Annotated in this window: 40 protein-coding genes and 2 pseudogenes; 31 read left to right on the top strand and 11 right to left on the bottom strand. The window is 64.6% G+C overall.

The genetic code is table 11. From position 1 onward, the window contains the following. A pseudogene (locus HV675_RS25700) lies at positions 1–327 on the top strand (hypothetical protein); the annotation flags it as partial. Positions 328–408: 81 nt separating this feature from the next. On the opposite strand, the gene HV675_RS25695 reads toward HV675_RS25700, so the two are convergent. Continuing rightward, the gene (locus HV675_RS25695) at positions 409–1,806 is read right to left on the bottom strand and encodes a dihydrolipoyl dehydrogenase (protein ID WP_175114265.1); all 1,398 of its coding nucleotides are present in this window, start codon (positions 1,804–1,806) and stop codon (positions 409–411) included. A 170-nt stretch (positions 1,807–1,976) separates the two neighbouring features. On the opposite strand from HV675_RS25695, the gene HV675_RS25690 reads away from it, so the two are divergent. The 7 genes from HV675_RS25690 to HV675_RS25660 all read left to right on the top strand — a co-directional run bounded on the left by HV675_RS25690 (position 1,977) and on the right by HV675_RS25660 (position 9,738). After that, positions 1,977–3,086, top strand: a complete 1,110-nt coding sequence (locus tag HV675_RS25690) for an AraC family transcriptional regulator (RefSeq protein WP_175114264.1) — start codon at positions 1,977–1,979, stop codon at positions 3,084–3,086. Between the two features lie 396 nt (positions 3,087–3,482). Beyond that, entirely contained in the window at positions 3,483–4,001 is a 519-nt protein-coding gene (locus HV675_RS25685; RefSeq protein WP_175114263.1) for a carboxymuconolactone decarboxylase family protein, read from the top strand. Positions 4,002–4,107: 106 nt separating this feature from the next. After that, positions 4,108–4,368 carry a glutaredoxin 3 gene (gene grxC, locus HV675_RS25680; RefSeq protein ID WP_175114262.1) on the top strand — a complete coding sequence of 87 codons (261 nt, stop codon included), beginning with the start codon at positions 4,108–4,110 and terminating at the stop codon, positions 4,366–4,368. 372 nt (positions 4,369–4,740) lie between these two features. Further along, entirely contained in the window at positions 4,741–5,961 is a 1,221-nt protein-coding gene (locus HV675_RS25675) for an ABC transporter substrate-binding protein (RefSeq protein ID WP_175114261.1), read from the top strand. 112 nt (positions 5,962–6,073) lie between these two features. Next, the gene (locus tag HV675_RS25670) at positions 6,074–6,949 is read left to right on the top strand and encodes a branched-chain amino acid ABC transporter permease (RefSeq protein WP_175114260.1); all 876 of its coding nucleotides are present in this window, start codon (positions 6,074–6,076) and stop codon (positions 6,947–6,949) included. Positions 6,950–6,959: 10 nt separating this feature from the next. Beyond that, positions 6,960–8,930, top strand: a complete 1,971-nt coding sequence (locus HV675_RS25665) for a branched-chain amino acid ABC transporter ATP-binding protein/permease (protein ID WP_246270536.1) — start codon at positions 6,960–6,962, stop codon at positions 8,928–8,930. 73 nt (positions 8,931–9,003) lie between these two features. Further along, entirely contained in the window at positions 9,004–9,738 is a 735-nt protein-coding gene (locus HV675_RS25660) for an ABC transporter ATP-binding protein (protein WP_175114259.1), read from the top strand. Positions 9,739–9,853: 115 nt separating this feature from the next. Here HV675_RS25660 and HV675_RS25655 read toward each other — a convergent pair whose 3' ends face one another. Next, positions 9,854–10,090: a hypothetical protein gene (locus HV675_RS25655; RefSeq protein WP_175114258.1), complete on the bottom strand. Its 237-nt coding sequence runs from the start codon at positions 10,088–10,090 to the stop codon at positions 9,854–9,856. Between the two features lie 254 nt (positions 10,091–10,344). Here HV675_RS25655 and HV675_RS25650 point away from each other — a divergent pair, with 254 nt between their 5' ends. After that, on the top strand, positions 10,345–13,152 hold the full coding sequence (locus HV675_RS25650) for an ATP-dependent Clp protease ATP-binding subunit (protein ID WP_175114257.1): 2,808 nt from the start codon (positions 10,345–10,347) through the stop codon (positions 13,150–13,152). Positions 13,153–13,323: 171 nt separating this feature from the next. On the opposite strand, the gene ampC is transcribed toward HV675_RS25650, so the two are convergent. Beyond that, complete coding sequence (ampC, locus tag HV675_RS25645) at positions 13,324–14,556, bottom strand: class C beta-lactamase (RefSeq protein WP_175114256.1); 1,233 nt, start codon at positions 14,554–14,556, stop codon at positions 13,324–13,326. Positions 14,557–14,674: 118 nt separating this feature from the next. Between ampC and HV675_RS25640 the strand changes: the two genes are divergently transcribed. Then, complete coding sequence (locus HV675_RS25640) at positions 14,675–15,568, top strand: LysR family transcriptional regulator (protein WP_175114255.1); 894 nt, start codon at positions 14,675–14,677, stop codon at positions 15,566–15,568. On the opposite strand, the gene HV675_RS25635 is transcribed toward HV675_RS25640, so the two are convergent. After that, positions 15,526–16,398, bottom strand: coding sequence for a hypothetical protein (locus HV675_RS25635; RefSeq protein ID WP_175114269.1), 873 nt, complete (start codon positions 16,396–16,398; stop codon positions 15,526–15,528). The two genes, HV675_RS25640 and HV675_RS25635, sit on opposite strands and share 43 nt — an antisense overlap. A 283-nt stretch (positions 16,399–16,681) precedes the next feature. Between HV675_RS25635 and HV675_RS25630 the strand changes: the two genes are divergently transcribed. Beyond that, entirely contained in the window at positions 16,682–17,812 is a 1,131-nt protein-coding gene (locus HV675_RS25630; RefSeq protein WP_175114254.1) for a DSD1 family PLP-dependent enzyme, read from the top strand. Between the two features lie 185 nt (positions 17,813–17,997). Here HV675_RS25630 and HV675_RS25625 read toward each other — a convergent pair whose 3' ends face one another. Together HV675_RS25625 and HV675_RS25620 are read right to left on the bottom strand one after the other, a co-directional pair. Next, entirely contained in the window at positions 17,998–18,438 is a 441-nt protein-coding gene (locus HV675_RS25625) for a response regulator (protein ID WP_175114253.1), read from the bottom strand. A gap of 61 nt (positions 18,439–18,499) precedes the next feature. Beyond that, positions 18,500–19,495 (bottom strand): LysR substrate-binding domain-containing protein, encoded by a 996-nt coding sequence (locus tag HV675_RS25620; protein WP_175114252.1) that lies wholly within the window; start codon positions 19,493–19,495, stop codon positions 18,500–18,502. 176 nt (positions 19,496–19,671) lie between these two features. Here HV675_RS25620 and HV675_RS25615 point away from each other — a divergent pair, with 176 nt between their 5' ends. The 4 genes from HV675_RS25615 to HV675_RS25600 all read left to right on the top strand — a co-directional run bounded on the left by HV675_RS25615 (position 19,672) and on the right by HV675_RS25600 (position 27,472). Next, positions 19,672–20,526 (top strand): aldolase/citrate lyase family protein, encoded by an 855-nt coding sequence (locus HV675_RS25615; RefSeq protein WP_246270534.1) that lies wholly within the window; start codon positions 19,672–19,674, stop codon positions 20,524–20,526. Between the two features lie 155 nt (positions 20,527–20,681). Continuing rightward, a complete protein-coding gene (locus HV675_RS25610; protein WP_175114251.1) occupies positions 20,682–22,652 on the top strand; it encodes an L-lactate permease in 1,971 nt (656 codons plus the stop codon). A 204-nt stretch (positions 22,653–22,856) separates the two neighbouring features. Next, positions 22,857–24,029, top strand: coding sequence for a CaiB/BaiF CoA transferase family protein (locus tag HV675_RS25605; RefSeq protein WP_175114250.1), 1,173 nt, complete (start codon positions 22,857–22,859; stop codon positions 24,027–24,029). A 248-nt stretch (positions 24,030–24,277) separates the two neighbouring features. Continuing rightward, positions 24,278–27,472, top strand: coding sequence for a bifunctional diguanylate cyclase/phosphodiesterase (locus HV675_RS25600; protein ID WP_175114249.1), 3,195 nt, complete (start codon positions 24,278–24,280; stop codon positions 27,470–27,472). A 70-nt stretch (positions 27,473–27,542) separates the two neighbouring features. Here the strand turns inward: HV675_RS25600 and HV675_RS25595 are convergent, their stop codons facing one another. Together HV675_RS25595 and HV675_RS25590 are read right to left on the bottom strand one after the other, a co-directional pair. Continuing rightward, complete coding sequence (locus tag HV675_RS25595) at positions 27,543–29,258, bottom strand: acid phosphatase (protein WP_175114248.1); 1,716 nt, start codon at positions 29,256–29,258, stop codon at positions 27,543–27,545. Between the two features lie 144 nt (positions 29,259–29,402). Further along, positions 29,403–30,548, bottom strand: coding sequence for a Fic family protein (locus HV675_RS25590; protein ID WP_175114247.1), 1,146 nt, complete (start codon positions 30,546–30,548; stop codon positions 29,403–29,405). A gap of 594 nt (positions 30,549–31,142) precedes the next feature. On the opposite strand from HV675_RS25590, the gene HV675_RS25585 reads away from it, so the two are divergent. From HV675_RS25585 to yjfF, 4 genes are all read left to right on the top strand, one after another. Then, positions 31,143–32,060, top strand: coding sequence for an ABC transporter substrate-binding protein (locus HV675_RS25585; protein ID WP_377700549.1), 918 nt, complete (start codon positions 31,143–31,145; stop codon positions 32,058–32,060). 82 nt (positions 32,061–32,142) lie between these two features. Beyond that, complete coding sequence (locus HV675_RS25580) at positions 32,143–33,657, top strand: sugar ABC transporter ATP-binding protein (protein WP_175114245.1); 1,515 nt, start codon at positions 32,143–32,145, stop codon at positions 33,655–33,657. Further along, positions 33,654–34,700 carry an ABC transporter permease gene (locus tag HV675_RS25575; RefSeq protein ID WP_175114244.1) on the top strand — a complete coding sequence of 349 codons (1,047 nt, stop codon included), beginning with the start codon at positions 33,654–33,656 and terminating at the stop codon, positions 34,698–34,700. Before HV675_RS25580 ends, HV675_RS25575 begins: the two co-directional genes overlap by 4 nt. After that, on the top strand, positions 34,697–35,821 hold the full coding sequence (gene yjfF, locus HV675_RS25570; protein WP_175114243.1) for a galactofuranose ABC transporter, permease protein YjfF: 1,125 nt from the start codon (positions 34,697–34,699) through the stop codon (positions 35,819–35,821). The genes HV675_RS25575 and yjfF overlap by 4 nt, the downstream gene beginning before the upstream one ends. Positions 35,822–36,107: 286 nt before the next feature. Here the strand turns inward: yjfF and HV675_RS25565 are convergent, their stop codons facing one another. The 3 genes from HV675_RS25565 to HV675_RS25555 all read right to left on the bottom strand — a co-directional run bounded on the left by HV675_RS25565 (position 36,108) and on the right by HV675_RS25555 (position 39,497). Further along, complete coding sequence (locus HV675_RS25565; protein ID WP_175114242.1) at positions 36,108–36,842, bottom strand: YceH family protein; 735 nt, start codon at positions 36,840–36,842, stop codon at positions 36,108–36,110. Between the two features lie 179 nt (positions 36,843–37,021). Beyond that, complete coding sequence (locus HV675_RS25560; protein WP_175114241.1) at positions 37,022–37,915, bottom strand: DMT family transporter; 894 nt, start codon at positions 37,913–37,915, stop codon at positions 37,022–37,024. A 187-nt stretch (positions 37,916–38,102) separates the two neighbouring features. Continuing rightward, on the bottom strand, positions 38,103–39,497 hold the full coding sequence (locus HV675_RS25555) for an FAD-binding oxidoreductase (protein WP_175114240.1): 1,395 nt from the start codon (positions 39,495–39,497) through the stop codon (positions 38,103–38,105). Positions 39,498–39,792: 295 nt separating this feature from the next. On the opposite strand from HV675_RS25555, the gene HV675_RS25550 reads away from it, so the two are divergent. The 12 genes and pseudogenes from HV675_RS25550 to HV675_RS25495 form a co-directional block, all read left to right on the top strand. Next, a complete protein-coding gene (locus HV675_RS25550; RefSeq protein ID WP_175114239.1) occupies positions 39,793–39,969 on the top strand; it encodes a hypothetical protein in 177 nt (58 codons plus the stop codon). A gap of 249 nt (positions 39,970–40,218) precedes the next feature. Next, the gene (locus HV675_RS25545) at positions 40,219–41,436 is read left to right on the top strand and encodes a phytanoyl-CoA dioxygenase family protein (RefSeq protein WP_175114267.1); all 1,218 of its coding nucleotides are present in this window, start codon (positions 40,219–40,221) and stop codon (positions 41,434–41,436) included. Positions 41,437–41,509: 73 nt separating this feature from the next. Beyond that, positions 41,510–42,706, top strand: a complete 1,197-nt coding sequence (locus HV675_RS25540) for a fumarylacetoacetate hydrolase family protein (protein ID WP_175114238.1) — start codon at positions 41,510–41,512, stop codon at positions 42,704–42,706. A gap of 431 nt (positions 42,707–43,137) precedes the next feature. Further along, on the top strand, positions 43,138–44,250 hold the full coding sequence (locus HV675_RS25535; RefSeq protein WP_175114237.1) for an ABC transporter ATP-binding protein: 1,113 nt from the start codon (positions 43,138–43,140) through the stop codon (positions 44,248–44,250). Then, on the top strand, positions 44,237–45,349 hold the full coding sequence (locus HV675_RS25530; protein ID WP_175114236.1) for an ABC transporter ATP-binding protein: 1,113 nt from the start codon (positions 44,237–44,239) through the stop codon (positions 45,347–45,349). Before HV675_RS25535 ends, HV675_RS25530 begins: the two co-directional genes overlap by 14 nt. After that, positions 45,346–46,239, top strand: a complete 894-nt coding sequence (locus HV675_RS25525; RefSeq protein ID WP_175114235.1) for a carbohydrate ABC transporter permease — start codon at positions 45,346–45,348, stop codon at positions 46,237–46,239. Before HV675_RS25530 ends, HV675_RS25525 begins: the two co-directional genes overlap by 4 nt. Continuing rightward, a complete protein-coding gene (locus HV675_RS25520) occupies positions 46,232–47,053 on the top strand; it encodes a carbohydrate ABC transporter permease (protein ID WP_175114234.1) in 822 nt (273 codons plus the stop codon). Before HV675_RS25525 ends, HV675_RS25520 begins: the two co-directional genes overlap by 8 nt. After that, complete coding sequence (locus HV675_RS25515; RefSeq protein ID WP_175114233.1) at positions 47,053–47,334, top strand: DUF2160 domain-containing protein; 282 nt, start codon at positions 47,053–47,055, stop codon at positions 47,332–47,334. Before HV675_RS25520 ends, HV675_RS25515 begins: the two co-directional genes overlap by 1 nt. A 121-nt stretch (positions 47,335–47,455) precedes the next feature. After that, on the top strand, positions 47,456–49,198 hold the full coding sequence (locus tag HV675_RS25510; protein ID WP_175114232.1) for an ABC transporter substrate-binding protein: 1,743 nt from the start codon (positions 47,456–47,458) through the stop codon (positions 49,196–49,198). A gap of 411 nt (positions 49,199–49,609) precedes the next feature. After that, positions 49,610–51,859 carry a TonB-dependent receptor gene (locus HV675_RS25505; protein WP_175114231.1) on the top strand — a complete coding sequence of 750 codons (2,250 nt, stop codon included), beginning with the start codon at positions 49,610–49,612 and terminating at the stop codon, positions 51,857–51,859. Positions 51,860–51,940: 81 nt separating this feature from the next. Continuing rightward, entirely contained in the window at positions 51,941–52,627 is a 687-nt protein-coding gene (locus HV675_RS25500) for a Fe2+-dependent dioxygenase (RefSeq protein ID WP_175114230.1), read from the top strand. A 467-nt stretch (positions 52,628–53,094) separates the two neighbouring features. Continuing rightward, a pseudogene (locus tag HV675_RS25495) lies at positions 53,095–53,754 on the top strand (hypothetical protein); the annotation flags it as partial.

Here is a 53,754-nt window from a genome sequence, read left to right as displayed (position 1 = left end):
CGCGCGGCGCACGCGGGCGGAGCGGGCGGCGCCGGTGGTGCAGGCGGGTCGGGCGGCGGCGGTGGTTCAGTGTCGACGAATCCCGCCGTTCAGGAGATCCAGCAGCTGATCAAGGATCTGCAGGCGCAGCTGACCGCGGTCGAAGGGCAGATTGCCACCTTGTCGCTGCACCGCGGGGCCGGCAGCACGCCGAACCCGGCGATCGCGGTCTTGCAGACCGCCGCGATGACGATCGAAGGGGCGATGGCGACAGCAGCGGCCGAACTCGCGTCGTTGCTGTCGGAGGAAGGTCAGACGTCGGGCGCATTGTTCAGCGGCCAGGCCTGAGACATAGGGCAGAAGGCGTAGGGCAGAAGGAGTACGGCACAGGGACGCTTCACGATCTAGGCGCCCCCGCATCCCGCTCGCTCATTGCGCGTCTTTCAGCCGCGCCACCGCGTTTCTCAGCGCGGTGCGCAAGCCTTCCTCGACGACCGGATGGTAGAACGGCATCTCGAGCATCGCGTCGACGGTGAGGTTCATCTGCAGGGCCCACGCGAGCAGATGGGCGATGTGCTCGGCGTCCGGCCCGATCCACTCGGCGCCGGCGAAGCGGCGCGTCATCCTGTCCACATACACGTGCATCAGCCCGCGATTGCGCAGCATCACGCGGCTGCGCCCCTGGTCTTCGAAGCTCACGTCGCCGGTGACGAAGCTGCCGGGCGCAAGGTCCGCGTGCCGCGTGCCGACCATCGCGATGCCCGGGTCCGAGAACAGCACCGAGATCGGCGCACGGCGCACGAGCGGCGTGACAAACGGATAATGCGCGGCGTTGTTGCCGGCCGCGCGTCCTTCGTCGGCGGCTTCGTGCAACAGCGGCAGCACGCCGTTCGCGTCGCCCGCGATAAACACCGGATGCGTGCCGGCCTGCAGCGTCAGCGGGTCGTACGCCGGCACGCCGTTCGCGTCGAGTGCGAACGTCGTGTTGCCGAGCGCGAGCCTGTCGACGTTCGCACGGCGGCCCGCGGTGACGAGCACATAGTCGAACGTATCGTCGACGAGCGTGCCGTCGCTCGTGCGGTAGCGCAGATGCACGACGTCGCCTTCGCGCGTCGCCGCTTCGACTTCCGCGCGCGCTTCGAAACGCAGCTCATCGCTGAACACCTGCTGCGCGTAGTCGCGGATCGCCGGATCGGAGAGCGGGCCGACGCGGCCGCGCGCGCCGAGCACCGTCACGTCGACGTGCAGGCGCGCAAGCGCCTGACCGAGTTCGAGGCCGATCACGCCGGCGCCGATCACCGCGACCTTGCGCGGCAGATCGTCCCAGTCGAAGACGTCGTCGTTGACGATCGCCCGCTCGCCGAGTGTGCGATACAACGGCGGCACATACGGTGACGAGCCGGTCGCGATCACGACGCTGCGCGCCCGCACGCGGATGTGCTCGCCGACCTGCAGCAGGTTGTCGTCGATAAACTTCGCGTAGCCGATCAGGCGGTCCTCCGCGGGCAGCGCTTCGACGCTGTCGACCACGAAACCGACGAAGCGGTCGCGTTCGCTTTTCACGCGCCGCATCACCTCGCGGCCGTCGACGCGGATCGTGCCGTCGACATGCACGCCGAACGGCGCGGTGCGAGCGGCCGCATGCGCGGCCTCGGCGGCTGCGATCAGGAGCTTCGACGGCATACAGCCGACGCGCGCACAGGTCGTGCCGTAAGGGCCGCCTTCGATCAGAACAGTCGACGCGCCCGCGGCCTTCGCCGCGCGGTACGCCGACAGGCCGGCGCTGCCGGCGCCGATCACCGCGACATCGATATTGATCGTCTTCATCTATCGCTCCAATTCGTTGCATGCATCGCGCACACAAGGCCTGAGACCCATTGGCCGTGCGCCGCGCCGTCGTCCAGTAAAATCGGGCTGCATGGGATGGAGTCAATGTACGTCGGTCGCCGCTGCGTGCGAATTCGCTAACGGATCAACAAATTGCTCAAACGACTCATATGGATCTGCTAAGCCGCTTCCTGTCGCTGACGCCGGTGAACGGACGCATCGACGAGCGCTGCCATTTCGGTTCGCCCTGGGCGGTGGAGGTCGGCACCGCGGGCCTTCACGAGATTCCGTATCACGTGCTGCTGACGGGTGAAGCGGTGCTCGAGGACGGCAACGGGCCGCCGCGCAAGCTGACGGCCGGCGACGTGATCCTGTTTCCGACCGGCACGGCGCACCGGATTCACGACGGAAGCGGCGCGCAGCCCGCGCCGTCGGTCAAGCGCCGCAATATCACGTTGACCGTGGTGGAAAACGACAGCACGGGGCCGGCTGCCGATCTGCTATGCGGGCGCTTTCTGGTCGGCGCGATGCCGGACCGGCTGCTGCGCGAACATCTGCCCGCGCGGCTCGTCGTGAGCACCGGGCCGGTCGCGAATCATGGCGCGCAAAGCGGCTCGCACGACGCGGCATCCGACACCGCGCGCAACGAAGCCGCCGGGGCGATGCACATCGCGGACGTCGCGGCCGAAGGCGGCGCGCTCATGCAGGCGGACGCCGAGGACGGCAAGCGCGCGCACGCGCAGTCGACCGTGGCCGGCTCGCGCCTCGCGCGCATCGTCTCGCTGATGCGGGAAGAAGCGCTCGACGAAAGCCCCGGCAGCGAATGTCTGATCAACTATCTGTCCGCGGCGCTTTTTGCATTGACGCTGCGTTTTGCGAGCGAAGCCGCGGACGCGCCGCGCGGCCTGCTTGCGCTCGCCGGGCAGCCGCGCCTGCAGCCGGCGCTGTCTTCGATGTTCGAGCAGCCCGGCGAACCGTGGACGCTCGATCAGTTCGCGGCCATGTGCCACATGTCCCGCGCGACGTTCGTGCGACAGTTTCAGGAAGCGATCGGCCGCTCCGCGACCGACATGCTGACTGAAGTGCGCCTGACGATCGCAGGTCGCGCGCTGCTGCAAACCTCGACGTCGGTCGCCGAGATCGGCGCGACGGTCGGCTATCAATCCGAGGCCGCGTTTCAGCGGGTGTTCAAGCGGCATATCGGTGTGACGCCCGCGCGCTGGCGCGCGACCGGCGGCAATACCCAGCCGCAGGCTCAGATTCAGATCCACGCGAAGTAATCGACGTGACGGGCGGCGCGTTCGCGCCCGCTTGTCGCGTCGCGCATCCGAACGCTTGCCGCACGGCGCCTGATTCACCGCTGTTGCAGCTGCTGCGTCTCTCTCTTCATTCCCTTCCCGACACTTTGCACGATGCCGTTCGTTCGGATGCCGTATGGCGCATCCGCACGCGGCAGGCCGTTGTGTGCCGCCGCGCGCGGCCATGTGTCCGCGCGACGTTCACGGTGACGCGCGGTCGATCCCGCTGAGACGAATGAGCGGTTTCTTGATTCGCCGCGCGATTAACGAATCGCGAGCCACCGCTTAAAGTTCACTCACGCCGTCGGATGACGGAAGCGATTCCGGAAATTCGAGTTGGTTGCATTTTCAACAATTTACTGTTTAAGGAGAACCACCATGGCACGCGTTCAATCCCTGTCGATCGGACAAGCCCCTGCTTCCGCGCAAGCGTCGCTGCACGCGGTTGAGAAAGCGACGGGTTTCCTGCCGAATATGTTCAAGGTGCTCGCGAACTCGCCGGCATCGCTCGGCGCATACCTGCAGGCGCAACAACAGTTGTCGAAGGGCGAACTGACCGCGCCCGAACGCGAAACCGTCGCGCTTGCGGTATCGGAAGTGAGCGCATGTGAATACTGTCTCGCCGCGCACTCGCACTTCGCCCGCAAGGCGGGTCTGTCGGACGACGCAATTCGCGCCGCGCGCAACGGCACAGGCAACGCGATTGCCGCGTTCGCGAGCACGGTGGCGCGCGAGCGCGGCCGGCTGAGCGATGCGGATATCGCGGCGGCCCACGAAGCAGGGCTCACGGACAGCAAGCTTGTCGAGATCATCGCCGTCGCCGCGCAACTGACCTTCACGAACTTCCTGAACAACGTTGCGCAAAGCGAAGTGGATTTCCCGCCCGTCGAAGCGTGAGCGCCGTCGGCGTGCCGAGCGACACGAAGCGGCGATGCGGTGCGCGCGTGCGTATGCGCGTGTGCGCCGCGTCGCGAATCTGAAACCGGAATTCAAGGAGATGACGATGTCCGCAATCACCGTTTATACGAAACCGACCTGCCCGTATTGTCTTGCCGCGAAAGCGCTCTTGCGCAGCAAGGGCGTCGCCTTCAACGAAATCAGCATCGAGGGCGATGCCGCGAAGACGCGCGAAATGATCGAGCGCAGCGGCCGCCGCACGGTGCCGCAAATTTATATCGGCGACACGCACGTCGGCGGCTTCGACGATCTGCACGCGCTCGATGCGCAAGGCGGTCTGGACACGCTGCTGGCGGCGACAGTCTGAGGTTCGAAAAACGGCGCCTCTGGCCGCCGGGTTCGCGCAGTGCGCCGGCGTCGTCCTGAAACGGCACGCCGGCGCTCTTCATATTTGCGGCGCGCACAGTGCCTCTTTTTCCGCTACGGGTTCGGGCCCTCGCATCGTCGCCGTGCACGAAATGTTGTGCGGGCAACCAAAAAGTGTAGCTAACAGTTAACTTACGGGTAACCCCGCATAGTGACGGATGGCTTACGATTTCTATACTGGCTATCGGATCGAAGCAGCATTGAAGCAGGCGTGACGCGGCTCGCAGCGTGAGCGCCGGCTGCGCTTCGATCGCGGCGGCAGTCGTCCGGCTGTCGTTGCACCAGAACACAGCATAAAGCTACGGAGACGACGATGAGACTTCGCTTCAAAAGCGTTGCGGGCGCGCTTGTACTCGCACTGTTCGCCACCGCCGGTCATGCGGCGGACCCGATCCGGATCGGCGTCGACGGTCCGTTCACCGGCGGCTCGTCGTCGATGGGCGTCAGCATGCGCGACGGCGTGCGGCTCGCGACCATGGAGATCAACAAAAATGGCGGCGTGCTCGGCCGCCAGCTGGTATTGGTCGAGCGCGACGACGAAGCGAAGAACGAGCGCGGCGTGCAGATCGCGCAGGAACTGATCAACAAGGAAAAGGTGGTCGCGGTGGTCGGTTATATCAACACCGGCGTCGCGCTCGCTTCGCAACGCTTCTTTCAGGAAGCGAAGATTCCGGTGTTCAACAACGTGGCAACCGGCAGCATCGTGACGAAGCAGTTCGCCGATCAGCCGGACAACTACGTGTTCCGCAACGCGGCGGCCGACCGCATCCAGGCGCCGATGATCGTCGAGGAAGCGGTCACGAAGCGCGGCTACCAGAAGGTCGCGATTCTCGCGGACTCGACGAACTACGGCCAGCTCGGCCGCGAGGACCTCGAAAAGGCGCTCGCCGCCAAGGGCGTCAAACCGGTCGCGGTCGAGAAATTCAATATCAAGGACGTCGATATGACCGCGCAGCTGCTGAAGGCGAAAGAGGCCGGCGCGCAGGCGGTGCTCACCTATGGCATCGGGCCTGAGCTCGCGCAGATCGCGAACGGCATGGCCAAGCTCGGCTGGAAGGTGCCGCTGATCGGCAGCTGGACGCTGTCGATGGCGAACTATATCGACAACGCGGGCGCGAACGGCGAAGGCGCGCGGATGCCGCAAACCTTCATTCAGGAGCCGAACACCGCGAAACGCAAGGCGTTTATCGATGCGTACCTGAAGGAGTTCAAGCCGAAGAACAACCGCATCGACTCGCCGGTATCGGCCGCGCAGGGCTACGACTCGATCTATCTGCTGGCCGCCGCGATCACGCAGGCCGGCACGACCGACGGCCCGAAGGTGCGCGCCGCGCTCGAAAACCTGAACACGAAGGTCGAAGGCGTGGTGATGGTCTACGACAAGCCGTACACGCACGACGATCACGAAGCGATCAGCCCGAACGTGCCGGTGATCGGCGAAGTGAAGGGCGGGCGCGTCGTCTACGCATACGACGCGGACAAGCAGGGCGGCGGACAGTTGCGCACGAAACAGTCGACCACCGCGGCGAACTGACGCGCACCTCTTCGCGGCGAGCCGCGCCCGCCTGCCGGCGGGGGCGGCTTTGTGTTGTGTTGTCGATGGTTTCCAGCAGTCCGTCGCTCGGGCTCTTCGCAGTGGATCGATCATGACCATCCTGCTTCAGCTTATCTATAGCGGTATCGCGCTCGGCATGATCTACGCGGTGATCGCATTCGGCTATCAACTCACGTTCGCGACCTCCGGCACGCTGAACTTCGGCCAGGGCGACGCGCTGATGCTCGGCGCGCTGGTCGGCCTCACGCTCGTCACGCTCGGCGTCAACTACTGGCTGATGATTCCGCTGGTATGCGTGTTCGGACTCGCACAAGGCGCGTTTGTCGAACGGATCGGCGTGCGGCCCGCGATCAAGATCAAGTCCGAGTTCGGCTGGATCATGTCGACGATCGCGCTCGGCATCATCTTCAAGAACGTCGCGGAAAACGTCTGGGGCCGCGACGACCTGCGCTTTCCGTCGCCGTTGCCCGAGGCGCCGCTGAGCATTTTCGGCGCGAATGTACTGCCGATGGAATTGCTGGTGGTGGGCGGCGCACTGGTCATGATGCTGGCCGTCGAGTTCTTCAATCGCAAGACGATCTTCGGCAAAGCGGTCGTCGCGACCTCGAACGACCGCGACGCGGCCGCGCTGATGGGCATCAACACGGGGCTCGTCATTACGTTTTCGTATGCGCTGTCGTCCCTGACCGCGGCCTTTGCGGGCGTGCTGATCGCGCCGCTCACGCTGACCGGCGCGACGATGGGCGCGGTGCTCGGCCTGAAGGCGTTCGCGGTGGCGATTATCGGCGGGCTGTCGAGCGGGATGGGCATTATCGTCGGCGGCGTGATTCTCGGCATTGCCGAAACCACTACCGGTTTCTACCTGTCGACCGGCTACAAGGACGTGCCGGGTCTCGTGCTGCTGCTGATCGTGCTCGCGATCAGGCCCGCGGGCCTGTTCGGCAAAACCGCGATCAAAAAGGTCTGAGGTGCGCGACGTGAACCGGAAAAACACCTCGAAGAAGGCCCTCGCCATCGGGCTCGGATTGATCGCGCTGGCGGTCTTTCCGTTGCTGTCGGGCAATCCGTATTACATCCACCTGGTCGAGACCATCATGATCTACGCGATCCTGCTGTTCGGTCTCGACATCGTGGTCGGCTATACCGGGCAGGTGTCGCTCGGCCATGCGGGGCTGTTCGGCGTCGGCGCATACACCGCGGGCGTGCTGTTCATGAAGCTCGGCATGCCGTTTTACGTGACCGCGCCGCTCGCGATTGCCGTCACGGCAGCGTTCGGCGCGATTCTCGCACTGCCGGCGCTGCGCGTGTCCGGCCCGTATCTCGCGATGGTCACGCTCGCGTTCGGCACGATCATTCAGATCCTGATCAACGAAATGGATTTTCTGACGAGCGGGCCGCTCGGCATCAAGATTCCGAAGCCGTCGTTCGGCGGCGGCCCGCCGATGAACGAGACCGAGTATTACTGGCTCGTCGCGGCACTGCTCGTCGTGTCACTTATCGTCGTGCACCGCGTACTGAAGTCGCATCTGGGCCGCGCGTTCGAGGCGCTGCGCGACAGTCCGGTCGCGTCGGACTGCATGGGTGTTTCCGTGTATCGCTACAAGGTCTACGCGTTCGTGATCAGCGCGGGCTTCGCGGGGCTCGCCGGCTGCCTGTATTCGTACTCGGAACAGTACATCTCGCCGAACACGTACAACTTCGAGCTGACCATTCTGTTCCTGCTCGCGATCATCATGGGCGGACGCAAGACGCGCAGCGGCGCGCTGCTCGGCTCGACGATCATCGTGCTGCTGCCGAAACTGCTCGACGATATCGACTCGTTCCGCCTCGTCGCCACCGCGCTCGCGGCGCTCGTCGCACTCGGTGCGGCGTTCGCGCTATCGCGCAAGAGCACCACGCCGCGCAAGGTGGCCGTGCCGGTAGCGGGCACGGTCGGGCTGGCGGCGTTCTCATATGGAATCGACACGCTGACCGACTGGCGGCTGACGATTTTCGGGCTGATGATTCTGCTCGTCGTCTATTACCTGCAGGACGGGGTGGTCGGCTTCGTGCGCAAGTTTTTCATGCACGGCCGCGTGCGCACCGTCACCGTCGATACCAGCAAGCCGGCGGAACTCATCGCCGATGCGATCGTCTCGGTGCGGGAACCGGCGACAGGCGGTGAAGCAGGCAGCGCGCAGGAAGACACCATTCTCGATGTGCGCGGCATCGTGATGCAGTTCAGCGGCCTGAAAGCGCTGAATAACGTCGATCTCGCGGTGCGGCGCGGCGCGATTCACGGCCTGATCGGTCCGAACGGTTCCGGCAAAAGCACGATGATGAACGTGCTGACCGGCATCTATACGCCGACCGCGGGCGCGATCGAATACGCGGGGCAATCGATCGCCGGGCGCACGGCGTCGGACATCGCGTTGTCCGGCATCGCGCGCACATTCCAGAACGTGCAGCTGTTCGGCGAAATGACCGCGCTCGAAAACGTGCTGGTCGGGCTGCATCATACGTTCCGGTCCAACTTCGCGGATATCGGGCTGATGTCGTCGCGTTATCGCGCCGAAGAACATGCGGCGCGTGTGCGCGCATTCGGCATGCTGCGTTTCGTCGGTCTCGACAATGTGGCCGGCGAGGAAGCGCGCAATCTGCCGTACGGCAAGCAGCGTCTGCTCGAAATCGCGCGTGCGCTCGCGCTCGACCCGAAGCTGCTGCTGCTCGACGAACCGGCCGCGGGCCTCACCGCGCCCGATATCAAGGAGCTCGTAACGATCATTCGCAAGGTGCGCGATCACGGCATTACCGTCGTGCTGATCGAACATCATATGGACGTGGTGATGAACGTGTGCGACACGGTGTCGGTGCTCGATTTCGGACAGAAGATCGCCGAAGGCAAGCCCGCGGAAATTCAGGTGGACCAGAAGGTGATCGAAGCGTATCTCGGCGGGCTGGCGGCCTGATCATCAGGGTTCGCCAGACGCCGCCGCGGACGCTACACGCGATGCGCAACCAGCGCGCACAACAGGAAACACCATGCTTTCGATCCGGAATCTGCATGCGGGGTACGGCAAGGTCAAAGTGCTGCACGGCATCTCGATGGATGTGCCGAAGGCGTCGGTCGTCACGCTGATCGGCTCGAACGGCGCCGGCAAAACGACCACGATGCGGGCGATCTCCGGCATGATCCGTCCGAGCGACGGCGAGATCACGATGGGTAGCGACGGCGCGCGCAAGCGGATCGATGGGTTCGACTCGCACCGTATTGCGCGGCTGGGTCTTGCCCATTCGCCGGAAGGGCGGCGCGTGTTCGCGACGATGTCCGTCACGGATAATCTGCTGCTCGGCGCATTTCCGCGACTCACCGGCGCGCGCCCACGCGGCGACGTCGCAGCGGACCTCGAGCGCGCGATCGAACTCTTTCCGCGTTTGAAGGAGCGGCGCAACCAGCTGGCCGGCACGCTGTCCGGCGGCGAGCAGCAAATGCTCGCGATGGCGCGCGCAGTGATGTTGAATCCGGATATCGTGCTGCTCGACGAACCGTCGATGGGACTCGCGCCGATCCTCGTCGACGAGGTGTTCCGCATTATCGGACGCCTGAAAGAGCAGGGCGTGACGATGCTGCTTGTCGAGCAGTTTGCGGCGGCGGCGCTCAACGTCGCCGACTACGGATACGTGCTCGAGAACGGCAGGATCGCGACGCACGGCACGGCGGCGCAGTTGCGCAACGACCCGCTCGTGAAGGCCGCCTATCTCGGCAACAGTCATTGAGTCATGCGCAGCCTGTTTGCACACTGACAGACAACTGATAGACGCCACGCTTCGGACGTCGCACCGGACGTCACACTTCCAATCCGCGTGCCGCGCGCGTTCTGCGCGACGCTCGTCACGTGCGGCGCTTCTTCCACGCATAGTCAGCCGGCGGGTCCGCCACGCCCGCCTGTCCGACCGCATGCGGATTTTCGCTGCATAGCGAAACGAAGCTGACGCCATCGCCGGCCGCTTGCCGTTTTCGTAACGCTTCGGCAAACGCGAGCGCCTGCGTGAGCGCGCCGCCCTCGAAGGGTTCGAACCGCGCGACGCCTCGCTGCACGTCGCCCTCGAGCCAATACACGACGAACATAGGGATCCTTGCTCCAGTCAATGCGCGGCGCGCACGATGGTTGCGCTTGCACGAAGCCTCGATGCGCTTCGCGCACCGATCATGTAGCATCGAATGTGCGCCTGCAAGACCGGATGCGGGCTTCGCGGGTGGCCACGCGGTACGCGGCCCGCAAGCAAAGTTCGCGCGCGATGCATACAGCCGGCACACGCCGCCCGATACCGGTCCGCAATACAGGCGTTTTCCTCACGCGAATCCTTCCACAGGGAGCTCATATGGCACGGCAAGTCTGTGACATCTGCGGCGTCAGGCCCGCGAGCGTACGGCTCGCGGTACTCCAGAGCGGGCGCAGGCGGATTCTCGATGTATGCGACTACCACTACGAGCAGCTTACGCGGCACCAGCGCACGCTGTCGCCGCTCGAGGCGCTGTTCCGCAACACGATGTCCGATCCGATCGGCGCACTCGACGACGTGACCATGTCCGCGCAGCCGGTGCCGCAGCGTGTCGAAGGCGCGGAAGCGGTGATCAATATCGAGCGGCATTTCAGCGATCTGGCCAAGGAAATGCTGCAGCGCGCCGCGGAACGCGCGGTGCAGTTCGGCCGCCGCGAAGTCGATACCGAACATCTGCTGTATGAACTCGCCGACAATGCGGTGATTATTTCGATTCTGAAAAGCCTGGGTATTGCGGCGACCGACGTGCGCGCGTATATCGACACGAACGCGCCGAAGCGCACCGATGTCGAACCGCCGCCGGACCATCAGATGGGCGTCACGCCCTGCCTGAAAAGCGCACTCGAGCGCGCATTTATCGCGTCGCGCGAGCTGGGCCACAGTTATGTCGGGCCCGAGCATCTGCTGATCGGCCTCGCGGAAGTGAACAATAGTTTCGCGAGCAATCTGTTCGTCAAATATGGGCTGGACACCCAGGCGCTGCGGCAGCAGACGCTCGCCGCGATCGGGCCGAGCCTGAAGCGCGAAACGGTGGTCGCGCCGTCGAACACGCCGCAACTCGACAAATACAGCCGCGATCTGACCGCGCTCGCGCGCGACGGCCGGCTCGATCCGGTGATCGGGCGGTCGGGCGAAATCGAAACGCTTGTCGAAGTGCTCGCGCGGCGCCGCAAGAACAATCCGGTGCTGATCGGCGAACCGGGCGTCGGCAAGACCGCGGTGGTCGAAGGCCTCGCGCAGCGGATGATGAATGGCGACGTGCCCGAATCGCTGCGCGACAAGCGGCTTGTCGAACTGAATGTGAACTCGCTGGTGGCGGGTGCGAAGTTTCGCGGCGAGTTCGAGGAGCGCGTCAAGCAACTGCTCGATGAGATTACCGCGAACCTCGGTTCGCTCGTGCTGTTCGTCGACGAAGTGCATACGATCGTCGGTGCGGGGCAGGGCGGCGGCGAAGGCGGCCTCGATATCGCGAACGTATTCAAGCCGGCGATGTCGCGCGGCGAACTGAATCTGATCGGCGCGACCACGCTCAACGAGTATCAGAAGTACATCGAAAAGGACGCGGCGCTCGAGCGGCGCTTCCAGCCGGTGCTCGTGCCCGAACCGAGCGTCGTGCAGACCATCAATATCCTGCGCGGGTTGCGCGACCGGCTCGAGGCGCATCATCGCGTGACGATTCAGGACGATGCGGTGGTCGGCGCGGCCGAACTGTCGGATCGCTATATCGCCGGGCGCTTTTTGCCGGACAAGGCCATCGATCTGATCGACCAGGCGGCCGCCCGCGTGCATCTGTCCGCTACATCGCGGCCCGCCGCGATTCTCGAACTCGAAGCGGAGATGGCGCAACTGCATCGCGAACAGGATTACGCGGCCTCGCGCAAGCAGTATGAACGCGCGCATGCGCTCGACGCCGAGATCGCGGAAAAGCAGCACGCGTTGAGCGAGGCGACCGATGCATGGAAGACCGGCATGGGCGCGAACACGTCGCACGTGACGGTCACGAATATCGCGGAGATTGTCGCGAAGCTGACCGGCATTCCGGTCGCGCAACTGACCACCGAGGAACGCGAGCGGCTGCTGAATATGGAAGAGCGGCTGCACGAGCGTGTGATCGGACAGGATCAGGCAGTGCAGGCGGTCAGCGACGCGGTGCGCCGCGCGCGTACCGGCTTGCAGGCGCGGCACCGGCCGACGGCGGTGTTTCTGTTCCTCGGGCCGACGGGTGTCGGCAAGACCGAGCTTGCGAAGGCGCTTGCCGAAGTGGTGTTCGGCGACGAAGAAGCGATGCTGCGCATCGATATGAGCGAGTATATGGAGCGGCATACGGTGTCGCGCCTGATCGGTTCGCCGCCCGGTTATGTCGGGCACGACGAAGGCGGTCAGTTGACCGAGCGCGTGCGGCGCCGTCCGTACAGCGTGATTCTGTTCGACGAGATCGAGAAAGCGCACTCCGATGTCTACAACGTGCTGCTGCAGGTATTCGACGATGGGCGGCTGACCGACGGCAAAGGGCGCGTGGTCGATTTCAGCAATACGCTGATTATCGCGACCAGCAATCTGGCCGCCGACGTGATCGGCGGCCAGATGCGCGCGGGCCCGGGCTTCCTGAGCGGAGATGCGGTGTCGACCGTGCAAAGCGGCGTGATGAATGTGTTGCGCCAGCACTTCCGTCCGGAGTTTCTGAACCGCATCGACGACATCATTCTGTTCAAGGCGTTGACGCGCGACGAGACGCAGCATGTGGTGCGCTTGCAGCTCGAGCAGGTGAAGCGTCTCGCGAAGAGCCAGGACATCGACCTCGAATTCGACGATTCGGTGATCGATTTTCTCGCGACCGAGGGCTATCGGCCCGAGTTCGGCGCGCGCGAGTTGCGGAGGCAGATCCGTCAGCGCATCGAGAATGAACTGGCGAAGGAAATGCTCAAGGGCGATATCGGCGAAGGCTCGCATATTCTGTGCACGTATGAGGCCGGTGCGCAGCGTGTGAAGTTCATGACGACGCAGTCGAAAGCGCAAGCGACCGCAGCGCAAACGGCTGCGAAGCCGCCGCAGCGGAAGCTGTCGCTCGAGCCGCTCGGTGGACGTCGCGACGACGCATCATCGCCGCCGGAGGCGGCGAACTCGTAGCCGCGATCTGATCGTGCCGTGCATGCCGATGCATGCACCGTGCACCGCATGCCAAACGGCCGGTTCGCGCGCTGCGCAGCCGGCCGTTTGTTTGAGTGCGCACACGGTGGCGATCAGCATCGATGGCGCGCAGCGACAAACCACCCTATCGCGTTTGCCGCCAGCGATCGATCATTCTCCGGCCGCGCCGTCGAGCGCCGCGAGAATCGCATATGCAGCGGCGACCCGGTCTGCAATCGGGAAATTCCGGTTAGCCAGAATGACGATGCCCATGCGCCTCTGCGGAACGAACGCGACGTAAGCGCCGAAGCCATTGGTCGAACCGGTCTTGTTGATCCACACGTTGCCCGTCGGCGGCAGTGGCGGCGCAATCGCCGTAACGGGCGTCGCGTCGAGCGCCATCGCCGGCCCATTGCCTTCCAGCAGCGGCTTCAAGGCGACCGGATACGGATATTGCTCCCAGATCAGGTCCTGTGTCATGGGTCCCGCGTTGAAATAGCCGGTGTGCGTGGCGGTAATCGCGCGCTGCCATTGCGGGTCGAGTTTCAGCAATTGCATATTGGCTTCAATGAAGCGCAGCATGTCGCTCGCCGTCGATTTGACGCCATACGCTTCGGACGCGAGCACGCCGCCCGTCATGCGAACCGGTTTGCCGTCCTTCGTATAGCCCTGCGCGTAATCGGCGGCACGCTCGACAGGAATGTCAATGAAGCTGTCGGTCATGCCGAGCGCGGGAAACAGGCGCTGTTCGATCAATGAATTGAAGTCCTGCCCGATGCTGTTCGCCGCGATCATGCCGAGCGTGCCGATGCCGGGGTTCGAGTAAGTCCGGTAGGTGCCCGGCGCATAGGTCGGACGCCATGCGTTGAAGTAACGCAGCAGCTGCGCGTTATCGTGAATCTCGTCGGGCACCTGTAACGGCAGTCCGCCGGGCGTATGCGTGCCGAGATTGAGCAGACTCACGTTGCCGAACGCGCTGCCGTTCAGCGCGGGCAGATAGTGGCCGACGCGCTCGCCGAGCGACAACCGGCCGTTTTCCTGCGCCCACGACGCGAGCGTCGCCGTAAAGGTCTTGCTCACCGATCCGAGTTCGAACAGCGTGTCGTGCGTCACGGGCCGATGTGTGCGAGTCGACGCAACGCCGAAGTCGAACACGGCCGGCTGGCCATTTACGATGATGCCGACCGCCACGCCGGGAATCTGGTCTTTCGCCATCATCGGGTGAATCGCCTGGTCGACCGCATGCCGCACGCGGTCTTGCGCCAGGCTGCCCGCATGGCCGATACCGGGCGTGCAGCAGAACCACAATGCGCCGAGCAGCGTGAAGGTGAAGGTCTGCCTTGCCGTCGCGAGCGGTGCATGAGCCGCAAGCTCAGCTAACTCACCACGCAACAACGAATTCATGATTTTCCGCCGCGTCACCATTGTGCCTCCTTGAAGAGCCGCCACTATCGCGTTTTCCCGACCCGCTGACAAACGATGATAAATTGGCCGTTGCCCCAGAAAATATGATGGCTCGACCATGCGACCGTATCTGCCTCTGAACGCGCTGCGCGCATTCGAATCGTCGGCCCGGCACCTGAGTTTCACGCGCGCCGCGCTGGAATTGAACGTCACGCAAGCGGCCGTCAGCCAGCAGGTCAGGGCGCTGGAAGAGCGGCTCGGCGCGACGCTCTTCAAGCGTCTGCCGCGCGGCCTCGCGATTACCGACGAAGGGCTCGCGCTGCGCCCGGTGCTCAGCGACGCGTTCGATCGCATCGAGGCGGTCTTGCGGCAGTTCGAAGGCGGGCACTTTCACGAAGTGCTGACCGTCGGGGCAGTCGGCACGTTTGCGCTCGGATGGCTGATGCCGCGCCTGAAGTCGTTTCATGACGCGCATCCGTTTATCGAGCTGCGCATGATGACGAACAACAATCTCGTCGATCTGGCCGGTGAAGGGCTCGACTTCGCGATCCGTTTCGGCGACGGCACGTGGCCGGGTTCGCGCGCGCTGAAGCTGTTCGACGCGCCGCTGTCGGTGCTGTGCGCGCCGGAGATTGCGCAGCGTCTGCGCGATCCCGCCGATCTTGCCGGCGAGAAGCTGTTGCGCTCCTATCGCGCCGACGACTGGGCGAACTGGTTCGGCGCCGCGGGGCTCGCGCCGCGTCCGGTGCGCGGCCCCGTGTTCGATTCATCGCGGCTGATGGTGGAAGCCGCGCTGCAAGGCGCGGGTGTTGCGCTCGCGCCGGCGTCCATGTTCGAACGCGATCTGGCGATGGGCCGCCTCGTGCGTCCGTTCGATATCGACGTGCACGCGGGCAGCTACTGGCTCACCTCGCAAAAAGCGAAACCGCCGACGCCGGCGATGCGCGCGTTCAGTCAGTGGATTATCAGTCAGAGCGCGCCGGCCAGCCAAAGCGCGACGTTGACCGAATAGCGATGGATGTCCGGCAGCGCGTGCGGCTCGGTCTGCATGCCGTTTCCCGGCGGTTCGGTCACAAAGCTCGGGCAGCCATGCCGCGTGTCCCAGTTGTAGTCGGCAAAGTGGTGAAAAGTGCTCTGCGCGATGCCGGGGCCGCCTTGCGTCGACGGTTCGAACGCAACGGCCAGATTGAAGCTCGTGCCGGTGACCTTGCTCTTGCCGCGTGCGATGACGCGAGCGGGTTCGTCCGCCGGTGCGCCGACCGCGCCTTCGTGCGGATGCGCGGGCAAAAACCGGATCGTGCCGGTCGGAGAATCCGGGTTCGTCAGCACCGGGTGCGTGGGGCCGACAATCGTGACGTCCTGAAAGTCGCCATTGGCGCCCGAGTGAAAATTCGGCCACGAGATATAGGTGGTGTACGGGTCGTCGACCACGCGCCTGGATTCGTCGGGGTCGAGGTTGCGCGTATGGAAGTGGTGCGCCTTGCCCACGCCGCCGAGCGTGCACAACGAACTGCCGAGGTCCATATGATCGCGCGTCACAAGCAGGCCGCGGCCCGCTTGCCGGAAGCGCGTGATGCCTGCGCAGTCTTCGGGCGTGAGGCCGTTTCCTTCATCGACGGCGAATAGCCACAGCTGATCGAAGCCGCTTTCGTCGAGACGGGAAAGCACCGAATCCGGCTCGCCGTGCGGATCGCGGTCGCGCGCGACGACCTCGAATATCAACTGCCCGTCATCGTTTCGATGTGTGCGCAACAATTCGGTCAACTGGCTGAAGCGGTCAATCGACCAGTCGTTGCCGGCGGTGGGGATGGTCGTTTGAAGCAGTATCTTGATGGTATGCACAATGGTCACCTGGTCGCGTCGATCAATCGCGCGGCGCATGAAGCCGCCCGCGCGGACGGGTACCAAAATTAGCTAAATGCATGGAATTGTCAAATGGTCATGTGTAAATGCACACACCTATGCGTGCGTGCGGACTGCTTGGGCGTGGTGCGGCGAACAGGTGAACCCCGTGCGCGCCGGCTGTCCGGGCCGCCGTCTGGACGGCGGCCGGAACGCTGCGTTCGCCAGTTCCATGCCGTATAGTTGCGCGGTTTATGCGCTACCCAGACGAAAGAGTCCGCTGATGAGCCTCGACACCCTGACCACCCCGGCCGCCCTCGTTGACGTGAACCGGATGAACCGGAACATCGCGCGAATGCAGCAACGGCTCGATGCGCTCGGCGTGCGCTTCAGGCCGCATGTGAAAACGACCAAGTGCGAGCCGATCGTTCGTGCGCAGATTGCCGCCGGCGCGCAAGGCATCACCGTGTCGACATTGAAAGAAGCCGAGCAGTTCTTCGAGAAGGGCATCGGCGATATCGTCTACGCGGTCGGCATGGCGCCGGGCAAACTTCAGCAGGCGCTGGCGTTGCGGCGTCGTGGCTGCGATCTGAAAATCATCGTCGACAATCTCCGGTGCGCCGAAGCGATTGCCGCGTTCGGACGCGAACATCATGAGGCATTCGAGGTGTGGATAGAACTCGATGTCGATGGTCATCGTTCCGGTATCGCGCCTGAAGACGATTTGCTGATCGCCGTCGGGCGCGCGCTGGCCGATGGCGGTATGACGCTCGGCGGCGTGCTCGCTCACGCGGGTTCCAGCTACGAATACGACACGCACGAAGCGCTAGTCCGTATCGCCGAACAGGAGCGTGCCGGCACGGTACGCGGTGCGCAGCGGCTGCGCGCGGCTGGCTTGCGCTGTCCGGTCGTCAGTATCGGGTCGACGCCGACCGCGCTGTGCGCCGAACACCTCGAGGGTGTCACCGAAGTTCGGGCGGGCGTCTATGTGATGTTCGATCTCGTGATGCACAACGTCGGCGTGTGCGAAACATCGGATATCGCGCTAAGCGTGTTGACCACCGTGATCGGTCATCAGGAAGAGAAGGGTTGGGCGATTGTCGACGCCGGCTGGATGGCGATGAGCCGCGACCGCGGCACGCAGCGTCAGAAGCGTGACTTCGGGTATGGGCTCGTGTGCAACGAAGCGGGCGACGTATTGGGCGACTACCTGATGAGCAGCGCGAATCAGGAGCATGGAATCGTTTCGCGAACCGGCGCGCCCGATAAAAACATTGCCGGCCGCTTTCCGGTCGGCACGCGGCTGCGCATTCTGCCGAATCATGCTTGTGCGACCGGCGCTCAGCATCCCGAATATCAGGCGCTGACTGAAAAAGGCACGCTCGAGTCATGGCCGCGATTCTACGGCTGGTGACGCAGGCCGGCGAGCGAGTGCGCTTTGGCGCCGCACCAGAGGCTACCCAGCGCGAGGCAAAGCAACAGGCAACCGGAGGCCGCCTCGGCTGTCGCCTGAAAGGCGCGCATAGGCACGACGCGCGGCGCTTCATGCTATTGGATTTCCCTATGCCCATCGGATCGATTTCAAACCGGAGATCGGCGCTAAGGACAATCTTCACCCGTACCTAGCACCTGCCGCAGTGCTTGCATGCTGACGGGTTTTGTCAGCAGTGCGTCGCACCAGTTCACGTCCGCACCGCGCAAAGGCGCGGCATCGGTGGTCATCGCGATCATGCAGGTGTATTCAAACGCCGCATCGGTGACTGGGCGCCGGCAGAACACCTCGCCTGTCGCGCCGAGCGAAGCGACGTCGATGAATGCGACGTCGAAATGAATCGAGCGCAGCAAGGAGATGGCCGTATCGCCATCGTAGGCGACCTGAATGGTGTGGCCGAGGCGCAATGCCGCCTCGGCGAGTGCGTCGGCGCTCTTGACGTGACTGTCGGCAATCAGGACTTGCAGGGGAGCAGGCATTCGAGACGTGCCGCGACTTGCGGTTCCATGTCGATTGATTGTCGGGTACGCAGCGAATTGCGTGCCCATATCGTCATGTGTCGTGTCGGCGCAGTGGATATGACACGACAGTGTAACGATGCGGCCGCCGTCAATCCAGCACAAGCGCGCTGCCCGCCGGGCCGCCGGTCCCGGCGAGCGTCGCTTGATCGGGCGCAGGCCGCAACGTGATGCCGGTCCACTTGCCATGCGCATGCAACTCGCGAATCAGTTCGACGATCGCTTTGCGTACCGCGAGCGCCGCTGCGCTGATCGGCACCGCGTGCGACCAGCAGACACTGACCGGCCGCGTCATCGCCGGCTGCACGATCTTGCGCATCACCGGCCGCGCGGCCGGTTCGCGTTGCGCGAGCGCGGACGCCGGCAGGATCGTGCATGCGGAGCCCTCCGTGGCGATCGCGACGAGTGTCGGCAGCGAGTCGATATCCGCGACGATATTGAGCTCGACCTCGGCGCGCTGAAACGTGCGCTCGATCACGAGCCGCAAGCCGTTCGCGGCGCTCGGCGCAACGATCGGCACGTTCGCGAGCGCGGCCAGCGGGCAAGTCGTATTCGACTTGCGCAGCGCCAGCCCGGCATGACCGAACACGTAAAGCTCCTCGTCGAACACCGGAATGACGGAAATGCCGCGCGTTTCCGAGTCGCGAAAAAGCAGCGCGAGATCGAGCCGTCCGTTCGGCAGCATCTCGCTGATCGAGCCGCTCATACCTTCGACAATCTGCAGCCGGATGCCGGGAAAACGCTTGCGGATGCGCTCGAAAAGCGGCAATGCGAGCACCACCGCAACAGTGGTCGGCAGGCCGACCGCGACCGAGCCGGCTTCGCTGCCGCTGTCCTCGCGCACGTCGTTGCGGATCTGTTCCATTTGCCGCAGCACGACGCGCGCATGCCGGTAGAGCGCGCTGCCTGCGGTGGTCGGCGCGACGCCTTGCGCGCTGCGTATCAGCAACTTCGTTTTCAGTTCGCTTTCGAGTCCGGCCATCTGCTGGCTGAGCGACGGCTGCGCGACGAACAGCCGTTCCGCCGCTTTCGAAAAGCTGCCGGCGTCGATGATGGCGACGAAGTATTTGAGCTGCCGGATGTCCATGGTCGGCTCCGCGAACGGGCTACGGTCGCGTCGCGCGCGGTTTATCTGCGCGCCGCGTGTCGGTTAGCTCCATAGGATAAACCTATACCCCGTATTTCGCAGCCGTATTTCCCGTCCGCCGCGCGCAGCGACTACATTGACGCTATCAGCAAGCCACTTGCACTAACGTCAACGTCATGTCTTTCAACCCCACGGTTCCCGATATCTCCCGTCAGGCGCGGATGCGTAGCTGGTTGTTCACGCCGGCGACGCGACCCGAACGCTTCGCCAATGCAACGAAGAGTGGTGTCGACATTCTGATCGTCGATCTCGAAGATGGGGTTCAGCCGGACCTGAAAGCCGCCGCGCGCAATCAGGTTCGCGAGCTGCTGGATGCGCCGGAAGATCGCGCGTTGCCGCCGCTCGCGGTGCGCATCAATTCGCCGCGCACGCGCTGGGGACTCGATGATGTGCTGATGTTGCTCGACGCCGCGCGCGCGCCGCATTTCATTGTGCTTCCAAAGATCGAAGCGGCCGATCAGGTCGCTCATGTCGCCGCGCTGCTCGACGAAGCGGGCAAGCGGAGCGCGCTCGTGCCGATGATCGAATCGGCGCGCGGCCTCGATGCGGCCGTTGCGATCGCGCACGCGCATGCGAGCGTCGCCGCGCTGATGTTCGGTGCGGCCGACTTTGCATCGGACGTCAACGCGCAGCCGCATTCGCTGGCGCTCCAGCTGGCGCGTTGCCGGATGGCGAGCGCGAGCGCGCAGGCAGGCGTGCCGGCGCTCGATGCACCGTGCTTTGCACTGAACGACGCGGCTATCTTGCAGGACGATCTGGAATTCGCGAACGCCAATGGCTTTGTCGGCAAGACTGCGATTCATCCGTCGCACGTCGCGCCGATCAACGCGGCGTTCACGCCGTCCGCGCAACGCGTCGCATGGGCGACGCGTGTGATCGATGCGTGCAACGCGGGCGCGGCGGTGGTCGACGGCCGGATGGTCGATGAAGCGATCGCGCGCGAAGCGCGCCGCGTGCTCGCGATGCAGTGAGCGACCGGCCGCACGGGCGCCGCGCGACGCGCATCGCGCGCGGACCCTGCGCATCACGGCCTGTGCCGATGTTGAACCGCTGACGCGTGCCTCGCGTCGATATCGACAAAGAAGGCAATAAAAAACGCTCATCACCGAGCGAAGGAGACAAATTGATGTACACACAGATCTTCGATCCCGTCGCGCATTCGATTGCCGCGTCCGCGGGGTTTGCGGTGCTGCCGCTGCTCACACTGTTCCTGCTGCTCGGCGTGCTGCGCATGGCGGCGCGCTGGGCCGCGCTGGCGTCGCTGATCGTCTCGATCGCCGTTGCGCTGTTCGTCTACGAGATGCCGGCCGGCACGACGATCAGCGGCGCCGCCGAAGGGGCCGCAATCGGTTTCTTTCCGATTATCTGGATCGGCATCAATGCAATCTGGCTTTTCAAGCTGACACAGCAAAGCGGCCATGCCGACGTATTGCGCCGCTCGCTCGCGCGCGTGAGCGCGGATCAGCGCGTGCAGGCGGTGCTGATCGCGTTCTGTTTCGGCGCGCTGCTGGAAGCGCTCGCGGGCGGCGGTGCGCCGGTTGCGATCTGCGCGGTGCTGCTGATCTCGATCGGCGTCGAGCCGATCAAGGCCGCAGCGGTATGCCTGATTGCCGACACGAGTCCGGTCGCATTCGGCGCGCTCGGTTTGCCGATTACGGTGCTCGCGAAAATCACCGGCTTGCCTGTGCATCAGATCAGCGTGATGGTAGGCCGTCAGGCGCCGCTGCTCGCGCTGTTTATTCCGTTGATTCTCGTGTTTATCGTCGATGGCCGGCGCGGCCTCAAGGAGGTGTGGCCGCTCGCAGCAGTCGCGGGTGTGAGCTTCGCGTCAGCGCAGTTCGCCGGTTCGATGCTGTTGCCGGTCGAACTGGTCGACATTGTCGCCGCGTTGATCTGCGCTGCGATATCGATCGCGTTTTTGCAGGCGTGGTCGCCGCGCGTGTTGCGTGCGGAGCTGGGCGCGCGACCGAGCACGACGCAACTGGGCACGCAATCGAGCGACCCGCAGTCGGATCGTTCAGGCGATGCGGGTAGCCGGTACGGCGCGCGACACGGTGCGGCGGCCGCCGGCGAGGCGCACGCGGGCGCGCTCTCGGCGACGGCGCACGGCGGCGGCGCAGTGCTCGCGATGCCGATGTCTGGCGCGCAGGCGCACTTTCCGCCGGGACAGGACCACATCCAGGCTCAGACCGACAAGCCGCGCGGCGCGGCGGCGTCCGCATCTGGCGGTCTCGCATCGTCGAACGGCAACGCGGGTGCGCCATCACGAGCCACCTCGAAATCGCAACAGCAGTCGCAACCACTAGAGCATCACCAAGTTCACCAACAAGTTCACCAACAAGCGCAACCGCACGACTCCACAGCCGAAATACTGCGCGCACTCGCCCCTTACGCCGCGGTGATTCTGGTCGTCGCGGCAACGCAAATCGGCTGGCTCGGTCATCTGCTCGGGCGCTTTACGTCGACGTTCCCGTGGCCGTTCCTGCATGTCGTCGATCCGGCCGGCAAGGCGGTCTCGGCAACCAGCGCGAAATTCGAATGGATTCTGTCGGCGGGCTCGATCGTGCTGATCGCCGGATTGATCGCGGTGCCGATCCTGAGACTGCGCGCGTCGGTGGCCGCGCGCGTCTATCTGCAGAACCTGCACGAATTGCGCTGGGCGATTTTCACCGTGTGCTGCGTGGTCGGTGTCGCGTATGTGATGAACCTGTCCGGCCAGATCGTTACGCTCGGCATCTGGGCCGCCGATGCGGGCACGGCGTTCGCGCCGGTGTCGCCGGTGCTCGGCTGGTTCGCGACCGCGCTGACCGGCTCCGACACCTCCGCGAATGCGCTGTTCGGCATGCTGCAGTACACGACCGCGCACCATACGGGGCTCTCGGACATTCTGCTGACGGCGGCCAACACGACGGGCGGCGTGGTCGGCAAGGCGATTTCGCCGCAGAACCTCGCGGTCGGCGCGGTGGCGGTCGGCATGATGGGCCGTGAAGGCGTGCTGTTCAGGCGCGTCGCCGGCTGGACCGTGCTGATGATCGCCGCATTGAGCCTGCTGGTCTGGCTGCAGTCGACTCCGCTGCTCGGCTGGATGGTGCCGTAGCCCGGATGAGCGCACCGACTGACTGTGATGATCGACTGCGGCGACTGACCGCGCCGATCGACACGCCGATTGACGCGCTGATTGACGCGCCGATCGATCGACGGCGCCCGTCGTTGACCGCGCCGCGCCGCGCCGCACGTCGCACACCGCAAACCACACATCGCGCAATCGCATAACGAACTGGACTGAAAAGGACGCCCGACAATGAACCACCCACTCGACGACATCACCGTGGTCTCGCTCGAACAGGCGATTGCCGCGCCGCTTGCGAGCCGCCATCTGGCGGATTGGGGTGCGCGTGTGATCAAGATCGAACGGCCGGCAGTCGGCGATTTCGCGCGCAACTACGATACCGCGATGGACGGGCTGTCGAGCCAGTTCGTCTGGACCAATCGCTCGAAGGAAAGCCTTGCGCTCGACATCAAGGCGCCAGACGCGCGCGACACGCTCGACACGCTGCTCGCGCAAGCCGATGTGTTTATCCAGAATCTCGCGCCAGGCGCGGCCGCGCGTCTCGGGCTCGATGCGAAGTCGCTGGTCGCGCGTTTTCCGCGGCTCATCGCGTGCGACATCTCGGGTTACGGCTCGGGCGGTCCCTACAGCGACAAGAAGGCGTACGACCTGCTGGTGCAATGCGAAACCGGCTTTCTGTCGATCAACGGCACGCCGGAAACGCCGTCGAAATGCGGTCTCGCGATCGCGGACATCGCCACCGGCATGTATGCGCTGAACGGCATCCTGATGGGCTTGCATCAGCGCGCGCGTACCGGCCGGGGCTACGCGTTCGAAGTGTCGCTGTTCGATGCGCTCACCGAGTGGATGAGCTACCCCGCGTATTACACGCGCGGCCGCGGCGAACCGGTGCCGCGCAGCGGCGCGCGTCATGCGACGATCGCGCCGTACGGGCCGTTTCCGGCCGGCGACGGCAAGACTGTCTTTTTCGGCATCCAGAACGAACGCGAGTGGCACAGTTTCTGTGAAGTCGTGCTCGGCGATGCGTCGATTGCAGCCGATCCGCGTTACGTGACCAACCCGTTGCGTGTCGCCAATCGCGAGGTGCTCGAGCAGACCATCGGGCAGCGCTTCGCCGCGTGGACGAGCGACGAAGTGCTCGCCCGACTCGATCGCGCGGCGATCGCAAACGGGCGCATGAACGACGTCGGCGCACTGCTCGATCATCCGCAGTTGCATGCGCGCAATCGCTATCGCAGCGTCGCAACGGAACGCGGTGCGCGCGACATGTTTCTGCCGCCGGTCACGATCGCGGGTGTCGAGCCGGTAATGGGACCGGTGCCCGCGGTCGGCGAGCATACGGCCGCGATACTCGAGGAACTCGAAGCGAGACGCGCGTCGCCGCTCGATGCTGAAAAGACCTGAAACAGGCGCCTGAGGCGCGGACTCAGGTGTGGACTCCACGCGCGGACCTCAAGCACCACTGCGTGGCAGCAAACGTTTTTGCATGCGCCGCTTTGGCGCGCACGCGCACCGTTCCAGGGAATATCGAAAACACGATTAATGTGCGCATATCATGCGCCGATAGGTAGATTCACCTAGGCTTTCGTTTTCGCGGAATACGTGAAGCAACAAGGTGTTGTCCACTCCATCGGCGCAAGGGTCCGCACTTCATGAAACGCAATCTCTTCTTTCGTCTGCTCGCGCGCCTGCGTGTCGGCCGGAAGCTGCTGTTGATCTATCTGCTTGACCTGAGCGCGGTTCTTTATATCAGCGGCATTCTGATTCACGAGAAGTACATCGCGATCGACTTTTCGAACAAGGAGATCGTCGGCAACGTCTATCTGCGCACCGTGCGCGACGCGCTGGTCGAGGTGGCGCAAGCGGGCGCGGGCGCGCGTCCGCCCGAGCAGACGCTGCAGCAGACCGCGCTCGCGCTGCACGACGCCGAGACGCGCTACGGCGCGGCGATGCAAAGCGCGCAGCTCAACCAGCGCGTGCGCGACGCGCTCGTCGCGCTGTCGCACGATGCGGGGCCGCGCGCTGCCGGCGTGAACGAGGCGCTCCTGGCATGCCGCGAACTCGTCACGCGCATCGGCAACCAGTCGAATCTGATCCTCGATCCCGATCTCGACAGCTATTACTCGATGTCGTTGTCGATTCTCCGCTATCCGGCGCTGCTCGACAGGGTGAACCAGATCGGCAGCGATCTGCGCGACGACCGGCGGCCTGCCGCCGCCGATCTGCTGCGCACCCGCTATCTGGTGCATGAGGGCCAGCTGGACGCGGTGCTGCAGGGGCTGCGCACCGACTTCGCGGAAGCCGTCGCGGCCAACCACGAACTCGACCGCGCGCTCGGTCCGTCGATCCAGCAGATGAACCGCTCGATCGAAGACTATCGGCGCGCGGCACGCGCGATCGTCGACAGCGGCGGCGCCGATACGGCCCGCTTCGCGGCCGCGGATGCCGCGCAGCAGCGCGTGGTGACGGACGTCGACGAAACCTGGCGCAAGACCGGCATCGAGCTCGACCGGCTGCTGCATGAACGGGTGCGCGCGCTGTTCGCGCGCATGTGGCTGCATCTGGGCACCGCGCTCTTCCTGTTGTGCGGCATCCTGACCATGGTGTACACGGTCGCGCTGCAGATTTCGCGGCCGTTGCGGCAGCTCGCGCGCGTGATGGACACCGTGCGCCGCACCGGCGACCATTCGCTGCGCGCGCGCTGGCACAGCCAGGACGAGATCGGTGTGCTGGTGAGCGGCTTCAACGAAATGCTCGAACAGCTCGATCGCGAACGCGACGTGCAGAAAGAGCTGGCCGCGACTGCACGCGCATCGGCGGCGCAGCATGCGCTCGTCGAAGCGACGCCGGTGCCGATGGTCGTGACCGCGGTGCCGGGCCATGAGGTGCTGCACGCGAACCGGCCGGCGCTCTACTGGCTGAACGGCTGCGCGATCGACCCGTGGGCGCGCGGCCTCGATTCGGGCACGCGCGCGCGCTTTTTCCAGCAGCTGTCCGATCGCGAAGCAGTAGACGAATTCGAGGTGCACTGGAAGGCGACTGACGAATCGACGTGGGCGATGCTATCGGCGCGGCGCCTGAGCTTCCAGGGCCAGGACGCGATTCTGACCGCGTTCACGCCGATCAACCAGATCAAGCTGATGGAGCAGCGGCTCGAACTGTGGGCGCGCGTATTCGAGGCATCGTCCGAGGCGATCCTGATTCTCGATGACGGCTACCGGCTGCTGACCGCGAACGCGGCGTTCTACCGGACCACCGGCTACCGGTCCGACGACGTAGTGGGCCGCGCGCCCGGTTTTATCGTCGACGGCTTGCCGGACGAGGGCGGCTTCGCGGCGGTGGCGCGCAGGGTCGATCGCGCGAGCACGTGGAACGGTGAAGCGCAGGTGCGCCGCCGGCATGGCGGCGACTATCCGGCGTGGCTGATGGTGAGCGTGGTGCGCGACCCGAAAGCGCATGTCACGCATTACATCTGCACGCTGATCGACATCAGCGATCGCAAGAAGAGCGAGGCGCGCATCCAGTTTCTCGCCGAACACGACTTCCTCACCGAGCTGCCCAATCGCGCGCTCTTCAAGAAGCGTCTGGCGGTCGCGCTCGATACCGCGAAGCGCACCGGGCGGCGCCTCGCCGTGCTGTTTATCGACCTCGACCGCTTCAAGGACATCAACGATTCGCTCGGTCATCATATCGGCGACGGGCTGCTGCGCTCGGTTGCCGCGCGCCTCGTGCGTTCGGTGCGGCACGACGATACTGTGAGCCGCCTCGGCGGCGACGAGTTCACCGTGATCCTGAACGGCGCGCAGAGCGCGGCCGACGTCGCGCGCACGATCGAGGAGCGGATGATTCCGCTCGTCGGCGAGACGCACGATGTGAGCGGTATCGCGATTCAGGTGTCGTGCAGCGTCGGCATCGCGATGTACCCGGAAGACGGACACGATATCGATACGCTGATGCAGAACGCGGACCTCGCGATGTATCAGGCGAAGGCCGCGGGACGCAATCTCGCGAAGTTCTTCTCGCCGGACATGATCGAGCATAGCCGGATGCGGCTCGCGCTCGAAGCGTGTCTGCGCACCGCGATCGAGCGCGACGAGTTGTGGCTCGCGTACCAGCCGCGCGTCGATACGACCAGCGGCGAGGTGGTGGCGGTCGAGGCGCTGCTGCGCTGGGACAGCGGCGAGCTTGGCCGCATGTCGCCGGCGCAGTTCATTCCGCTGGCCGAAGAGACGCGCCTGATCGTGCCGATCGGCGCGTGGGTGATCGATGAAGCGTGCCGGCAGCTCGCGAGCTGGCGCGACGGCGCGCTTGCCGGTCTGACGCTGTCGATCAACCTGTCGACGGTGCAACTGCGCGAGGATGCGATTGTCGACACGCTGAAGGCGAGCCTCGCGAGGCACCGCGTCGCGCCGGAGCGTCTCGAGCTTGAAATCACCGAATCGGTGCTGCTCGACGGCGCGCAGCGCAATATCGCGACGATCGGCGCGCTACGCGCGCTCGGCGTGCGCATCTCGCTCGACGACTTCGGCACCGGCTATTCGAGCCTCAGCTATCTGAACCGCTTCCCGCTCGACCGGCTGAAGATCGACCGCACCTTTGTGCACAACAAGCTCGACAAGCCGACCGATCTCGCGATCGTCGAGGCGATCGTCAGGCTGGGGCACATGCTCGGTTTGCGCGTGGTCGCCGAAGGTGTCGAAAACGAACGCGAGGCGAATCTGCTGCGCAGCATCGGCTGCGATGAACTGCAAGGATTCTGGATCGCGCGGCCGTTGTCGCCGGTGCAGCTCGACGACTGGATGCGCGAGCAGCGCAACGAACGCAGCCCGCGCAGCGTCGAGGCGTAGCGGTAGCGGCGCGGGCCGCAAATGGGCCTGCGCCGCGCTCGCGAGTGACGACAGCCAGATGTGGCGTCAGTTACGCGAGATCGAGCGCACCGGTCAGATCGCCGAGCGGCGCAAGACCGTTCTGCGCGAATGCGCGGTCGCGCGCGGCCACGCCCGGCAGCGGCTCGAGTCCGTGCACGCGGCTGATGAAGCGCAGGATCGAGTTCGTATCGTAGACCGTGTGATCGACGTAGCCTTTCTTGGCGAGCGGCGACACGACGAGCGCCGGAATGCGCGAGCCGGGGCCCCAGCGGTCGCCTTTGGGCGGCGCGACCGGATCCCACCAGCCGCCGTTTTCATCGACGGTGACGATCACCACCGTATTGCGCCACTGCGGGCTGCGCTGCAGATGGTCGATCACCGCCGCGATATGGCGGTCGCCGGATTCGACGTCCGCGTAGCCCGCGTGCATATTCAGATTGCCCTGCGGCTTGTAGAACGTGACCGGCGGCAGCCGTCCCGCGTCGATATCCGCGAGCAGCCGGTTGGTCGCCGCGTCGTCGCCGACGCCCGCGTCGCGCAGATGCCGCGTGCGCGCCGCGGTGCCGGGCGCGTAGTTCGCGAAGTAGTTGAACGGCTGATGGTGATACTGGAAGTCGGGCACCGAGCCGGTGTCCTGATGTTCGATCGCGTATTGCCACGCGCCCGCATACCACGCCCATTCGACATCACGGTCGGTCAGCCGGTCGCCGATCGTCGCGTAGCGTTGCGGCGGCAGCACCTTCGGGTCGGCCGGGTTCGCGAACAGCGCGTTGCCGTCCAGCGCGGGTCGCACGAAGCTCGGCTGGTACGGCGGCGCCATCGTGTTGACCGCATAGCCGTCGGGCGTGAAAAGGCCGTCGCGTTCGTACTTCGGCGGCCCGTCGAGCGCGGACGCGGGTGACTTCGCCGACATCTTCAGCCGCGTGCCGAGCGGATCGTCGCCTTCGAGGATCGACGTCAGATTTTTGGCGGGGCTGTTCTGAATGTCCGGCACGAGCGGCGCCTGCGCGGAAATCAGGAAGATATGGTTCAGCCACGAGCCGCCGAAGGCCGCCATAAAAAAGTTGTCGCACAGCGTGTATTGCTGCGCGAGGCCCCAGATTTTCAGCGTCGTCGGCGAGTTGCGGTAGTGGCCCATCACGAGTCCGCCCGAATCGCCCCACGCGGCGAACTGGTTGTTGCGTCCGCCGTTGATCTGCATCTGGTTCTGATAGAAGCGATGCACGAGGTCGCGCGTGATCACGCCATTGGGCAGCGGCGCGCCTTGCGCGTCGGTCAGGTGAAACGGCTGGTTGCGCAGGTTCGTGATCTCGCGTTCGCTGATCGCATAGCGCTTGCCGTCGACCGTTTGCGCCTGCGGCACGAGGCCGCCCCAGATCGCGGGCAGCCGCGGCAGCGGCGTGATGCCGTCGCGGTCGAACTGCACGTAGGCTTCCGGACGCACCGCGTCGAGCGGCTGCTGCAGGCCCGGGAAGTTGCCGTACAGGTTCGCGAAGCTGCGGTTTTCCGCATAGATCACGACGATGTTCTTCACCTGGTCGTGCAACGCGGCGTCGAGCCGCAGGTCGGCGGCGCTCTTTGCGGTGGTGCTCGTGGATGTCTGGGCGGACGTCTGGCAGCCGGCCAGCACCAGTCCCGCGCCGACCGCGGCGATGCCGGTCAGCACACGGCGGCGTTCGGGGTCATCGGGCTGATCGGCGCCGGCGGTCGGATCGGCGTCGGTGGCGTCGGTGCCGGCGAGGCGGTGCGGATCGTGGTCGTTCATGGGCATTTCTCCTGGGCGCTGCGATAGCGAGGTAAGCGAGAAGGGGCAATGCGGAATGCTCGATCCGCATACTCGCACCGTTTGCGACCGGCGCGAAGCGGAAAAAACGAACCGGCTGTGTGAAATTGCGCGGGCCCGTGCGTGTCACGCGATCGTCACGTCCGGCGTTACGGGTGCGGCCACGAGCTCGTACGCGGTGCTGCGCCCGCCGCCGTCCATGCGCCGCAAGACGCCGGCCGCCATCAGCTCGTTGATGTCGCGCAGCGCCGTGTCCGGCGAGCACTTTGCGATGGCCGCCCATTTGCTGCTCGTCAGTTTGCCGTCGAAGCCGTCGAGCAGCCGGTTGAGCAGTTTCGACTGCCGCTCGTTGAGCGGCGTGCCGGCCATGCGCTGCCAGAAGCGCGATTTCGCGAGCACCGCGTCGAGCGTCTGGAGGGCGGCCTCGAGAGCGCGCCGCAGATTGTCGAGGAACCACGCGAGCCATGTCGTGACGTCCGACAGGCCGCGTTGCGTGCGCTCGAGAATCTCGTAGTAGCCGCGCCTTTCGCGCTGGATCTGCGCGGACAGGCTATAGAAGCGCTGGCCGCTATGGTCGATCTGCGCGAGCAGCATGTCGCCGACGGCGCGCGCGATGCGGCCGTTGCCGTCGTCGAACGGATGCAGCGTGACGAGCCATAAGTGCGCGAGGCCCGCCTTGATGACCGGGTGGTGGTCGTCGTTGTCGTTGACCCAGTCGAGCAGGCGCGCCATCTCCGCTTCGAGCCGCTGTGCGGGCGGCGCTTCGAAGTGCACGCGTTGCCGGCCGATCGCGCCGGAGACGACCTGCATCGGGCCGCGCGCGTCGTCGCGATACGCGCCGACGCGGATTGGCGCGAGGCCGCTGTAGCCGGTGGGGAAGAGCGCGGCATGCCAGCCGAGCAGGCGCTCGCGCGTGAGCGACGCGTTGCAATGCAAGGTTGCGTCGAGCACCATCTCGACCACCCCTTCGACGTGGCGGTCGACCGGCGCGAGGGCGCCGATATCGACGCCGAGCCGGCGCGCGATGGACGAGCGCACCGAACGCGGGTCGAGCGCTTCGCCTTCGATTTCGCTGGTCTTGAGTACATCCGCGGTGAGCGCGTTGAGGTTCGCTTCGCCGCGCTGCACGAGGCCGGCGTCGTACATGCGGCCGAGCAGCAGCCCTTGCGCGCCGGTTACGGCCGCAAGCGGCGCCGCCAGCGACGCAAGGTCGTACTGCCATTGCGGCCAGCCGGGCTCCGACCAGATGTAGGGGTAATCTCCGCTTTCCATGCGGAGATTGTGCCGGGTAATCTCCGCAAAGGCAAACCGTTCGCCGCAGGTTTTGCGGAGATTATGCTGCGATTCGCCGCACGCGGGTATCGCGCGCGCGAATGTATGCGGCGATTCCGCTGGTTGATCATCGAATACGCGTAAATAGTAGGACTATATCGGATGCATATTCGGACCCCAACGGTCCCGCAAATGCGCGCCGGAGGTTTTGCGGCGACTCCCGAATATTGGACTTGGCGCGGGCTATGCAGGCGGGATCGCGGTGTCGCACGGGGCTGGCATGGCTCGGGAAAATACTAATCACCGCCGCATCAGTGCATAGATATAGTTTGGCTATTAACGAACCGGGGCGACTCACGTTCAGTGTCACGTGCGGGGGGAGTCGCAGCGAGCCGGCTCGGCGTTAATACGTTTCCCGTTGTGCTGCTTGATCGATGTGCAGTGTTGTGAAAGGTGGCGTCGGCATTCGCCGTCGCGTGCCCGTAAGGACGCTCGCCTGCGGTAACCGGCGCCAGAACAAACGATATAAATCGGAGACAGGAAATGAATCACACGAGACGCCTGACACTCGGCGCGCTGATCGGCTCGGCCCTGATGTTCGCGGCCGCGATCAATGGTCATGCGGAAGACAAGAAGATCACGCTCGGTTTCGCGCAGGTCGGCGCCGAAAGCGCGTGGCGTACCGCGAATACCGTATCGGTCAAGCAGGCTGCGAAGGACGCCGGCATCAACCTGAAGTTTTCCGACGCGCAGCAGAAGCAGGAAAACCAGATCAAGGCGATCCGCTCGTATATCGCGCAAAAGGTGGACGTGATCGCGTTTTCGCCGGTGGTGGAATCGGGCTGGGAGCCGGTGCTGACCGAAGCGAAAAACGCGAAGATTCCGGTGATCCTGACCGACCGCAATATCGACGTGAAGGACAAATCGCTGTACGTGACGATGATCGGTTCGGACTTCCTCGAAGAAGGCCGCCGCGGCGGTCGCTGGCTCGAAGAGCGCTACAAGAACGATAAAGGCCCGATCAATATCGTCGAACTGCAGGGCACGGTCGGCTCGGCGCCCGCCAACGATCGTCACGCCGGTCTGATGGAAGTGATCAAGAACGATCCGAAGTTCAAGATCATCGCGTCGCAAAGCGGCGACTTCACGCTCGCCGGCGGCAAGCAGGTGATGGAAGCCTTCGCGAAGACCTACGGCAAGCAGATCAACGTGGTCTACGCGCATAACGACGATATGGCGCTCGGCGCGATTCAGGCGATGGAAGAAGCCGGCCTGAAGCCGGGCACGGACATCAGCGTCGTGTCGTTCGATGCGACCAAGGGCGGCTTCGAAGCGATGGTCGCGGGCAAGATCAATGTCGACGTCGAATGCAGTCCGCTGCTCGGACCGCAGCTGATGCAGGCCACCAAAGACCTCGTCGCGGGCAAGCAGTTGCCCAAGCGCATCGTGACCGAAGAAACGGTGTTCCCGATGAGCGTTGCCGCGCAGATCCTGCCGCAGCGCAAGTACTGAGCACACGTGGAGTAAACGGGTCCGGCGCCGGCGCGGTATGCGCGGCGCCTGACTTTTTTCGGGCTTTCCTTTCGCGACGCTCATGAGCGACTCTCCCATTCTCGAAACCATCGGCGTCAGCAAGTCGTTCCCGGGTGTCAACGCGTTGCAGCGCGTCGACTTCCGCCTGTTCCCGGGCGAAATTCACACGCTGATGGGGCAAAACGGCGCGGGCAAGTCGACCCTCATCAATGTGCTGACCGGCGTGCACGCGCACGACGCCGGCGAGATCCGCCTCGCGGGCGAGCCGGTGCAGTTCGCCGCGCCGCTCGAAGCCGAAGCCGCCGGCATTCGCACGCTGTACCAGGAAGTGAATCTCTGTCCGAACCTGTCGGTCGCGGAAAACATCTTCGCGGGTCGGCACCTGAAACGGCGCGGCACGATCGACTGGAAGTCGATTCACCGGCGCGCCGAAGCGGCGCTTGCCGAGCTGAACGTGTCGCTCGACGTCACGCGGTCGCTCGACGCTTATCCGATCGCGGTCCAGCAGATGGTTGCGATCGCGCGTGCGGTGTCGGTGGATGCGCGCGTGCTGATTCTCGACGAACCGACCTCGAGCCTCGACGACGGCGAAGTCGCGCGGCTCTTCGACGTGCTGCGCAAGCTCAAGCAGTCGGGCATCGGCATTCTGTTCGTCACACACTTTCTCGAGCAGACCTACGCGGTGTCGGACCGCATCACGGTGATGCGCAACGGCGAGCGCGAGGGCGAATATCTGGCGAAGGACCTGCCGGTCGATCAGCTGGTGGCGAAGATGGTCGGCCACGCGCGCATGTCCGAGCGCCTGAAGCAGGCGGCGAGCGAGCCGCCGAAGCCGGCTTCCGAAGCGCCGCCGCTGTTCGAAATGCGCGGCGTCGGCCGGCGCGGCCTGCTGAACCCGATCGATATCGACGTGCGGCCCGGACAGATTCTCGGTCTCGCGGGCCTGCTCGGCTCGGGCCGCACCGAAACCGCGAAGCTGCTGTTCGGCGCGGAAAAGTCCGACGAAGGTACGCTGTTCGCCGGCAAAAAACGCGTGAAGATGCGCTCGCCGCACGACGCGGTGCGGCACGGCATCGGCTATTGCCCGGAGGATCGCAAGAAGGAAGGCATCGTCGCGGATCTGTCGATTCGCGAGAACATCGTATTCGCGCTGCAGGCGCGGCGCGGCTGGTGGCGTGCGATCAGCCGCGCGAAACAGCGCGAGATGGCCGACGAATATATCAAGCTGCTCGGCATCAAGGCGCGCGACGCGGAGCAGCCGATCGGCTTGCTGTCCGGCGGCAATCAGCAGAAGGTGCTGCTCGCGCGCTGGCTCGCGACCGAGCCGAAGATGCTGATTCTCGACGAACCGACGCGCGGTATCGACGTGGCCGCGAAGTTCGAAATCATGGATCGCGTGCTGGCGTTGTGCGCGAAAGGGCTGGGCATGCTGTTCATCTCGTCTGAAGTGAGCGAAGTGGTGCGCGTGAGCCATCGCATCGCCGTGCTGCGCGACCGGCGCAAAGTCGCGGAGATCGCGGGCAACGCGGTGTCGGAAGATCAGGTGTATCAGCTGATTGCGGGGAGCGACCAATGAAGGCGATCAAAGCCGCATTCCAGCACGCGCTGGCGTGGCCGGTGCTCACGCTCGTTTTGCTGATCGTGCTCGACGTCGCGCATCGCGCCAGCTTTCTGTCGATCTCGACGTTTGAAGGACACCTGTTCGGCGCGCCGATCGACATCCTGAACCGGGCGGCGCCGCTCGTGATCGTCTCGCTCGGCATGACGCTCGTGATCGCGACGCGCGGCATCGATATTTCGGTCGGCGCGGTCGTTGCGATTGCCGGCGCCACGGCGGCGACGCTGCTGGCCGCCGATCCGACGCACGTAACGCAGGCGGTGGCCGCCGCGCTCGCGGTCGGGCTGATCGCCGGCGCGTGGAACGGCGTGCTGGTCGCGTTTGTCGGCATGCAGCCGATCATCGCCACGCTGATCCTGATGGTGGCCGGCCGCGGCGTTGCGCAGCTGCTGACGGACGGGCAGATCATCCCGATCGGCGCGCCCGATTACCTCGTGCTCGGCGGCGGCTTTTTCGCACGGATGCCGTGCGCGGTGTGGATCGCGATGGCGGTCACGGTGGCCACCGCGCTGCTGATGAGCCGCACCGCGCTCGGGCTCTTCATTCGTGCGATCGGCGTGAATCCGGTGGCGACGCGCCTCGTCGGCCTGCGCTCGAGCGCGATCGTGTTCGCGGTCTATGTGTTCTCCGGGCTGATGGCCGCGGTGGCCGGCGTGCTGATGAGCTCGAACGTGCGCAGCGCCGACGGCAACAACGCGGGCCTGCTGCTCGAACTCGACGCGATTCTCGCGGTGACGCTCGGCGGCACGTCGCTCAACGGCGGACGCTTCAGCCTCGCGGGCACGGTGCTCGGCGCATTGATCATTCAAACGCTCACCTATACGACCTACTCGATCGGCGTGCCGCCGGAGGCCACGCTGGTGGTGAAGGCGATCGTCGTGCTGCTGGTCAGCGTGATTCAATCGGAGCGGGCGCGCGCGCTGCTCGTCAAGCAACTGAAGCGCGCGTTTTCGTTCGCGCAGGCAAAGCCTGCGGGCGACGTGACGGAGGCCGCCAAATGACAGACCCCACCCAGCAAGCCGCGTCCCGCACGAAGTTCATTACGCGCCTCGCCGATCCGCGCACGCTGCCGATCGTCGTCACGATCGCGCTGTTTTGCGTGCTGTTCGGCTTCGGCTCGGTGATGTACACCGGTTTCTTCTCGCTGCAGGTGCTGCTCGGCCTGCTCGTCGACAATTCGTTCCTGCTGATCGTCGCACTCGGCATGACCTTCGTGATCGTGTCGGGCGGCATCGACCTGTCAGTCGGTTCGGTCGTCGCGCTGACTACCGTGCTGTGCTCGGTGGCCGCGCAATGGTGGCACTGGCCGATCTGGGCGATCGTGCCGCTCGTGCTGATCATGGGCACGCTGTTCGGCGCCGCGATGGGCGCGGTGATCCACTTCTTCAAGCTGCAGCCGTTCATCATCACGCTGGCCGGCATGTTCCTCGCGCGCGGCGCGTGCTTTTTGATCACCACGCAGTCGATCACGATCAACGAACGCACGTTTCACGCGGTCGCGTCGTTCAGCGTGCCGATCGGCGGCGGCAGCCTCAATTCGGGCGCGCTGATCGGCATCGTCGCGCTGCTCGCGGCGATCTATATCGCGCATTTCACGCGGTGCGGCCGCAATGTCTATGCGATCGGCGGCAATGAGCGCTCCGCGTTGCTGATGGGCCTGCCGGTCGCGCGCACGAAGATCGGCGTGTATGCGTTGAGCGGTTTCTGCTCGGCGCTCGGCGGTGTCGTGTTCACGCTGTATCTGCTGTCCGGCTACGGGCTCGCGGCGCAAGGGATGGAACTCGACGCGATCGCCGCGACGGTGATCGGCGGTACGCTGCTGACCGGCGGCGTCGGCTATGTGTTCGGCTCGCTCTTTGGCGTCGGCATTCTCGGCACGATCCAGACGCTGATCACGTTCGACGGCACGCTCAGTTCGTGGTGGACCCGCATCGTGATCGGTGCGTTGCTGTGCGTGTTCTGTTTGCTGCAACGGGTGATCGAGCGGCATGCGGCGAGCCGCAAGTCGAACGGCACGGGGCTGCATGCGAGCACGAAGAAAGCGCACGACGACGAGCGCGCACCGCAGACCGACGCGAAGGACAAGCCGGGGCTCGCCGCGATGATCACGCGGCGTACGTAATGCGGGACGCGCGGGACGTGAGCGACGTGCGGGATGGGAGCGGATGTTTGCGCGTTCGTGCTTCTCGCTTCGAATTCGCGGCCGGCTGATGGGCAGAGCGGGGCGTGGCGCAAGCTTTGGCAGCAAGAAACTCGCGGCAAGAAACTGGCGGCAAGAATCGGGCAGCAACAAACGGGCAGCTAAGTCTCGCTACGGTCGATAAACCTGACCGTCGTTCGTGCTGCAACTGTCGGCATCGAGCGATGCCGGCATCATGCGTGTGACGGAATGAAGCATCAACCTGCTGCTACTGCGGCTGTTGCGCCGGCTTGTCGTCGGCGGCGATGCCCAGTTCCGCGGCCATCCGCTCGACCAGCGCTTCGAGCCTGGCGACCTTGCCGGCCAGTTCGCTGTATTCGACTTTGAGCGCATGGAGTTCGGCGCTCGCCGAATCTGCCGCGAACCCGTTTTCCGTCGTCTCCGCGACGCCGCGCACCGGCGCCGCTTCGGCCGCATGCGCTTCGCCGCACAGCAGGTGCATCCAGCGGCTTTCGCGCTCGCCCGGCGTGCGCGGCAGTTTCACCGCGAGCGGCGTGCTGCGCGCGGCGAGCTCGTCGAGAAAGGCCTCCACCGACGACGTATCGGCGAACGAATGCAGACGCGTGGTCGCCAGCCGCAATTCCGCGGCCGTTTGCGCGCCGCGCAACAGCAGCGCGGCCAGTAGCGCGGCCGCCTGGCGCGGCACGCCCAGCACGCGCTCGAGATTGTGCTCGAAGCGCGGCACGCGGCTGCTGCTGCCTTCGAATACGAGGCTCAGCCGTTTTAGCGCTTCGATGGCGCCCAGCACCTCGGCTTCACTCGCGTTCATCACGGGCGCGCGCGACGTTTTCTGATTGCAGCCGAGCGTCAGCGCATTCAGCGACAGCGGATAGGTGTCCGGCACGGTGTGCTGCTTTTCGAACAGGACGCCGAGCACGCGTGCCTCGAGCGGCGTCAGCGCGCGCAACGCGGGACGCGGCGTATCGTCGACGGTGGAATTCATGGGTGGTGGGAAATCGCGTGGGTCTGGAACGGGTGGATCGGCACTCGCGATTGTCCTTCAAAAAGCGTTTGGGCTTCAAATTTCACGCATGCGTCTCGCCCGGCGCCTTGCTTTCGTCTCCCGTCTCCCGTCGTCCGGCGCCCGCGTCCGCGCTTGGCTCGCAGGCATTGCAATCCGCTTCATGCGGCTTTCAGCCTGCGCACGATGACGAGCGCAATCCCGCCGAGAATCGCCGCGGCGCTGACGGCGAGCCGCGACGTCAACGGTTCGTTCAACAGGGTGATGCCGCCGAGCCCGGTGATCAGCGGCACGCTCAGTTGCACGGTCGCCGCGCTCGACGCCTTCAGTTCCTTCAATGCCGCATACCAGATCACGTAGCCGAACCCGGACGTGATTGCGCCGGAAAGCAGCGCGTACACGACGCCCGCGCGATCCGCCGACGCGTGCGCGTGCATCAGCAGGCTCAGCGCCGCCGCGAACGGCAGCGCGCGCAGAAAGTTGCCGGCGGTGGCCGCGCCGGGGTCGATGGCGCGCTTGGCGCGCAGCGAGTAGACGCCCCATGCGATGCCCGCGGCCAGCATCAGCAACGCTGACAGCAGCAGTGGCGCCGCGAGCCCCGGCAGCACGAGGCCCACCAGGCCCGCCAGCGCCAGCGCCACGCCGCACCATTGGCGTGCGTGCAAGCGCTCGCCGCTCCATAGCGCGTAACCGGTCATCGACGTCTGCACCGCGCCGAACAGCAGCAGCGCGCCGGTGCCCGCAGGCAAGCCGATGTACGCGTATGAAAACGCGGCGGCATAGACAAACAGCGCAAGCGCCGCGTACCAGTCCGCGCCGCTGCGCGGCTGCCCGGTGCGGCCGCGCTGGATCAGCCACAGCACCGCGGCGGCCGCGAAGATGCGCATCGACGTAAACGTGGCGGGGTCGATCGCGGTCGCTTTCAGCGCGACCCGGCACAGCAGCGAATTGCCCGCGAATGCGAGCATCGCGAGCGCCGTCAGCGTGGCGAGCCGCGCGCGCGATACGGGTGTGCCGGCCGCGGTAGCGGAATGAAGCGACTGGGAGGAGGGCATCAGGTGTCCGGTGCTGTTTCATGCTTCGGGCGATCATATGGCTCGCGCGTCGCCGTTGTTTCATTAAAACTGATGCGCGAGCGCTTTCGCACGCATGCGTCATGAAACGACGGTGCGTTGGCGGGGCATCGCGCATCCGCGAACGCGCGATGCCCCGACGGGTGGCCGGCGGCTGCCGGCTGCCGGGCTACGCCGTGCCGGACGGTTTGATGTTCTGGTTGGTCCTGAACAGATTGTGAGGATCGTAGCGGTCCTTCACCGCCACGAGGCGCTGATAGTTCGGACCATATGCGTCGGCAATCCGCTCGTTTTCTTCCTGCGTCATAAAGTTGACGTACACGCTGCCGAGCGCGAACGGCTTCGTGTTCTCAAAGAACGCGCGCGACCATGCGATGCAGCGCTCGTCGTCGGCAGCTTCGCTCCAGCGGCCGTGCACGTTCATCACATACTGCGCATCGCGGGCCGCGTAGGCGGTCGCATCGGCCGCGACGCGCGCGGTCGCGCCGCCGACCTGCCCGAAAAAGATCTCGCACTGCGGCGAGGGCAGCGTGCCGATCGCGTCGACCAGCGCGTCGATCAGGCCGTCCTGCAGCGCGGCCAGATTGTGCGACTTCCAGTAATTGCGTTCGCCGGGTGCGAGCAGCGGATCGAATGCCTGTTGCCACGCGGCGTACGGCATCGGCCCGAGATGCTCGCCGTACGGCTTGCCGAATTGCCGCACCGCTTCCACCGCGCGCGGACCGTCTTCGAGCGGGCCCGTATAGCAGATCGCGAACGCGATCATCGGCTTGCCGTGCACATCGGCGGGCAGGAACGGCAACGGCGGCGCAAGGCGCGCGACGGCCCAGACGGTCAGTTCGTCGGGCATCGATTCGACCGCGTTGCGGTACAGGCGCAACGCGTCTCTTGCCTGATCGAACGGCAGCACGACGAGGCCGCCATAGACTTCGGGGCCGACCGGGTGCAGCCTGAATTCGAACATCGTGACCACGCCGAAGTTGCCGCCACCGCCGCGAATCGCCCAGAACAGGTCGTGGTGTTCGTCGGCGCTGCAATGCAGGAGTTCGCCATCGGCGGTGACGACATCGGCCGAAACGAGATTGTCGACCGTCATGCCATAGCGGCGGCTCAGCCAGCCGAAACCGCCGCCGACGGTGAGGCCCGCCACGCCGGTTGTCGAGTTGATGCCGAGCGGCACCGCGAGGCCAAACGCCTGCACTTCGTGATCGAGGTCGCGCAGCAGGCAGCCCGGCTCGACGTAAGCGCGTCGTGCGGCCGGATCGACACGCGCCGATTTCATCGCGGACAGGTCGATCACGAGTCCGGCGTCGCATAGCGCGGTGCCCGCGATGTTGTGGCCGCCGCCGCGCATCGCGAGCGGCAGGCGCTGTTCGCGCGCAAAATTCACCGCGCGCCGCACATCGGCGACGCCGGCACAGCGGACGATCACTGCAGGGCGCCGGTCGATCATCGCGTTCCAGATGGTCCGCGCGTCGTCGTAGCCGGCGTCGTCCGGCACGAATACCTGTCCGCGCGTGGCGGCTCTCAGACCTTCAATGGCTTCTTTCGACAGATTCGGCATGGCATACCTCCAGACATGAACAGACCGCTCGCGGCTTTGATTAGACCTCAGGTATTCAATTCGGAAGCCTTACTGTTTTCAAACCAGTAAACGGGCGGTGCTAACGAACACAAACTAACGTATACCCGCAGCCGGCACGGCACGACTGGCGCAAACGCATGATGCGCCGTGCTTCGGGAACGGAAGATGCGCGACGCGAAAATCTGCGCGGATGAGCGACGGAGGGAACACTTCGGGAATACGAAACGCGCGCGTGCCAATCGCGAGAATGCGTGCGTTCAGGACGCACGTGGGGATGAATGCTCAGACGGTAAAGGTCGTTCGCAGAACGACTGACGCAGCGGGCGACGGTGGGGATCGCGGCGCGTACTGCATCGACGCGCCGGCGATCGTCGTCATTACCGCGATGCTGTGGGTTTGTTCAATGGAAGATCAGATACAGAATGACAAGCACGATCAGCGGCACACCTAGCAGCCACCCTATCAGGTAAGGCATGTTGATTCTCCCTGTGCGACTGCCGAAGCGCGAAATCGCTTCATGAACGCAGCGCTTGTGAGCAGGAATGCGCAAGGCGCGTACCCGGGCGCCGACCCGCGTTCAAACGCGGCGGGACGCGCATCGAACGTCCATCCAGGTACTGGCGCGCCGGCGCGGATTGGCGATATGCTCGCAACGCACACCTGAGGAGTGAAGATGCGAGGAGACGACTTGCAGACGCCGATGCCGGCGCATGAGCAGCCCGTGCTGCGACTCGACGGCTATCGCGAAGACCGCTGTTCGGTCACGGAATTTGCCGCGCAGATCGCAGCCGGTGCGCAAGCGCAGCGCACCGATTTTGCACATTCGGCGCCGCACGGCATTCCTTTGTACGACTGCGACGCGCTGTGCAACCTGCTGGAAGATCACGAAACACGCGCGCCATTGCTGGCGGAGTGGGTACATGTGCTGCGCGATGGCGCGGGCGTGCTCGTGCTGCAACATGCGTACGGCGATACCGCGCCGCTCGACGATGCGACCGCGCTTTTCGAGGCGATCATCCGCGACGAACGCGCGCAGGGCGGCGCGGGCGCGGATCATTTCGCGCAGGCGGGCGCGAACGACCGTATCTGGAACGCGCTCGAGAAGCTGTGTCTGCGCGCACCGGAGCTCTTCGCGCGCTACTACGCCAATGCATTTGTCGCGGCCGCGGCCGATGCATGGCTCGGGCCGCACTATCAGATGACGTCGCAGATCAACGTCGTCCGGCCGGGCGGCGCCGCGCAGCAGGCGCACCGCGACTATCACCTGGGTTTTCAGACGGTCGACGATGCGCAGCGCTATCCGGCTCACGTGCACACGATGTCGCCGTTTCTGACGCTGCAAGGGGCTGTCGCGCATTGCGACATGCCGGTGGAAAGCGGGCCGACGAAACTGCTGCCGTACTCGCAGCGCTACGCGCCGGGCTATCTCGCATGGCGGCGCGACGATTTCCGCGCTTACTTCGAAGCGCATTGCGTGCAGTTGCCGCTCGCCAAGGGCGATGCGCTGTTTTTCAATCCTGCGCTGTTTCATGCGGCCGGTGCGAACCGTACCGCGGATGTTGCGCGCATGGCCAATCTGCTGCAGATTTCGTCGGCCTACGGGCGGGCGATGGAGTCGGTCGATCGCATCGCGATGTGCGCGGCGATCTACCCGACGTTGCGCGATTGGGTCGCGCAATGTCGTTTGAGCAGCGTGCAGTTCGACGCAGTGATCAGCAGTTGCGCGGAAGGCTATCCGTTTCCGACCAATCTCGATCGCGATCCGCCGCTTAACGGCCTTGCGCCGCCGAGCCAGCAGACACTCCTGAAACAGGCGCTGGCCGAAGCATGGCCGGCTGAGCGCTTCATCGCTGCACTGCATCAACACGCGCAGCGTCGCGAGACCGGCGCGGCCGGCCATGGCAACGGTCACGCATAGCGTGCGCAGGGGTTGGACTTTGGCGCGAGGCGCTCTACGATAGGGCTCCCTTCCAGCCCGGTTCAACACACCCATGCAAACGATCTCCGCATCAACCTGTCTGCCCGACGATCTCGATCAGGCGTTGCTGGTCGGCCGCGTATGGCGGCGCGACGGTGAACACGAAGGTCCGTGCGTCGTTGCCGTGCGCGGCGGCGACGTGTTCGATATCACGAAGGCCGTACCGACTACCGCCGACCTGTTCGATCGCGCCGACGCGCTCGACGTCGCGCGTCACGCGCCGGGTGTGGCGCTCGGGCCGGTTGCCGCGCTGATCGAAGCCGAAGCCGGAGCGCGCGCCAACGGCGCCGCCGCGCGGCTGCTCGCGCCGTGCGACGTGCAGGCAATCAAGGCGTGCGGCGTCACGTTCGCGGTGAGCCTGCTCGAACGCGTCATCGAAGAGCAGGCGGGGGGCGATCCGTCGAAGGCGCTGGAAGTGCGCGCGACGATTACCGCGTTGATCGGCACCGACCTGTCGAAGATCGAACCCGGCTCGGACGCGGCGATGCGGTTGAAGGCCGAACTCGAGCGCCGCGGCGCATGGTCGCAATATATGGAAGTCGGTATCGGGCCGGATGCCGAGGTGTTTTCGAAGTCGCAGCCGATGTCGTCGGTGGGTTTCGGCGCGGATATCGGGTTGCTGCCGGCGTCGGTCTGGAACAATCCGGAACCTGAGATCGTGCTGGCCGTCAACGGCGCGGGCCGCATCGTGGGCGCGACGCTCGGCAACGACGTGAACCTGCGCGACATCGAAGGGCGTTCCGCGCTGCTGCTCGGCAAATGCAAGGACAACAACGGCTCATGCGCGATCGGCCCGTTCGTGCGGCTGTTCGACGAACGCTTCACGCTCGATACGATTCGCGAGGCGAGCCTGTCGTTGCGCGTCGACGGCGCCGACGACGGCTTCGAACTGGACGGCGTGAGCCATATGAGCGAGATCAGCCGCGACCCTGCCGATCTCGTTGCGCAGACCTGCGGCAAGCATCATCAGTATCCGGACGGCTTCATGCTGTTCCTCGGCACGATGTTTTCGCCGATCAAGGACCGCGATGCGCCGGGCGGCGGCTTTACCCACCATCTCGGCGACGTCGTGACGATCTCGACGCCGACGCTCGGCGCGCTCGTGAATACCGTGCGCCTGTGTACGGAGATCGAGCCCTGGACATTCGGGGTGCGCGCGCTGTACCGCAGTCTTGCCGAGCGCGGGCTGCTTGCTGCGCGTTCGCGTTGAATTGAACTGAGCTGACCGGAACGGAGTATCGGGCCGGTTCGATAGCTGCGCCGCGCTTTCACCGTTTCACTGGTTGCGCCCGGTTTGCTCCGCATCATTTGTTGCGCCGCCTTCGCTCGAAGCGCGCACCCCTCATCGACACAGAGCCTGCTTCGGCAGGCTTTGTCGTTTCTGCCTGCCATCGCGGCTGACTGTTCAATTCTATTGAGCTAACCATAAACTTTCATATAGCAGTGAGATTTCTACAATATGTAATGCATACGTTTTGTATGTGTTTTTAAGTTGTATGGTTAACCCCGATTTAAACGTAAACGAACAAAAGGGACATTCTCTATGTTGTTTTGATTTCCTTTCTGAACATCGAAGTGATCGTAGCCGGCGCGGCACGCAGGACGAAAGCAGCACCCTCGAAGCATAAAAAGGAGAGCGATTTGGTCTTGGAACTGGAGCGGGTCACCGTCGTGGCGGGCGGGCTCACGCATCTGTATAGCGTCGACCTGCGACTCTTACCTGGGGCGATCAACGTGTTGCTGGGGCCGACACAGGCGGGCAAGACCACGCTGATGCGCGTAATGGCCGGGCTCGACCGGCCGGCTTCAGGCCGTGTGCTGGTCGACGGGCGCGACGTGACCGGCGTCAGCGTGCGCGAGCGCAATCTCGCGATGGTGTATCAGCAATTCATCAACTACCCGGCGATGACGGTGTACGACAACATCGCGTCGCCGTTGAAGCTGCAACGCACCGACGCGGCGGAAATTCGCCGGCGCGTGCAGGACGTCGCGGCGAAGCTGCATATCGATCATCTGCTCGAGCGGCGCCCGGGCGAACTGTCGGGCGGCCAGCAACAACGCTGCGCGCTGGCGCGCGCGTTGATCAAGCGCACTTCGCTTGTGCTGCTCGATGAGCCGCTCGTCAATCTCGACTACAAGCTGCGCGAAGAATTGCGCGCCGAATTGACCACGCTTTTCGCGGACAGCGAGACGACCGTTGTCTACGCAACGACCGAGCCGCTCGAGGCGCTGCTGCTCGGCGGCTATACGGCGATTGTCGATAAAGGGCGCGTGCTGCAGTTCGGCCGGACGCTCGATGTGTACAACGCGCCGGTGAGCGTCGACGCGGCCGCGGTATTCAACGACCCGCCGATGAACATGCTGACGAGCGAGCTGACGGGGCACGGCAGCGCGCGGCTGCCGATCGGCATCGAAGTGCCGGTGCGCCGCGCGAACGGGACGAACGGGACGAATGGCGCAAATGGCGCGTGCCGCATCGGCATTCGCCCGGGCCATCTGCGGCTCGCGCCGAACCGGCCGCAAGCGGTGCCGGTGCGTTGCCAGCTCGAACTGGCCGAATTGAGCGGCTCCGAAACCTACCTGCATCTGCATACGCTAAACGGCGGCGTCGATCTGATCGCACAACTGCAAGGCGTGCATCAGATCGATCTCGGCACGCAGCTCGATGTATTCGTCGACCCCGACGAACTCTTCATATTCGGCGCGGACACGAAGCTCGTATCCAGCCCGGAGGCCGCGTATGGCGCGCATTGAGTTCGAGAATCTCGCGCACGCGTATCGGCCGAATCCCGCCACGCTCGACGACTACGCGCTGCAACCGATGAGCATGGTGTGGGAAGACGGCGGCGCGTACGCGCTGCTCGGACCGTCGGGCTGCGGCAAGACGACGCTGCTGAATATCGTGTCGGGGCTCGTCACGCCGTCCGGGGGCAAGGTGCGCTTCGACGGGCGCGACGTCACCGGGCAAAGCCCGCGCGAGCGGAATATCGCGCAGGTGTTCCAGTTCCCGGTGATCTACGACACGATGAGCGTGTTCGACAATCTCGCGTTCCCGTTGCGTAACCGCAATATGCCCGCAGCTGAAGTGAACCGGCGCGTGCATGAAGTCGCCGAGATTCTCGACATGACACGCGAGTTGCCGCGCAAGGCGAGCAATCTCGCCGCCGACGCGAAGCAGAAGATCTCGCTTGGCCGCGGTCTCGTGCGCCGCGATGTCGCGGCGATCCTGTTCGACGAGCCGCTGACGGTGATCGATCCGCGCATGAAGTGGATGCTGCGCCGGCAACTGAAAAAAATTCACCAGCAGCTCAAGCTCACGCTGATCTACGTCACGCACGATCAGGTCGAAGCGCTGACGTTCGCGGACGAGGTGGTCGTGATGACCAACGGGCGCGTCGTGCAAAAAGGCGGACCCGAAGCGCTGTTCCTACGGCCGGACCATGCATTTGTCGGCTACTTCATCGGCAGTCCCGGCATGAATCTGTGCCCGGTCGAACTGGATGCCGATGGCGTGAAGCTCGGCGCGCAGCGCGTCCTGCTCGACGCGGACACGCTCGCCGCGCTGAAGCACGCAGGCGGCCCGTTCACGCTCGGCATTCGTCCGGAGTTCGTGCGGCTTGCGCATGAGGGCGAGCCCGGCGCGGCCCGCGCGCAATTGTTGCGCGTGCAACAGCTCGGCAACTATCAGCTCGTTGCCGCGCAATGCGATGGCCATCTGATCAACGCGAAGCTCGAGCCGCATCTGCGCGTGCCGGACGGTTCCGTGTGGCTGAAACTCGCGGCGCCCGAAACGGTGTTTTTCAGCAACGACGAGCGCATACCCGTGAAGGTCGCCGAAAGGACCGTACGATGAACAAGCCCATCAACCAGAAGGCATGGCTGCTCGTGGTGCCGGTGTTTTTATGTGTCGCGTTCTCGGCGATCCTGCCGTTGATGACAGTGGTCAACTATTCGGTGCAGGACATCATCAGCCCGACGCAGCATGTGTTCGTCGGCACCGAATGGTTTCGCAACATCATGACGGACCCGGATCTGCGCGGCGCGCTCGGGCGGCAGATCATTTTTTCTGCGTGCGTGCTGCTGTTCGAAATACCGCTGGGCGTCGGGCTCGCGCTGGCGATGCCCGCTTCCGGGTGGCGCGCGTCGGCGGCGCTCGTCGTGCTGGCCATGCCGCTGCTGATTCCATGGAATGTGGTCGGCACGATCTGGCAGATCTTCGGACGCCCGGACATCGGTCTGCTCGGCTACGGACTCAATCGCCTCGGCTTCGACTACAACTACACCGCGAGCCCGACCGCCGCGTGGGTCACCGTCCTCGTGATGGACATCTGGCATTGGACGCCGCTTGTCGCGCTGCTCTGTTACGCCGGCCTGCGCGCGATACCCGACGCGTTCTATCAGGCCGCGGAGATAGACGGGGCCAGCCGCTTCGCGGTGTTTCGCCATATCGAGCTGCCGAAGATGCGCGGCGTGCTGATGATCGCGGTGCTGCTGCGCTTCATGGACAGCTTCATGATCTACACCGAACCGTTCGTGCTGACGGGCGGCGGTCCCGGCGACTCGACCACGTTTCTCAGCCAGTATCTGACGCAAAAAGCCGTCGGCCAGTTCGACCTGGGTCCGGCGGCGGCGTTTTCGCTGATCTACTTCCTGATCATCCTGTTGCTGTGCTTCATTCTGTACAACTGGATGAGCCGCGTCGGCACAGGCGGACCTGCCGCGGAAGGAGGCGAGCATGCATGACCGGACCGGGCAGCGCCGCTGGATTCGCGCGCTGGTGCTCACCCTCTACATCCTGTTCGCGCTGATTCCGCTGTACTGGATGCTGTCGATCGCGCTGCGTACGAACGAGGAAACGATGTCGGCGTTCGCGCTGCTGCCGCAGCATGTCACGTTCGAGAACTTCAAGGTGATCTTCACCGATTCGTCGTGGTACTGGGGGTACATCAACTCGATCATCTACGTGGTGATGAACACCGTGCTGTCGGTGCTGGTGGCCTTGCCGGCCGCGTATGCGTTCTCGCGTTATCGCTTCCTCGGCGACAAGCATATGTTCTTCTGGCTGCTGACGAACCGGATGACACCCCCCGCGGTGTTCCTGCTGCCGTTCTTCCAGCTGTATTCGAGCATCGGGCTGCAGGACACGTATATCGCAGTCGCGCTGGCGCACATGCTGTTCAACGTGCCGCTCGCGGTATGGATTCTCGAAGGATTCATGTCGGGCGTGTCGCGCGAAATCGACGAGACCGCGTATATCGACGGCTATTCGTTCCCGACCTTCTTCGTGAAGATCTTTCTGCCGCTGATCAAGTCGGGCGTCGGTGTGACCGCGTTCTTCTGCTTCATGTTCAGCTGGGTCGAACTGCTGCTCGCGCGCACGCTGACCACGGTCAACGCGAAGCCGATCGCGGCGGTGATGACGCGCACCGTATCGGCGGCGGGCATGGACTGGGGCGTGCTGTCGGCGGCCGGTGTGCTGACCATCATCCCGGGCGCGCTCGTGATCTATTTCGTGCGCAACTACATCGCCAAGGGCTTTGCAATGGGGAGAGTGTGATGCTCACGTGGATGTACTGGACGCCGGAAGTCGCGATCTTTTTTATTTGCGTCGTCGTGATGCTCGCCGGCATGACCGTGTGGGAGCTGCGCGCGCCGACCGTCGAGCGCAAAGGTTTTCTGCCGATCGCAACGACACGCGGCGATCGGCTCTTTATCGGCTTGCTGGCGGCCGCGTACGTGAATCTGTTCTGGCTCGCGGTGACGCGCGAAGGCGCCAACGTCTGGCCGGGTTTCGCGGCTTCGGTCGTGGTGCTGCTGGTGGTGATGTGGAGAGGCTAGCCGCAAGCAATCGATATCGATACGCGCAGAGCGCATTCAGATGAGAAGAGACCGGTTCCGTTGATGCCCCGGGCGGCCGCCGGCGGATGATCCAAGGGGTGTGGAGACACAGGAGAAGACCATGCAACACAGGAGACGGATCGTCGCGCTCGCGGTCGCTGGCGTCGTTGCAGGCGCCTTGGCGGACCATGCCGCGGTGGCGGGCATGCCCGAGGCGCAGAAATGGGTCGACAGCGAGTTTCAGCCCAGCACGCTCAGCAAGCAGCAGCAGATGGACGAGATGAAGTGGTTCATCGATACGGCCGCGAAGCTGAAGTCGCAGGGCGTCAAGGAAGTTCATGTGGTATCCGAAACGATTGACACGCATATCTATGAGTCGAAGACGCTCGCGAAGGCGTTCACCGAAATTACCGGCATTCCGGTGAAGCACGACATCATTCAGGAAGGGGACGTTGTCGAGAAGTTGCAGACGTCGATGCAGTCGGGGCAAAGCATCTACGACGGCTGGATTTCCGATTCCGATCTGATCGGCACGCACTACCGCTATGGTGTGATCATCCCGCTGTCCGACTATATGGCGGGCGAAGGCAAGGACTATACGAACCCGGGTCTCGACATCAAGGACTTTATCGGCACGAGCTTCACCACGGCGCCGGACAAGAAGCTCTACCAGCTGCCGGACCAGCAGTTCGCGAACCTGTACTGGTTCCGTGCCGACTGGTTTGCGCGCAAGGACCTGCAGGACAAGTTCAAGACGAAGTACGGCTATGACCTCGGCGTGCCGGTCAACTGGTCCGCTTATGAAGACATCGCCGAGTTCTTCACCAACGATGTGAAGACGGTCGACGGCGAAAAAGTGTATGGGCACATGGACTACGGCAAGAAGGACCCGTCGCTCGGATGGCGTTTCACCGACGCGTGGCTGTCGATGGCGGGAGAGGCCGACAAGGGCATTCCGAACGGCATGCCGGTCGACGAATGGGGCATTCGCGTGACGCCGGACGGCTGCCATCCGGTCGGCGCATCGGTGTCGCGCGGCGGCGGCACCAACAGCCCCGCGGCCGTTTATGCGACCACCAAGTACATCGACTGGTTGAAGAAGTACGCGCCGCCCGAAGCGTCGGGCATGACGTTCAGCGAGGCGGGCCCGGTGCCGGCGCAAGGCCGCATCGCGCAGCAGGTGTTCTGGTACACCGCGTTCACCGCGTCGATGCTCAAACCCGGCAACGTGACCAACCCGGACGGCACGCCGAAGTGGCGCATGGCGCCGTCGCCGCATGGCGCGTACTGGAAAGACGGCATGCAGAACGGCTACCAGGACGTCGGTTCGTGGACCTTCTTCAAATCGACGCCAGCCAACCAGCGCGCGGCCGCATGGCTTTACGCGCAGTTCGTGACGTCGAAGTCGGTGTCGCTGAAGAAGTCGATCGTCGGGCTCACGTTTATTCGCGACTCGGATATCCATAGCGACTACTTCACGAAGAACGCCGACAAGTACGGCGGCCTGATCGAGTTCTATCGCAGCCCGGCGCGTGTCGCGTGGACGCCGACCGGCAACAATGTGCCGGACTATCCGAAGATGGCGCAGTTGTGGTGGAAGAACGTCGGCACCGCGGTGGCCGGCGAGAAGACGCCGCAGGCCGCGATGGACACGCTCGCGAAGGAGATGGATCAGGTGCTCGCACGACTGCAGCGCGCGGGGATGAAGTCGTGCGCGCCCGAGTTGAATCCCGAAAGCGACCCGTCGAAATGGCTGTCCGACCAGCACGCGCCGTGGAAGAAACTGGCGAACGAAAAGCCGAAGGGCGAGACCGTCAAGTACGATCAATTGCTTTCAGCATGGAAAGCCGGCAAGGTCCGTTGACGGTGCGCACGCACTAAACATTCGGACGAAACAGGGCGACAGGGCGGCACGCGAAGTGCCGCCCTTTTTCTTTTTCGGCGTGGACTGACGGCCTGTCGGGGCTGTGCGGGCGAGTGCGTTGCCGCGTCACGCCAATCGGGATGTTGCCAATTCTTTCAAATTGGCAACTGATGCATTTCGACGACAGCCTTGCCAGCCAACGATTGATAACTCCTGTCATTTATGGAATGATAGCGATTCTCATTTAGTTGTAACTGTTTTTAACAAAAAATAAGCAAACACAACTCATCGGCGGTGGCTCGTCACGGCCGGCTGGGGTGGTCCCCGCACGCTTTATCGCGTGCGCCGGCGGCACAAAGCAGAAGGCGTTGCCGGCTCATAAGAACCAACTGACAACGACAGGGAACCAGGATGTTGAAGACAACGCCACTCGCGGCGGCTGCCATGGCCATTTTCGCGACGCCGCTTTACGCGCAGACGACCGCGCCGAACGCACCCGCCGGTGCGCAGGTCGCGCAGGCAAGCACCGGCCAGGCGGCCGATGCAAAAGACGCCGGCGCGGGCGACGGCGCCGCACCGGGCGCGACGCTGCCCGCGGTGAAGGTGACCGGCCAGGCGGACACCAGCACCGATTTCCAGCCGGACATCTCGAGTGTCGGCGCGAAAGTGCCGACCGCGTTGCGCGACATTCCGCAGGCCGCCGTGGTGGTGCCGAAGGCGGTGTTGCAATCGCAGGCCGCGTCGTCGTTTACCGACGCATTGCGTAATGTGCCCGGCATCACGATCGCGGCGGCCGAAGGCGGCACGATCGGCAACAACATCAACCTGCGCGGCTTCAGCGCGCGCACCGATATTTATCTCGACGGCTTTCGCGACCGCGGCCAGTACTATCGCGACACGTTCAACCTCGAATCGATCGATGTGCTGTACGGCCCGTCTTCGCTGTATTTCGGCCGCGGCTCGACCGGCGGCGTGATCAACCAGGTCAGCAAGCAGCCGACGCTCAAGCCGCGTGCGGATGTGTCCGTGCAGGCCGGCACCAGCGACCGCTACCGCACGACCGTCGACCTCGACACGCCGATCAACGATACCTCTGCATTCCGTATCAATGCGTTCGGCCAGGACCTCGGCTCGACGCGCGACCAGATGAAAAGCAAGGACTACGGCGTGGCGCCGGAAGTGAAGTTCGGCATCGGCACGCCGACCGAAATCACGCTGTCCGCGCTGATCCAGCACAACCGCGATCAGCCGGACTACGGCATCCCGTCGCTTAACGGCCATCCGGCGTCGGTGGTCGGCCCGTCGACGTTCTACGGCTTTACGAACGATCGCACGATCCAGGATGTGCAGACGTTTTCGTTGGGCATCAAGCATCGCTTCAACGACAACGTCACGCTGAGCAACCAGACGCAATACAGCCACTACAGCACCGACGTGCGCGCGTCGAACCCGGCCGCGGTGCTGACCGGACCGCTCGCGACGTCGACTGCGCTCACCAACGGCAACTTCACGTCGCTCGATCCGTCGCAGCTCTTCGTGAAGATGCAGGGCAAGGATCGGGTGATCAACGACCATTCGTTGTACAACACGACCGAGCTGCAGACGAAGTTCGCGACCGGCTTCCTGAAACACGAACTGCTGACGGGCGTCGATCTGAGCCACGAGACGTACAGCAACCAGTCGTATAACGCGACCACGCCGGGGCTGCCGACCAACACGATCGCGGTCGTGCCGCTGCTCGATCCGGCTTATGTGCCCACGCCGTCGAACCTGCAGATCACGCCGGGCAATCTCGCCGAATCGAGCGCGAACGGCATCGGCATCTACGCGAACGACACGGTGTCGATCGGCCAGCACTGGAAGGTGGTCGGCGGCGTGCGCTGGGACCGCTATGAGGCGTCGATCAACAACTCGTTGAACGCGCCGGGCTATGCGACGCAAACCAACTATTTCACCAGCGTGCGCGGCGGCGTGATCTGGCAGCCGACCGACTGGCAGTCGTACTACGTGTCGTACGGCACGTCGTTCGATCCGTCGCTCGAAGCGCTGACGCTGACCAATGGTCAACAGAACCTGCCGCCCGTGCACAACAAGTCGTACGAAGTGGGCGCGAAATGGGATCTGCTTGGCGGCGGGCTGTCGGTCACGCAGTCGCTGTTCAATATCGAGCAGACCAACGCGCGTACGCTGAACGTCGACGGCACGTATTCGCTTGAAGGCGATATCCGTGTGCGCGGTTACCAGCTCGGTGTAGCGGGCCGCATCACGAACAAGTGGCAGGTGTTCGGCGGCTACACGTATATGGACGGCGAGATTTTGCAGGCACTCGACGGCACCCAGGGCAATGTTCCCGCGAATACGCCGCGCAATATGCTGACGCTGTGGACGACGTATGCGTTGACGCCGCAATGGGAAATCGGCGGCGGACCGGTGTACACGGGGCCGCGCTACGCGGCGACCAACAACCTCGTCGAAGTGCCGGGTTACACGCGCTGGGATGCGATGGCCGCGTTCCATCAGAAGCACTACGACATCCAGCTGAATCTGATCAACCTGACCAACAAGCATTACTACGATCAGATCATCCAGTCCGACGGCGGCCGCGCGGTGCCGGCGTTGGGCCGCACATTCCTCGCGACGGTAAACTATCGCTTCTACTGATCGCCGCGGGCGAATCCCACGAATGCCGCGCGCGTGCCGCTATGACACGGCGGCGCGCGGCCACGCAGGAAGCGTTGAACGATGATTGTCCCGATTCCCGATGTACTGAGCCCCGCCGATGCCGCCGCGATGCGCGCGCAACTCGAAGCGGCAACCGATTCCTGGGTGCACGGCCGCGCGACGGCCGGCTATCAGGGCGCGCCCGTCAAACACAACCAGCAGATCGACGAAGGCTCGCCGATCGCGCTCGAGTTCGGCGACCGGATCATCGCGTCGCTCGAACGCAATCAGCTTTTCATCAGCGCGGTGCTGCCGAACAAGGTGTACCCACCGCTGTTCAATCGCTACGAAGGCGGCATGCATTTCGGCAGCCATGTCGACGGCGCGATCCGGCTCGTGCCCGGTAGCGGCCGGCGCGTGCGCACCGATGTATCGATCACGCTGTTTCTGACGCCGCCGGACGAATACGATGGCGGCGAACTGCTGATCGAAGACACCTTCGGCCTGCAGGAAGTGAAGCTGCCGGCCGGTCACGCGATCGTCTATCCGGGCACGAGCCTGCATCAGGTGCGGCCGGTCACGCGCGGGGTACGTGTGTCGAGCTTCTTCTGGGCGCAAAGCCTCGTGCGCGACGACACGCAGCGCGCGTTGCTGTTCGATCTGGATAACGCGATCCAGCGCCTGAACGCATCGAATGGCGACGAAGCGGCGCGACGCACGCTGGTGGGTTGCTACCACAACCTGTTGCGGATGTGGAGCGACACCTGATTTCACGGCGCGCGGGCCGCACGCCGGCCGCGCATACCGCGAGGTTAGTGCGTAACCGGTTAGCCTGCGCAACGACCGCTTCGCGGTATAAAATCACGCGTTGCGAAAAAAAGAACGCGCCGCACGGAAAGCGCACGTTCACGCATCGACCCATAGCGTCGCTGCGTTCAATAACAACTCCCGCCCGTTTTCTCTACCCCCTCTCGCTGCAGCTTACCGGTTACCCGGTAACCGAATTGAATGCGGCATGAATAGCATCCTTATAATCCGAGACTTTTGAAGTCCTCGTTTGCGTAGTCACGACGCCAATTCCTTGCCGTAAGCGCACACGTTTGCGTCCCGGCAATTTGCCGCTCACTTTCCAACGCAAACGCGTTTAGCCCGCTGAACATGGCCTATAGAAGCCAGGCATGCGGGCCATTCCGCAGGGAATGAAACGTCGGCGCGGCATCACTAACTACACGACTATGCGATCGAGAAACATCGGGGTGTTGTGCGTATTCGCTGTCTGCCTGGCCGCCCGAGCGGCACAGGCGGCGGCGTTCGTCGCGTCGACGCAGTCGGCGGCGGGAGCGGCGACCGGCTTCGCCAACGAGGGGTTTTCAGGTACGGATTGCGCGGGGCCTGCGGTGCTGCGTTTGCCTGCGCCGCTCGGCGGCATGGGCATGAACCGCACGCTCAACACGGGTACGCCGGTGAACTGCCGCTTTACGTCAGGCGCGAACGGCGGCGCAGGCGGTGGCGCCGGCGCACAGACGTCGGCGTTTGCCGATGCCGCCGCCCAGTCAGGCGCCGACTCGATTGCCGCGTCCGACGCAAGCGCGGCACCCGATCAACTGGTTGCTCACGCAAGCGGTATGGCTGGCGCTTCGTTTGCCGCGCAATCCATGCCGGATTCGATGGCCAATGCCGCGCCGGATTCGACGACGCGCTCCCTCACCACGCCTCCCGGCGACGCCCCCTCGAGCGCGGAGTCCGCCCGGCAGGCGGATACGCCAGGCCCCGCGATTCCCTGGGCGCTGCTGATCCGGGTTGGTCTTGCGATCCTGCTGGGCGCCGCCTTGCTCGCAGGTGTGATCGGGGGCGGCGTGGCGGCCCGCGCGCGCTGGTTCAGCCCGCGCGCGACG

Origin of the sequence: Paraburkholderia solisilvae, assembly GCF_902859875.1 — a bacterium.
Taxonomy (GTDB): Bacteria; Pseudomonadota; Gammaproteobacteria; order Burkholderiales; family Burkholderiaceae; genus Paraburkholderia; species Paraburkholderia solisilvae.
The sequence above is the reverse complement of the archived record's forward strand: the minus strand, read 5'-3'. Positions and strand labels throughout refer to the sequence as shown.

Excerpts from the sequence above, each read along its gene's own strand:
- HV675_RS25660 (WP_175114259.1), top strand. The coding sequence starts at position 9,004 with ATGCTTTCGATCCGGAATCTGCATGCGGGGTACGGCAAGGTCAAAGTG.
- HV675_RS25595 (WP_175114248.1), bottom strand. The coding sequence starts at position 29,258 with ATGAACGACCACGATCCGCACCGCCTCGCCGGCACCGACGCCACCGAC.
- yjfF (WP_175114243.1), top strand. The coding sequence starts at position 34,697 with ATGACAGACCCCACCCAGCAAGCCGCGTCCCGCACGAAGTTCATTACG.
- HV675_RS25525 (WP_175114235.1), top strand. The coding sequence starts at position 45,346 with ATGAACAAGCCCATCAACCAGAAGGCATGGCTGCTCGTGGTGCCGGTG.
- HV675_RS25670 (WP_175114260.1), top strand. The coding sequence starts at position 6,074 with ATGACCATCCTGCTTCAGCTTATCTATAGCGGTATCGCGCTCGGCATG.
- grxC (WP_175114262.1), top strand. The coding sequence starts at position 4,108 with ATGTCCGCAATCACCGTTTATACGAAACCGACCTGCCCGTATTGTCTT.
- HV675_RS25515 (WP_175114233.1), top strand. The coding sequence starts at position 47,053 with ATGCTCACGTGGATGTACTGGACGCCGGAAGTCGCGATCTTTTTTATT.
- HV675_RS25505 (WP_175114231.1), top strand. The coding sequence starts at position 49,610 with ATGTTGAAGACAACGCCACTCGCGGCGGCTGCCATGGCCATTTTCGCG.
- HV675_RS25510 (WP_175114232.1), top strand. The coding sequence starts at position 47,456 with ATGCAACACAGGAGACGGATCGTCGCGCTCGCGGTCGCTGGCGTCGTT.
- HV675_RS25585 (WP_377700549.1), top strand. The coding sequence starts at position 31,143 with ATGTTCGCGGCCGCGATCAATGGTCATGCGGAAGACAAGAAGATCACG.
- HV675_RS25550 (WP_175114239.1), top strand. The coding sequence starts at position 39,793 with ATGAATGCTCAGACGGTAAAGGTCGTTCGCAGAACGACTGACGCAGCG.
- HV675_RS25560 (WP_175114241.1), bottom strand. The coding sequence starts at position 37,915 with ATGCCCTCCTCCCAGTCGCTTCATTCCGCTACCGCGGCCGGCACACCC.
- HV675_RS25555 (WP_175114240.1), bottom strand. The coding sequence starts at position 39,497 with ATGCCGAATCTGTCGAAAGAAGCCATTGAAGGTCTGAGAGCCGCCACG.
- HV675_RS25545 (WP_175114267.1), top strand. The coding sequence starts at position 40,219 with ATGCCGGCGCATGAGCAGCCCGTGCTGCGACTCGACGGCTATCGCGAA.
- HV675_RS25600 (WP_175114249.1), top strand. The coding sequence starts at position 24,278 with ATGAAACGCAATCTCTTCTTTCGTCTGCTCGCGCGCCTGCGTGTCGGC.
- HV675_RS25685 (WP_175114263.1), top strand. The coding sequence starts at position 3,483 with ATGGCACGCGTTCAATCCCTGTCGATCGGACAAGCCCCTGCTTCCGCG.
- HV675_RS25675 (WP_175114261.1), top strand. The coding sequence starts at position 4,741 with ATGAGACTTCGCTTCAAAAGCGTTGCGGGCGCGCTTGTACTCGCACTG.
- HV675_RS25690 (WP_175114264.1), top strand. The coding sequence starts at position 1,977 with ATGGATCTGCTAAGCCGCTTCCTGTCGCTGACGCCGGTGAACGGACGC.
- HV675_RS25610 (WP_175114251.1), top strand. The coding sequence starts at position 20,682 with ATGTACACACAGATCTTCGATCCCGTCGCGCATTCGATTGCCGCGTCC.
- HV675_RS25520 (WP_175114234.1), top strand. The coding sequence starts at position 46,232 with ATGCATGACCGGACCGGGCAGCGCCGCTGGATTCGCGCGCTGGTGCTC.
- HV675_RS25575 (WP_175114244.1), top strand. The coding sequence starts at position 33,654 with ATGAAGGCGATCAAAGCCGCATTCCAGCACGCGCTGGCGTGGCCGGTG.
- HV675_RS25580 (WP_175114245.1), top strand. The coding sequence starts at position 32,143 with ATGAGCGACTCTCCCATTCTCGAAACCATCGGCGTCAGCAAGTCGTTC.
- HV675_RS25640 (WP_175114255.1), top strand. The coding sequence starts at position 14,675 with ATGCGACCGTATCTGCCTCTGAACGCGCTGCGCGCATTCGAATCGTCG.
- HV675_RS25625 (WP_175114253.1), bottom strand. The coding sequence starts at position 18,438 with ATGGGCACGCAATTCGCTGCGTACCCGACAATCAATCGACATGGAACC.
- HV675_RS25630 (WP_175114254.1), top strand. The coding sequence starts at position 16,682 with ATGAGCCTCGACACCCTGACCACCCCGGCCGCCCTCGTTGACGTGAAC.
- HV675_RS25590 (WP_175114247.1), bottom strand. The coding sequence starts at position 30,548 with ATGGAAAGCGGAGATTACCCCTACATCTGGTCGGAGCCCGGCTGGCCG.
- HV675_RS25605 (WP_175114250.1), top strand. The coding sequence starts at position 22,857 with ATGAACCACCCACTCGACGACATCACCGTGGTCTCGCTCGAACAGGCG.
- HV675_RS25615 (WP_246270534.1), top strand. The coding sequence starts at position 19,672 with ATGTCTTTCAACCCCACGGTTCCCGATATCTCCCGTCAGGCGCGGATG.
- HV675_RS25540 (WP_175114238.1), top strand. The coding sequence starts at position 41,510 with ATGCAAACGATCTCCGCATCAACCTGTCTGCCCGACGATCTCGATCAG.
- HV675_RS25655 (WP_175114258.1), bottom strand. The coding sequence starts at position 10,090 with ATGTTCGTCGTGTATTGGCTCGAGGGCGACGTGCAGCGAGGCGTCGCG.
- HV675_RS25500 (WP_175114230.1), top strand. The coding sequence starts at position 51,941 with ATGATTGTCCCGATTCCCGATGTACTGAGCCCCGCCGATGCCGCCGCG.
- HV675_RS25620 (WP_175114252.1), bottom strand. The coding sequence starts at position 19,495 with ATGGACATCCGGCAGCTCAAATACTTCGTCGCCATCATCGACGCCGGC.
- ampC (WP_175114256.1), bottom strand. The coding sequence starts at position 14,556 with ATGAATTCGTTGTTGCGTGGTGAGTTAGCTGAGCTTGCGGCTCATGCA.
- HV675_RS25565 (WP_175114242.1), bottom strand. The coding sequence starts at position 36,842 with ATGAATTCCACCGTCGACGATACGCCGCGTCCCGCGTTGCGCGCGCTG.
- HV675_RS25695 (WP_175114265.1), bottom strand. The coding sequence starts at position 1,806 with ATGAAGACGATCAATATCGATGTCGCGGTGATCGGCGCCGGCAGCGCC.
- HV675_RS25530 (WP_175114236.1), top strand. The coding sequence starts at position 44,237 with ATGGCGCGCATTGAGTTCGAGAATCTCGCGCACGCGTATCGGCCGAAT.
- HV675_RS25650 (WP_175114257.1), top strand. The coding sequence starts at position 10,345 with ATGGCACGGCAAGTCTGTGACATCTGCGGCGTCAGGCCCGCGAGCGTA.